The 57,671-nt window shown below is 44.5% G+C and carries 53 protein-coding genes and 1 pseudogene (1 of these 54 running past the window's edge); 29 read left to right on the top strand and 25 right to left on the bottom strand.

The window, feature by feature from the left end; all coding sequences use genetic code 11:
* A protein-coding gene (locus tag AZH43_RS08730) for a LysR family transcriptional regulator ArgP (protein WP_067668773.1) crosses the window boundary here: on the top strand, positions 1-857 show its 3' portion. 40 nt of this gene lie to the left of the window's left edge; 857 of the gene's 897 nt are visible here — the last part of the coding sequence; the start codon falls outside the window, past its left edge; its stop codon occupies positions 855-857.
* An 8-nt stretch (positions 858-865) separates the two neighbouring features.
* On the opposite strand, the gene AZH43_RS08725 is transcribed toward AZH43_RS08730, so the two are convergent.
* Together AZH43_RS08725 and AZH43_RS08720 are read right to left on the bottom strand one after the other, a co-directional pair.
* Positions 866-1,435: a YceI family protein gene (locus AZH43_RS08725; protein WP_067668771.1), complete on the bottom strand. Its 570-nt coding sequence runs from the start codon at positions 1,433-1,435 to the stop codon at positions 866-868.
* A gap of 79 nt (positions 1,436-1,514) precedes the next feature.
* Positions 1,515-2,084 (bottom strand): nicotinate-nicotinamide nucleotide adenylyltransferase, encoded by a 570-nt coding sequence (locus AZH43_RS08720; RefSeq protein ID WP_067669127.1) that lies wholly within the window; start codon positions 2,082-2,084, stop codon positions 1,515-1,517.
* A gap of 105 nt (positions 2,085-2,189) precedes the next feature.
* Between AZH43_RS08720 and AZH43_RS08715 the strand changes: the two genes are divergently transcribed.
* Both AZH43_RS08715 and AZH43_RS08710 read left to right on the top strand, forming a co-directional pair.
* Entirely contained in the window at positions 2,190-2,990 is an 801-nt protein-coding gene (locus AZH43_RS08715; protein ID WP_067668769.1) for an enoyl-CoA hydratase-related protein, read from the top strand.
* A gap of 135 nt (positions 2,991-3,125) precedes the next feature.
* Entirely contained in the window at positions 3,126-3,887 is a 762-nt protein-coding gene (locus AZH43_RS08710; protein ID WP_067668767.1) for a nitroreductase family protein, read from the top strand.
* Positions 3,888-4,051: 164 nt separating this feature from the next.
* Here AZH43_RS08710 and AZH43_RS08705 read toward each other — a convergent pair whose 3' ends face one another.
* Positions 4,052-4,369: an NGG1p interacting factor NIF3 gene (locus tag AZH43_RS08705; RefSeq protein WP_067668765.1), complete on the bottom strand. Its 318-nt coding sequence runs from the start codon at positions 4,367-4,369 to the stop codon at positions 4,052-4,054.
* 56 nt (positions 4,370-4,425) lie between these two features.
* Between AZH43_RS08705 and AZH43_RS08700 the strand changes: the two genes are divergently transcribed.
* A complete protein-coding gene (locus tag AZH43_RS08700; protein ID WP_067668763.1) occupies positions 4,426-5,037 on the top strand; it encodes a hypothetical protein in 612 nt (203 codons plus the stop codon).
* 239 nt (positions 5,038-5,276) lie between these two features.
* Here AZH43_RS08700 and AZH43_RS19065 read toward each other — a convergent pair whose 3' ends face one another.
* Both AZH43_RS19065 and purL read right to left on the bottom strand, forming a co-directional pair.
* On the bottom strand, positions 5,277-5,405 hold the full coding sequence (locus AZH43_RS19065) for a KGW motif small protein (RefSeq protein ID WP_264753349.1): 129 nt from the start codon (positions 5,403-5,405) through the stop codon (positions 5,277-5,279).
* 223 nt (positions 5,406-5,628) lie between these two features.
* Positions 5,629-9,465, bottom strand: a complete 3,837-nt coding sequence (gene purL / locus AZH43_RS08695; RefSeq protein ID WP_067668761.1) for a phosphoribosylformylglycinamidine synthase — start codon at positions 9,463-9,465, stop codon at positions 5,629-5,631.
* 575 nt (positions 9,466-10,040) lie between these two features.
* On the opposite strand from purL, the gene AZH43_RS08690 reads away from it, so the two are divergent.
* The 9 genes from AZH43_RS08690 (at position 10,041) to pal (ending at position 19,245) form a co-directional block, all read left to right on the top strand.
* Positions 10,041-11,378, top strand: coding sequence for a deoxyguanosinetriphosphate triphosphohydrolase (locus AZH43_RS08690; RefSeq protein WP_067668759.1), 1,338 nt, complete (start codon positions 10,041-10,043; stop codon positions 11,376-11,378).
* A 141-nt stretch (positions 11,379-11,519) separates the two neighbouring features.
* The gene (gene ruvA / locus AZH43_RS08685; RefSeq protein WP_067668757.1) at positions 11,520-12,122 is read left to right on the top strand and encodes a Holliday junction branch migration protein RuvA; all 603 of its coding nucleotides are present in this window, start codon (positions 11,520-11,522) and stop codon (positions 12,120-12,122) included.
* A 248-nt stretch (positions 12,123-12,370) separates the two neighbouring features.
* On the top strand, positions 12,371-13,378 hold the full coding sequence (gene ruvB / locus AZH43_RS08680) for a Holliday junction branch migration DNA helicase RuvB (protein WP_067668755.1): 1,008 nt from the start codon (positions 12,371-12,373) through the stop codon (positions 13,376-13,378).
* A gap of 355 nt (positions 13,379-13,733) precedes the next feature.
* Complete coding sequence (ybgC, locus tag AZH43_RS08675; RefSeq protein WP_067668753.1) at positions 13,734-14,144, top strand: tol-pal system-associated acyl-CoA thioesterase; 411 nt, start codon at positions 13,734-13,736, stop codon at positions 14,142-14,144.
* A gap of 25 nt (positions 14,145-14,169) precedes the next feature.
* Positions 14,170-14,868 (top strand): protein TolQ, encoded by a 699-nt coding sequence (tolQ, locus tag AZH43_RS08670; protein WP_067668751.1) that lies wholly within the window; start codon positions 14,170-14,172, stop codon positions 14,866-14,868.
* Positions 14,868-15,317: a protein TolR gene (tolR, locus tag AZH43_RS08665; RefSeq protein ID WP_067668749.1), complete on the top strand. Its 450-nt coding sequence runs from the start codon at positions 14,868-14,870 to the stop codon at positions 15,315-15,317. Before tolQ ends, tolR begins: the two co-directional genes overlap by 1 nt.
* A gap of 3 nt (positions 15,318-15,320) precedes the next feature.
* A complete protein-coding gene (gene tolA / locus AZH43_RS08660; protein ID WP_067668748.1) occupies positions 15,321-16,709 on the top strand; it encodes a cell envelope integrity protein TolA in 1,389 nt (462 codons plus the stop codon).
* A gap of 647 nt (positions 16,710-17,356) precedes the next feature.
* A complete protein-coding gene (gene tolB / locus AZH43_RS08655; protein WP_171254449.1) occupies positions 17,357-18,640 on the top strand; it encodes a Tol-Pal system beta propeller repeat protein TolB in 1,284 nt (427 codons plus the stop codon).
* Between the two features lie 35 nt (positions 18,641-18,675).
* Positions 18,676-19,245 carry a peptidoglycan-associated lipoprotein Pal gene (gene pal, locus AZH43_RS08650; protein ID WP_067668744.1) on the top strand — a complete coding sequence of 190 codons (570 nt, stop codon included), beginning with the start codon at positions 18,676-18,678 and terminating at the stop codon, positions 19,243-19,245.
* Between the two features lie 112 nt (positions 19,246-19,357).
* On the opposite strand, the gene AZH43_RS08645 is transcribed toward pal, so the two are convergent.
* Complete coding sequence (locus AZH43_RS08645) at positions 19,358-19,558, bottom strand: NF038105 family protein (protein WP_067668742.1); 201 nt, start codon at positions 19,556-19,558, stop codon at positions 19,358-19,360.
* Between the two features lie 182 nt (positions 19,559-19,740).
* Between AZH43_RS08645 and AZH43_RS08640 the strand changes: the two genes are divergently transcribed.
* The 5 genes from AZH43_RS08640 to AZH43_RS08620 all read left to right on the top strand — a co-directional run bounded on the left by AZH43_RS08640 (position 19,741) and on the right by AZH43_RS08620 (position 23,028).
* Positions 19,741-20,715, top strand: a complete 975-nt coding sequence (locus tag AZH43_RS08640) for a class 1 fructose-bisphosphatase (protein ID WP_067668740.1) — start codon at positions 19,741-19,743, stop codon at positions 20,713-20,715.
* Positions 20,716-20,766: 51 nt separating this feature from the next.
* The gene (locus tag AZH43_RS08635; RefSeq protein WP_067668738.1) at positions 20,767-21,543 is read left to right on the top strand and encodes a TrmH family RNA methyltransferase; all 777 of its coding nucleotides are present in this window, start codon (positions 20,767-20,769) and stop codon (positions 21,541-21,543) included.
* 156 nt (positions 21,544-21,699) lie between these two features.
* On the top strand, positions 21,700-22,314 hold the full coding sequence (locus AZH43_RS08630) for an RNA polymerase sigma factor (protein ID WP_067668736.1): 615 nt from the start codon (positions 21,700-21,702) through the stop codon (positions 22,312-22,314).
* Positions 22,311-22,634, top strand: coding sequence for a hypothetical protein (locus AZH43_RS08625; protein WP_067668734.1), 324 nt, complete (start codon positions 22,311-22,313; stop codon positions 22,632-22,634). Before AZH43_RS08630 ends, AZH43_RS08625 begins: the two co-directional genes overlap by 4 nt.
* A complete protein-coding gene (locus AZH43_RS08620; protein WP_067668733.1) occupies positions 22,624-23,028 on the top strand; it encodes a DUF3106 domain-containing protein in 405 nt (134 codons plus the stop codon). The genes AZH43_RS08625 and AZH43_RS08620 overlap by 11 nt, the downstream gene beginning before the upstream one ends.
* A gap of 173 nt (positions 23,029-23,201) precedes the next feature.
* Here the strand turns inward: AZH43_RS08620 and AZH43_RS08615 are convergent, their stop codons facing one another.
* The 4 genes from AZH43_RS08615 to cxpE all read right to left on the bottom strand — a co-directional run bounded on the left by AZH43_RS08615 (position 23,202) and on the right by cxpE (position 29,528).
* Positions 23,202-25,577, bottom strand: a complete 2,376-nt coding sequence (locus tag AZH43_RS08615) for a CSLREA domain-containing protein (protein ID WP_227509798.1) — start codon at positions 25,575-25,577, stop codon at positions 23,202-23,204.
* Positions 25,578-25,641: 64 nt separating this feature from the next.
* Positions 25,642-27,465: a rhombotarget A gene (gene rbtA / locus AZH43_RS08610; RefSeq protein ID WP_067668729.1), complete on the bottom strand. Its 1,824-nt coding sequence runs from the start codon at positions 27,463-27,465 to the stop codon at positions 25,642-25,644.
* Positions 27,466-27,587: 122 nt separating this feature from the next.
* Positions 27,588-28,292 carry a DnaA regulatory inactivator Hda gene (hda, locus tag AZH43_RS08605; protein WP_067668727.1) on the bottom strand — a complete coding sequence of 235 codons (705 nt, stop codon included), beginning with the start codon at positions 28,290-28,292 and terminating at the stop codon, positions 27,588-27,590.
* Positions 28,293-28,307: 15 nt separating this feature from the next.
* The gene (gene cxpE / locus AZH43_RS08600) at positions 28,308-29,528 is read right to left on the bottom strand and encodes a chloramphenicol efflux transporter CxpE (RefSeq protein ID WP_067668725.1); all 1,221 of its coding nucleotides are present in this window, start codon (positions 29,526-29,528) and stop codon (positions 28,308-28,310) included.
* Between the two features lie 136 nt (positions 29,529-29,664).
* Between cxpE and purM the strand changes: the two genes are divergently transcribed.
* Both purM and purN read left to right on the top strand, forming a co-directional pair.
* Positions 29,665-30,735 (top strand): phosphoribosylformylglycinamidine cyclo-ligase, encoded by a 1,071-nt coding sequence (purM, locus tag AZH43_RS08595; RefSeq protein WP_067668723.1) that lies wholly within the window; start codon positions 29,665-29,667, stop codon positions 30,733-30,735.
* A 9-nt stretch (positions 30,736-30,744) separates the two neighbouring features.
* Positions 30,745-31,374: a phosphoribosylglycinamide formyltransferase gene (purN, locus tag AZH43_RS08590; protein WP_067668721.1), complete on the top strand. Its 630-nt coding sequence runs from the start codon at positions 30,745-30,747 to the stop codon at positions 31,372-31,374.
* A 69-nt stretch (positions 31,375-31,443) separates the two neighbouring features.
* Here purN and AZH43_RS08585 read toward each other — a convergent pair whose 3' ends face one another.
* Together AZH43_RS08585 and sppA are read right to left on the bottom strand one after the other, a co-directional pair.
* Positions 31,444-32,250: an alpha/beta fold hydrolase gene (locus AZH43_RS08585; RefSeq protein WP_067668719.1), complete on the bottom strand. Its 807-nt coding sequence runs from the start codon at positions 32,248-32,250 to the stop codon at positions 31,444-31,446.
* The gene (gene sppA, locus AZH43_RS08580) at positions 32,247-33,290 is read right to left on the bottom strand and encodes a signal peptide peptidase SppA (RefSeq protein ID WP_067668718.1); all 1,044 of its coding nucleotides are present in this window, start codon (positions 33,288-33,290) and stop codon (positions 32,247-32,249) included. The genes AZH43_RS08585 and sppA overlap by 4 nt, the downstream gene beginning before the upstream one ends.
* A gap of 127 nt (positions 33,291-33,417) precedes the next feature.
* Between sppA and AZH43_RS08575 the strand changes: the two genes are divergently transcribed.
* The gene (locus tag AZH43_RS08575; RefSeq protein ID WP_067668716.1) at positions 33,418-34,419 is read left to right on the top strand and encodes a lysophospholipid acyltransferase family protein; all 1,002 of its coding nucleotides are present in this window, start codon (positions 33,418-33,420) and stop codon (positions 34,417-34,419) included.
* Here AZH43_RS08575 and AZH43_RS08570 read toward each other — a convergent pair.
* The 3 genes from AZH43_RS08570 to AZH43_RS08560 form a co-directional block, all read right to left on the bottom strand.
* Positions 34,416-36,872, bottom strand: a complete 2,457-nt coding sequence (locus AZH43_RS08570) for a DNA internalization-related competence protein ComEC/Rec2 (RefSeq protein WP_067668714.1) — start codon at positions 36,870-36,872, stop codon at positions 34,416-34,418. The genes AZH43_RS08575 and AZH43_RS08570 overlap by 4 nt on opposite strands.
* A gap of 86 nt (positions 36,873-36,958) precedes the next feature.
* Positions 36,959-37,645, bottom strand: coding sequence for a lipoprotein-releasing ABC transporter ATP-binding protein LolD (gene lolD / locus AZH43_RS08565; RefSeq protein ID WP_067668712.1), 687 nt, complete (start codon positions 37,643-37,645; stop codon positions 36,959-36,961).
* A complete protein-coding gene (locus tag AZH43_RS08560; protein WP_067669125.1) occupies positions 37,638-38,873 on the bottom strand; it encodes a lipoprotein-releasing ABC transporter permease subunit in 1,236 nt (411 codons plus the stop codon). The genes lolD and AZH43_RS08560 overlap by 8 nt, the downstream gene beginning before the upstream one ends.
* Before the next feature lie 25 nt (positions 38,874-38,898).
* Between AZH43_RS08560 and AZH43_RS08555 the strand changes: the two genes are divergently transcribed.
* A complete protein-coding gene (locus AZH43_RS08555) occupies positions 38,899-39,468 on the top strand; it encodes a PilZ domain-containing protein (RefSeq protein ID WP_067668710.1) in 570 nt (189 codons plus the stop codon).
* Between the two features lie 4 nt (positions 39,469-39,472).
* Here the strand turns inward: AZH43_RS08555 and AZH43_RS08550 are convergent, their stop codons facing one another.
* Together AZH43_RS08550 and AZH43_RS08545 are read right to left on the bottom strand one after the other, a co-directional pair.
* Positions 39,473-40,381, bottom strand: coding sequence for a DMT family transporter (locus AZH43_RS08550; protein ID WP_067668708.1), 909 nt, complete (start codon positions 40,379-40,381; stop codon positions 39,473-39,475).
* An 11-nt stretch (positions 40,382-40,392) separates the two neighbouring features.
* The gene (locus AZH43_RS08545) at positions 40,393-40,866 is read right to left on the bottom strand and encodes a YaiI/YqxD family protein (RefSeq protein ID WP_067668706.1); all 474 of its coding nucleotides are present in this window, start codon (positions 40,864-40,866) and stop codon (positions 40,393-40,395) included.
* Positions 40,867-41,189: 323 nt separating this feature from the next.
* Here AZH43_RS08545 and AZH43_RS08540 point away from each other — a divergent pair, with 323 nt between their 5' ends.
* Both AZH43_RS08540 and AZH43_RS18665 read left to right on the top strand, forming a co-directional pair.
* Positions 41,190-42,122, top strand: coding sequence for a hypothetical protein (locus AZH43_RS08540; protein ID WP_067668704.1), 933 nt, complete (start codon positions 41,190-41,192; stop codon positions 42,120-42,122).
* Between the two features lie 420 nt (positions 42,123-42,542).
* Entirely contained in the window at positions 42,543-42,683 is a 141-nt protein-coding gene (locus tag AZH43_RS18665) for a hypothetical protein (protein WP_162840079.1), read from the top strand.
* Positions 42,684-42,738: 55 nt separating this feature from the next.
* Here AZH43_RS18665 and serC read toward each other — a convergent pair whose 3' ends face one another.
* Together serC and AZH43_RS08530 are read right to left on the bottom strand one after the other, a co-directional pair.
* The gene (gene serC, locus AZH43_RS08535; RefSeq protein WP_067668702.1) at positions 42,739-43,818 is read right to left on the bottom strand and encodes a 3-phosphoserine/phosphohydroxythreonine transaminase; all 1,080 of its coding nucleotides are present in this window, start codon (positions 43,816-43,818) and stop codon (positions 42,739-42,741) included.
* A gap of 119 nt (positions 43,819-43,937) precedes the next feature.
* Positions 43,938-44,618: a hypothetical protein gene (locus AZH43_RS08530; protein WP_067668700.1), complete on the bottom strand. Its 681-nt coding sequence runs from the start codon at positions 44,616-44,618 to the stop codon at positions 43,938-43,940.
* A gap of 143 nt (positions 44,619-44,761) precedes the next feature.
* On the opposite strand from AZH43_RS08530, the gene AZH43_RS08525 reads away from it, so the two are divergent.
* The 5 genes from AZH43_RS08525 to gltP all read left to right on the top strand — a co-directional run bounded on the left by AZH43_RS08525 (position 44,762) and on the right by gltP (position 51,257).
* Positions 44,762-46,276 carry a TolC family protein gene (locus tag AZH43_RS08525; RefSeq protein WP_067668698.1) on the top strand — a complete coding sequence of 505 codons (1,515 nt, stop codon included), beginning with the start codon at positions 44,762-44,764 and terminating at the stop codon, positions 46,274-46,276.
* 18 nt (positions 46,277-46,294) lie between these two features.
* Entirely contained in the window at positions 46,295-47,476 is a 1,182-nt protein-coding gene (locus AZH43_RS08520; protein WP_067668696.1) for an HlyD family secretion protein, read from the top strand.
* A 2-nt stretch (positions 47,477-47,478) separates the two neighbouring features.
* Complete coding sequence (locus AZH43_RS08515; RefSeq protein WP_067668694.1) at positions 47,479-48,609, top strand: ABC transporter permease; 1,131 nt, start codon at positions 47,479-47,481, stop codon at positions 48,607-48,609.
* The gene (locus AZH43_RS08510; RefSeq protein WP_067668693.1) at positions 48,606-49,703 is read left to right on the top strand and encodes an ABC transporter permease; all 1,098 of its coding nucleotides are present in this window, start codon (positions 48,606-48,608) and stop codon (positions 49,701-49,703) included. The genes AZH43_RS08515 and AZH43_RS08510 overlap by 4 nt, the downstream gene beginning before the upstream one ends.
* Before the next feature lie 258 nt (positions 49,704-49,961).
* Positions 49,962-51,257 (top strand): glutamate/aspartate:proton symporter GltP, encoded by a 1,296-nt coding sequence (gene gltP, locus AZH43_RS08505; RefSeq protein ID WP_067668691.1) that lies wholly within the window; start codon positions 49,962-49,964, stop codon positions 51,255-51,257.
* A gap of 57 nt (positions 51,258-51,314) precedes the next feature.
* Here the strand turns inward: gltP and AZH43_RS08500 are convergent, their stop codons facing one another.
* The 6 genes and pseudogenes from AZH43_RS08500 to AZH43_RS18360 form a co-directional block, all read right to left on the bottom strand.
* A complete protein-coding gene (locus AZH43_RS08500) occupies positions 51,315-51,752 on the bottom strand; it encodes a DUF3887 domain-containing protein (RefSeq protein ID WP_067669123.1) in 438 nt (145 codons plus the stop codon).
* A gap of 76 nt (positions 51,753-51,828) precedes the next feature.
* A complete protein-coding gene (gene gyrA / locus AZH43_RS08495; RefSeq protein WP_067668689.1) occupies positions 51,829-54,819 on the bottom strand; it encodes a DNA gyrase subunit A in 2,991 nt (996 codons plus the stop codon).
* A gap of 318 nt (positions 54,820-55,137) precedes the next feature.
* Complete coding sequence (locus tag AZH43_RS08490) at positions 55,138-55,665, bottom strand: DinB family protein (RefSeq protein WP_067669121.1); 528 nt, start codon at positions 55,663-55,665, stop codon at positions 55,138-55,140.
* A gap of 101 nt (positions 55,666-55,766) precedes the next feature.
* On the bottom strand, positions 55,767-56,699 hold the full coding sequence (locus AZH43_RS08485) for an electron transfer flavoprotein subunit alpha/FixB family protein (RefSeq protein ID WP_067668687.1): 933 nt from the start codon (positions 56,697-56,699) through the stop codon (positions 55,767-55,769).
* Between the two features lie 18 nt (positions 56,700-56,717).
* Positions 56,718-57,470 carry an electron transfer flavoprotein subunit beta/FixA family protein gene (locus AZH43_RS08480; RefSeq protein ID WP_067668685.1) on the bottom strand — a complete coding sequence of 251 codons (753 nt, stop codon included), beginning with the start codon at positions 57,468-57,470 and terminating at the stop codon, positions 56,718-56,720.
* Between the two features lie 83 nt (positions 57,471-57,553).
* Positions 57,554-57,671 (bottom strand): annotated as a pseudogene (locus AZH43_RS18360) (coproporphyrinogen III oxidase); the annotation flags it as partial.

The raw sequence follows: 57,671 nt of genomic DNA, 5'->3' as shown, positions 1-57,671 counted from the left end.
CAGAAACGGGAAGTTTTGACTTGGCCGCAGAGCGCTTATGCATTACAGCATCTGCTGTGACACTGCGGGTACAAAGTTTAGAAAAAACCTTAGGGCATGTGCTGATTGTCCGTGAAAGGCCCTGCCGGACAACCCAAGCAGGCCAGTCCCTCTTGCATTATTTGCAGCACAGCCGACTGCTTGAGCAAAATTTTATTCAAACACTCACGGGGCAAACCGCCGCTTTTTATCAGGTCAATATTGCCGCCAATGCGGATTCTCTGGCGACTTGGCTCTTGCCCTTGCTTAGACCTGCTTTAATTGAACACAAAATTACCGTGCATTTTCATGTAGATGATCAATCTGAAACGCATCATTTACTGGAAGCGGGTCTAGTTAATGCCTGTGTCACACAAGAAACTCAGGCCATGAAAGGCTGCATTGCTGAGTACTTGGGCAGTATGACCTACCGTTTTGTTGCCACGCCTGCATTTGTTCAGCAATGGTTTGCTGACGGGGTTAACCGAGATGCGCTTCGCCATGCGCCCGCATTGATTTTCAATGCCAAAGATCAAATGCATACAGCAACAATTCAGCAGCGGTTTGGACTCAATCCTTCGCAATATCCGCATCATTTTATTCCATCTTCAAGCGCATTTTTAGATGCCGCTGTATTAGGCTTAGGATATGGCTGGCTGCCCGATTACCAAGCTGCGCAATATTTAAAGGAGGAAAAATTGATAGAAGCTGCTCCAGATTTGCATTTAGAATTGCCACTTTATTGGCATCATTGGAAACAGCAATCGGAGGTCTTGGATACATTAACCCGCCTGCTGCGGACACAGGCTGGACTGATCATGAATGAGCCGCTGTCTTGAACTGCCGGCTATTTAACCTGCCATTGCCCAGTTAACTGAATACTGACCTTTTCACCGACGCCTCCATACGATTTTTTCATTCCAAAATCACTGCGGTTGATATAGCCAACCGCATAAACATCCAGCAACCTCGGGTTGAGCGCATTCGGTTTTAGCACCACATCAAAAGTCACCGGCTTGGTAATACCGCGTAAAGTTAAATCACCTTCAACTTTAAACCGGTCTTGATCTTGCGGGACGAATTCGGTACTTCTAAACGTAACCGTTTTATATTGCGCTGAGTTAAAAAAATCTTCACCCAAAATCATTGGCGTTAAGGCAGGATTGCTAAACCGCAAAGTGCTGGCAACCAGCGTGACCACCACAGATGCGTTTTGCGGCATATGAATGTCAAAATACAGACGTGACTGAGGCTGATTTGAAACACCCTTGACCACCGAAAGGCCTACAGTCTTAATATCAAAACTCACACTGCTTGCATCAGTTAATGTCCAGCTCTGCGCATGCAGCTGGCTCAACAGGCTTAATGCGGCAATGCCGGCAGCCAATCCCAGCCTCCTCATTTTTGTGACATCCATTTCATACTCCAGCACACAATCACTATCCCACACCCTCTATACAGTTTGATGACCTGCCCGGCCTTAAAATTAACGAAATTTAAATTAAATTGCTTTTATCTTGCGTCAAGAATTTGTGCTGCAATTGTTGATAAACTGGCGTTTCTTTAAACTTATGTAAAAATTCACGGGTACCTGCCGGGAAAGCGGATTCAATCACGTCACCGCGATAATAAGCTTCACGCACCGGCGTTGCAGACATAGAATCCTGCAGGCTGATCAGTTCAACCATTTCCCATTCTGAGAAAAATTTTAAATAGTAAGATGAATCATCTTTAAAATGCCCGATCAGCCCAATACGGTCATCCGGCTGAGTGATGCCCGCCACCAATGATTTGACTAATTTTTGCCATTTTTCATCATTATAAACATCTATTACCGCAACAAATTTAATCCGCTTTTGATCTTCTGCCGAAAAATTTGACAGAATCATTCGCTCACGCTCTTCTGCCGTAAATGGATTTTTGATATTCCGTTCATTTTGCGCGGAGCCCAAAGCCAAAATCACGTAATGGCTCTGCTTCAGCGCAATTTGTATGGTTTGCATATGCGCCAAATGAAAAGGCTGAAAACGGCCGATGAATACCAAATAATCGAATGTATAGTTCATAGCAAGATCTTCGTTTTTTATGAACTCATGAGTTGCGACTGTCTGCAAAAAATGCGACATAATGAGCCCAGAAAATTTGAATTAATTGAAAGCAAGGATAGTACGATGACACTGAGCTGTATTCAACAACCTCATGAACATTTGAATGCGAATTTAGATAATGGCGTACTGACATTAGCCATTAACCGCCCAGAAGCCAAAAATGCCTTGTATAGCGAGCTGTATTTAAAAATTGCGCAGGCTTTAGATGAAGCGGATGTCGACGGCAGCGTGCGTGCAGTAATATTGCGTGGCGCTGATGCAGATTTTACTGCCGGCAACGATATGCAGGATTTCATGAAATCTGCAGCGCAAAAAGGCCAAGCCCCTGCGTCTCAAGGCGCTCCGTTTATTCTGCTTAAATCGGCCGCTAAATTTTCTAAGCCGCTGATTGCGGCTGTGCGCGGCGTTGCTATCGGTATTGGAGTAACTGTCTTGCTGCACTGCGATTTGGTGTACAGCGATAATACGGCTTTATTCCAAATTCCATTTGTCAGCCTCGGGCTGTCGCCTGAAGGCGCTTCAAGCAAGCTGCTGGTTGAACAGGCAGGCTATCATAAAGCCGCTGAACTGCTTTTAACTGCGCAAAAATTTGATAGCGCAACTGCGGTTTCTGCCAACTTAGTCAACAGCATTGAAGAAGACGTTTATGCCGCCGCTGCAAAAAAAGCCGCTCAGCTGTCTGCTCTGCCGCTAGCGTCATTGGTTCAGTCTAAATCTTTAATGAAGCACAATGTAAATGAAATTGTGGCTTGGATTGATCACGAAGCTGAAATTTTCATGGGCCGCGTTGGCTCGCCGGAAATGCTTGAAGCCGTCGCTGCATTTATGCAAAAGCGTAAGCCTGATTTTGCTCAGTTTAACTGATGCTTAGCGCCTTTAAAGCCCGCTGATTTAAAAACCATCTGATCTATGCAGGTGGTTTTTTTATGGAATGCCCTTATATCTAGAAACACGACTAATTATTCAAATTCATCAACCATTTTATAGGAATGAAGCCTCATGTCAGAGTCAGTAAAAACAGAAAAGAAACGCTATTACGAACCTGCGCCTCAAGATATTGATGCCGATAATTTCCGTAAAGTTGTAGAAAGCCGCCGTTCAGTGCGTAAATTTACCGATAAAGCCATTCCTTCTGATGTGCTGGATGCTTGCTTAGACTTAGCCTTACTTGCGCCGAACTCATCTAATTTACAGCCTTGGACATTTTATGTGGTGCAAAACCCTGCCAAGAAAAAGCAGCTGGTAAAAGCCTGTTTAGGTCAATTAGCCGCTAAAACTGCCTCTGAACTGATTGTTTGCGTTGCGCGCACTGACCGCCTTGATGAAATGGCAAAACGTAATATTTCAGAATTTCCATTTCCAGAAGCGCCTGCTGCCGTACAGAAATATTACAAGTTCATTCCTTACAACTACAAAACAGGTTACATGAATGCATTAGGTAACTTTAAGAAAGTTGCTTTCAAAGTTGCACGCACACTGGATAAACAGTTGCCGGTTACTGCATTCAATACGGCTGATGCCAAACTTTGGGCAAGCAAAACAACCGCACTTGCATGTGAAAATCTGGTTTTGTCTTTGCGCGCTTATGGTTTTGACAGCTGCATGATGGAGGGTTTTGACGAACCTTTAGTGAAGAAAATTTTGAACCTGAATGATCAGCAGTACCCTGTCATGGTGATTGGTGCAGGCGAGCGTGCTGAAGATGGCGTGTTCTTTCCGCAGTATCGTTTTGATCGTGAGTTGTTTATTCAGAAGGTTTAAATCGACCAGCAATTCCCTCTCCTTTAAGGAGAGGGTTAGGGAGAGGTAATTTTAAATACCCTCATCCTCTTGCGGAATATATTCCGCATCCCAGAGAGAGAAGGAATATCCAAAATATAGTTTTCCTCTCTCTATTCAAATTACTTCATCCTATATTTTTATACTTAATAAAAAACATCCACCATTTGAATAAACTCAAAAGCTGGCTCTTCATAAGGATGACTGGCTTTTAAAGCTCTCGCTACATCACTGGCTTTATCTTCCGGCACAATGGTTTCCACCCGCCACTCTGGAATTTGCTCTAAAATATCCAGCTCACCTATAAAGGGATTTGCGCCTTTTACAGGTTTAAACTGCCCTGTGCCCAGCACCTGCCAAGCGCAGTGTTCATAATTACCTATACCGCCTGCGCCTGCTTCAAAGACAGCAAGTTTAGTCGATTCAAGGTGTGATTCGGGAACGTAGTAAATGAGTTTGAGCATTGAATTATTTGAAAATATAGATATATGATTGTTAATTATAAATTCAAATAGTCATTATGAATAATCATCCATTACTTCAATATATTTCAACTACCTCAAAACATCTATTATGGCAGTTTGGAAATAGTGGAACATTCGGTATACCTGAAGCTTTAAGAAGCTCTGCCAATGAAATTTACTTACAATCAAAACTGGCAAATGAAGGCTTATATTATTTACAAGTCAAAACTTTTCTTGAAACATTAGAACTAGATGCAAATGATATTGAAAAGTTTATGAAAGAAAATCCTAATCACCAAAGATTAGGATTTGAAATATTCAAAATACTTGAACATACAATTTTAGATAAACAAGCAAAAATGCTGGCTAAAGCTTTTCAACTTTTTACACAAAAACAAATTTTCAAGCAAGAATTTGATAAATATACTTATATTATAACAAGGTTAAATAGCCATCTCATTCATTTAATAGATGACCTATCTGCAGTAAAAACTAATCTAGATAATCCAAAATATGAGTTTGATATTGAAAACCCCAATATGGAATTTGTAAGCTTTGGTTTTTTAAAAGAAGTATCCTCTCCTCTTTATCCCGGATCAACTCAAATTGCACGATTTAAAAGAACCGACAGTTTTTATTGCTTTTACGAAAATATTTTCAAAGACTAATCAAATCACATGACCTGCGACATGGATGTCGCCGTTAGACTGTAGGACAGGACGTCCCATCAGTCTAACAAAGGGCTTTTGTTACTTTTCGCCCATGAAAAGTAAAATCATATTTATATGAACAATATAAAATTTTTCAGTCTATTTAAAATTATGCCAACTAAAAGTGCTCACTGTTTTTATATACAAGCACATTTAATAAAAAACCGCCTCTCGGCGGTTTCTTTAATTCACAAATATTACATCTGCAAAACATAACCCAAAACTAAAAACACCAACTGCAAACACACAACCGCACCAAACAGCTTCCATCCCTTCTTACGCAGTACAGACTTGTCTACCGCCTCATACGTAACTGTTTTTATCATGTCATCACCTCATACTAGAGTGTTGATACTGAATTTACTGAATAATTTGCCGTTCTTCTATATCGCACAATATTTGTGCATTTATTACACAATATCAGTTTTACATAAATATAAAAGCAAAATTTGAACCAACGTCAGCAAGAGAAATAAAAATTTAAAAACAAAAAAGACTATTCAATAAAAAAGCCACCCGAAGGCGGCTTTTTAAAATACTGACTTCAGATTAACCAATAAACTTACGCGCATTGCGGAACATACGTAACCATGCGCCGTCTTGATCCCAATCTTCCGGTTTCCAAGAATGCTGAATCGCACGGAAGTTACGCTCAGGGTGCGGCATCATAATCGTTGCACGGCCATCTACAGATGTCACACCTGAAATCGCTTCTGGTGAACCGTTCGGGTTCATTGGGTAATGCTGTGTCGGGTTGCCTTGGCTGTCGACATAACGCAAGATCACTTGATTGCCTGCATTCAATGCTGCAATGCTAGATTCAGGCGCAACCACACGCCCTTCACCATGCGCAACTGCGATTGGAAGAATTGAACCTTCCATGCCTTCTAACAATACAGAATTCGATTTTTCAACTCGAACGTTGACTGCACGCGCTTCAAACATTTCAGACGTGTTACGGTGAAAACGCGGCCAGTTGTCTGCACCTGGAATCAGCGGAGCCAATTGCGACAGCATTTGACAGCCATTACAAATACCTAAAGAGAAGGTTTCATCACGGTTGAAGAATTTCTCAAACTGGTCGCGCAGTTTCGGGTTGAACAGCACCGATTTAGCCCAACCGCCGCCTGCACCCATAACGTCGCCATAAGAGAAGCCGCCGCATGCCACGAGGCCTTCGAAGTCATCCAGGCTGATACGGCCAGCAAGCAAGTCGCTCATGTGTACGTCGACAGTATTGAAGCCGACTTTGTCGAATGCTGCAGCCATTTCAACATGACCGTTTACGCCTTGTTCACGTAAAATCACCATGTTTGGACGGCGTTCATTAATGTACGGCGCTTCAATTGGCTCATTCAAATCGAATGTTGGTTTAGCAATTAAACCTGCATGTGATTTGTCAGTAATCAACGCGTATTCTTGATCTGCTGTTTCTACGTTGTCACGCAGACGCTGAATTTGATGCGACACTTCAGTCCAAGCCACTTGAAGGTCTGCACGCTCAAGCACTAAGCCGTTTACAGTCAATTGGTCAGAATTATTTACAGTACCTACCACTGTAATTGCATCTTTCAGTGCAGATGCTGCGACTTCAGTTTCTAATGCGATCCAATCCGCTTTCGCAATTTGAAGCACTGCACCAATTTCTTCTGCAAATAGGCTTTCAGTTGATTGATCTTCAAGTGCCACACCTAGACGCGCAGCGAACATCATTTCTGCAACAGTTGCCAGCAAACCGCCATCACCGATGTCGTGGTACGCTTTGATTAGACCACGGTTGTTCCAATCTTGAACCAATGCAAAGAATGCTTTGAAGTCATCGAAGCTGTCTACGTCTGGCGTAACAGAACCAATGGCTTTATAAACTTGAGCAAGGATCGAACCGCCTAGACGGAATTGACCTTTTGAAAGATCGATACGTACCAGTACAGATTCTTCATTTTTCAGTTCTGGTGTCAGTGTTTTACGAACATCAGTCACTGGTGCAAATGCTGTAATCACGCCTGTCATAGGAGATGTTACGGCTTTATCTTCGCCTTCATCATTCCAAGTGGTACGCATAGACAATGAGTCTTTACCCACTGGAATGGCAATACCCAAAGCAGGACACATTTCCATACCGATGGCTTTTACGCCTTCGAATAAAGCTTGGTCTTCGCCCACTTGACCTGCAGCCGCCATCCAGTTTGCAGACAATTTAATGTCGCTGATCTGGTCAATTTTTGCAGACATAATGTTTGAAATTGATTCAGCAACTGATAAACGCGCAGAAGCGGCTGGGTTTAGCAACGCAACCGGCGGACGTTCGCCCATCGCCATTGCTTCACCTGTATAACCCACAAGGCTTGTTGTGGTTACCGCTGCATCAGCAACAGGAACCTGCCAGCGGCCCACAAACTGATCACGCGCAACCATACCGGTAATTGAACGGTCACCAATGGTGATGAGGAACGATTTAGACGCAACAGTCGGGTTCTTCAGAACGCGGTAAATTGCATCTTTAAGATCCGTCACTGTTTCAGCTGTGAAGTCATCACCTTGACGTTCAATGGTTTCATATGAACGGCTCATACGCGGTGTGCCGCCAAGCATCACTTGCATTGGCATATCCACAGCTTTGTTTTCAAACAATGGATCTTCAACGGTTAAGTGACGCGCTTCAGTCGCTTCACCCAATACTGCAAATGGGCAGCGTTCACGTGCACAAATTGATTCAAATAATTCTAAAGAACTTGGACGAATCGCCAATACATAGCGCTCTTGCGCTTCGTTTGACCAGATTTCCATTGGAGACATGCCCGGCTCTAAAGATGGAATCTTACGTAGATCAAGCACAGCGCCCAATTCATGATCATTCACAAGCTCAGGCATCGCATTCGATACACCGCCTGCACCCACGTCATGTACAGACACGATTGGGTTGTAATCTTCCATGCGCCAGCAAGCATCAATCACTTCTTGGCAGCGGCGTTCCATTTCAGGGTTTTCACGCTGTACAGAAGCGAAATCCAGATTTTCACCCAATTTACCGCTGTCTACAGAAGATGCTGCACCGCCGCCAAGGCCGATCAGCATGGCTGGACCGCCAAGAACAATCAGCAAGTCACCCGGCTGGATTGCATCTTTTTCTACATGGTCAGGACGGATGTTGCCGTAACCGCCAGCAATCATAATGGGCTTATGGAAGCCTTTTACATCGCCATTTACATTTTGTTCAAAGGTACGGAAGTAACCATTTAGTGCAGGACGGCCAAATTCGTTGTTGAATGCAGCGCCGCCCAATGGGCCTTCAATCATAATTTGAAGCGGAGACGCCATGCGTGACGGCTTGCCGTAGTTTTCTTCCCAAGGCTGTTCAAAGCCCGGAATATTCAAGTTAGAAACAGTGAAACCGGTTAAACCTGCTTTCGGTTTACCGCCGCGGCCTGTTGCGCCTTCATCACGGATTTCACCGCCCGAACCCGTCGCTGCACCGGCAAAAGGTGCAATCGCAGTCGGATGGTTGTGGGTTTCCACTTTCATCAGGATATGAGCAGCTTGGCTCTTATATTTATAAACGTGATGCCCTGTTTCAGCATCTTGTTTTGGATAGAAACGCTGTGTATCGAAACCCACAATCACAGAGGCGTTGTCTTTATATGCTGACAGCACATCTGTCGGTGATTCTTTATACGTGTTCTTGATCATTTGGAACAATGACAATGGCTGTTTTTCACCATCAATTGTCCATTCAGAACCAAAGATTTTATGACGGCAATGCTCAGAGTTTGCTTGGGCAAACATCATCAGCTCGATATCGTGCGGGTTGCGGCCCATTTTGACAAATGCAGCCGTTAAATAATCAATTTCTTCATCTGACAGCGCAAAACCAAACTCAGAGTTTGCTTTCACCAGCGCATCTTTGCCTTGACCTAAAATATCAATACTGTTTAAAGGTTTTGGTGCAGTTTCAGAGAACAATGCCGCGGCATCTGCAATTTGCGCAAAAACACTTTCCGTCATACGGTCATGCAGTGCCAGTTTAACTTCGTCAGAAACGTCTTTTAGACCCTTCAAAGTAAACAAAACACCGCGTTCAAGGCGGTGAACCGGTGTATTGCAGTTAGCGAAAATATCCGTTGCTTTCGATGACCACGGAGAAATTGTTCCGACTCGCGGCGTCACTAATATTTGGACTTCATCACTTGCAGCTTGACGCAATTCAAAAGATTGACCATCGTTAAGCAGCTGTAAAGCAGATTGCTGTTGCTGCTCAGTCAGCGCTTGGTCAAATAAATAAACCCATTGGCTTTCAATTTCTTGAACAGAACTAATCGAAGATAGACGTGTTAATAGTTGCGTTTTCTTAAAAGAAGAGTGTGCTGATGCACCGGCCACGATAAACATGCTGATTTTGGCTCCACGGGCTGGTCTTTTGAACCATGCCGCAATGTGACTTGAAGAGAGCGCATATTCTACTGTGTATTGGCAAAATCAGCTAGATGGCAAAACAGTTTTATCCTTCTTATTCCTATAAGAAATACCGAGAATTTGTTTATTTTCAGACAAAAAAATTGAATGCTTCCTAAAGAATAGCGTCCACAAGCATGTATCAAAATAATTCAAAAAATAAAGAGCTGGTTTATTTTAGGGCAATTGCCATAAAAAATAAGCAGGTCTTACTGGGGCTTTTATTAAAAAATACTGCATGAGTCACCAATCCTTCCCCAGCCGCATATAAGCAATCATCTGCATAAACAGCCTGCCCATTTCACGGCAAAACGCCCTTAGATCGAAAGAATGCTGTGCGCAGCAGCCATAGTGCATAAAAGATTCAATTGCTGTTTTGACATTCCCCCATACGTTTTACTGTGGTGAATGACGGTATTCATTTTATTAAGTGTCAGTATATGACGCGGTGCCCTAGTGCTTTTCATACAAATTTGGCATGATGCAAACAGCACATCACTGAATAATGATAAATGACTCAAATGCGTTGGCTAGAACTGCTTTCGACAGTTCGCATAGGCAGTAAAAAGCAAAGTTCTGAACAGGCGCGCAGCCCTTTTCACAAAGATTATGACCGTATTATCTTTTCACAAAGTTTCCGGCAGCTCAACCGTAAAACTCAAGTACACCCGCTGACGCAGCATGATGGCATTCATACCCGCCTCACCCATTCTTTAGAAGTCTCCTGCATTGGCCGCTCCTTAGGCATGCTGGCCGCAGAGAAAATCAAAACCGAACTTCCCGTATGGATTTCACCGGCTGATGTCGGCGCAATCATTCAAGCGGCGTGCCTCGCACACGATATTGGCAATCCGCCCTTTGGCCATGCGGGTGAATATGCCATCCGCGAATGGTTTGATGATGCCTCCCATACCGATTTCCTTAAAGACCTCAGTCCAGAACAAGAAGCCGATGTGCGCCAATTTGAAGGCAATGCGCAAGGCCTGCGCCTGCTGACAAAAATTGATTACCATCCCAATGATGGCGGTATGCGCCTGACTTACGCAACATTAGGGGCTTACTTAAAGTACCCATGGCTATCCAAAACCATTGCATCGCAAGGCAATACACCTGCCAGCAAGCGCGCAAAGTTCGGCTGCTATCAGTCTGAAAAAGATATTTTGCAGCAAATTGCTGAACAATTGGGGCTGATTCAACTGGGCGACCATCATTATTGCCGCCATCCGCTGACCTATCTGCTCGAAGCGGCTGACGACATGTGCTATGCGCTGATTGATCTGGAAGACGGTATCATTCTGAATATGCTGAGCTACGAAGAGGTCGAGCCGATTTTTTTAGAGCTCATTGCAGATTATGGCATTCCATCTGAGCTTTCGATGAATACGACGTGGCAGCAAAAAATTGCGGCTTTGCGCGGGCGCGTGATGAAACGGCTGGTAGATGAAGTCACAAATGCTTTCGCAAAACACCATTTTGAAATTCTGGCTGGCCAGCTGCACGGCAGCCTTTTAGACTATTGCCCTGCGGATATTGCCCGCGGCATCAACCGTGCGAAAGAATTGGCGCGGGACAAAATTTTTGAACATCCGCAAAAAGCAGGTTTAGAAATTATTGCGCATCAAAGCCTGCAGAATATTTTAGATGCTTTTATTCCGCTGACCACGCCGCATAAAAATCTCAGCTTTAAAGAGCAGCGGCTGATGTCCATTTTGAACCGTTCCGGCGCTCATTTCAGTGACAATCATTACGACAATATCATGCTGGTTCTCGATATTATTTCCAAATTTTCCGACCATCAGGCGTATAACTTGTCGCAAGAGCTGCAAGGCAATAAGGCGGGTTTAATTTAAGCCCATGGGCTGAATTTCAAACCTATTCACGCCAATATTGTGAAAATTGCACTCTTTTTTAAGGTTTAACCCGCGGCATTTTGTATTTATACACAATGCCGATTAATATGCTTTGCATCAACATAGAAGTGAATAAATTTAATGATCGGATGTTTAATTGGCGAAGTGCTTGCACTGGAAGTTTCGACAGTGCTTTTGAATGTTAATGGCGTAGGTTATGAAGTAGATACACCGCTGTCTACATTCTGCCAATTGCAAAAAGGTCAGAAAGTGACTTTGTGGACGCATTTAGTTGTGCGTGAAGATGCACAGCTGCTGTTCGGCTTTGCCCATGCACAGGAAAAAACCATTTTCCGCACCCTGCTGAAAGTCAATGGCGTTGGCCCTAAAATGGCGCTGGCCATTCTTTCTACCTTAAGTATAGAAATGCTGATCCATACCGTAGAACACGGTGATGTGAAAACCCTCGTTAAGGTGCCGGGTGTTGGCGCCAAAACAGCTGAACGCTTAATGATTGAACTGCGCGACCGTTTCAAAACCATGTCATCAAGTTCGGCTCCAAGCAACTCAACGGCTGAGCAAATTCAGTTTAGCGGCAACTCTGCAGTTGCAGAAGCCGAAGCGGCCCTGCAGTCTTTAGGCTATAAGCCTGCCGAAGCGCAAAAACTGGTGAATGCTGCCAAAGGCGACTTTACCGAAGCCAGCGACATTATCCGTGCAGCATTAAAGTCTATGAATAAATAATTTTTTAGTTTCTAATGAGCTCTGTATCCTTTGCCTTTTAAAACTATAGACAGTATTTGAGTCATGAAGGCGGCATGGATGTAGCCGTTAAACTGTGCTACACAAGGACGCAGCATCAGTTTAACAAATGGGTTTTGTCACTTTTGCCCAGTCAAAAGTGAGAACCGCCTATACAATGGCATATAAAATTCAATCACTGTTTGAGGCTGTGATCCCTCCTCAACGATATAGAGATTAGTTAAATACTTATGCAAGACCGTCTCATCAGTGGTACAGAAAAACCCGAAGATCATTACGACCGCGCCATCCGCCCGACATCCCTAGAGGATTACATCGGGCAGCCTGTCGTACGCGAACAAATGGAAATCTTCATAGGCGCTGCCCGCGGCCGTGAAGAAGCGCTGGACCATACTCTGATTTTTGGCCCGCCGGGTTTAGGTAAAACAACACTGGCCAATATCATTGCCCGTGAAATGGGCGGCAACCTGAAATCAACCTCTGGCCCTGTTTTGGAACGCGCGGGTGATTTAGCAGCCATGCTGACCAATCTGGAAGAAGGCGATGTCTTATTTATTGATGAGATTCACCGCCTATCACCAGTGATTGAAGAAATCCTCTACCCAGCGATGGAAGATTATCAGCTGGATATTATGATTGGCGAAGGTCCTGCTGCCCGTTCAATCAAGCTGGATTTGCCGCCTTTTACCCTAGTCGCGGCCACCACCCGCGCCGGCCTGCTGACCTCTCCACTGCGGGACCGTTTTGGTATTGTGCAGCGTTTAGAATTCTACAGTGTTGCGGATCTTACTCATATTGTGACCCGTTCAGCCAATCTAATGGATGTGCCGATTTCTAAAGATGGCGCGAAGGAAGTTGCCCGCCGTGCGCGCGGTACGCCGCGTATTGCCAACCGCCTGCTGCGCCGTGTCCGGGATTATGCGCAAGTGAAAGGCACAGGCGAAGTGACGCAAGACATGGCGCAGCGCGCTCTGGATATGCTGAATGTAGATAAAGACGGTTTAGATACTTTAGACCGCCGTTATTTGTCTATGCTGCTGGAACGCTTTGATGGCGGTCCTGCTGGCGTAGAAGCTTTGGCTGCGGCAATGGCAGAAGACTCGGGCACATTAGAAGATGTTATTGAACCGTACCTAATTCAGCAAGGTTACGCCATGCGTACCGCCCGCGGCCGTATTGCCACCAATATGGCCTATTTGCAATTTGGCATGACACCGCCAGAACCGAAAGATAAATAATTTAAAAGGGAGATTATTTCTCCCTTTTTTCAATAAATGACAAATCAAATATCCATAAAATTTCCTGAATTCTATGAAAATGCAGCTCAAACTGTGTGCTTAATCTGGTGTCATCTATAAGCCTACCTATAAACCGGCACCGAATAAATCCATCGGCAGAAAAAAGATCGATACAAACTGCAGGCTAAATCTGCCGATTTGAAACCTTGTGCCATTGGAGTGAATTTTCAGGGTGCTAAACTGCGACCCGTTACGCCGCTTGACCTTTAGCTCAAGATTTGTCAATTTCAAAATAGGTAAAGGCTGAATCAGTTGGCGCTCTCTCAAAAAACAGCAGCAAAAATGGAACACACTCATGGCGAATAAATTCGAGTTCAATATCCGTGTCTATATTGAAGATACAGATGCAGGCGGTATTGTTTACCACGCCAACCACATCCGTTTCATGGAGCGTACCCGTACAGAATGGCTACGCGCTTCAGGTGTAGATCACTACTGGCATCAAAAAGACTACAATTTTGTCGTGCACAAAATTAACGTTAAATATTCACGTCCTATACTGATGGATGACCTGATTACTGTTACAGCTAGTGTAGTTTCATGTAAATCAACGTCATTTGTATTGCAACAAAATATTTATCGTGGTGAAATCATGCTTGCTTCCGGTGAAGTCGAATTGGCCTGCATCAGCGTAGACGGCATGCGCCCGACTCGACTTCCAGAGGAAATCCGCAAACTGATTCTGAAAGAATTGGAACAAGATTAAAAAAATTAATTGGCTCAATGTAACTATGGCAACTCAACTAGAATCTACCCTTCACGTATCAGATTTAATTTTACAAGCAAGTCCTGTTGTACAGCTGGTAATGCTTCTGCTCTTATTAGCCTCGCTGTACAGCTGGTATCTGATTGCCAAGTTGCATATGAGCTACAAAAAGGCGCAGGCCGATGATGATCATTTTCAAAAAATCTTCTGGTCTGGCGCCGAACTGAATACCCTTTACAACAATGCGCAGCTCAACTCGAAGCGGGTTGGCCTAGAAGATATTTTCTATCAAGGCCTTGGTGAATTTTTCAAACTGAAAAAACGCAATGCGCCAGCCGCGCAAAGCATTGAAGGCACTGAACGAATTTTGCGTGTCGGCCTGAGCCGTGACCAAGGCGGTTTAGAGCAAGGCCTTGGCGCTTTGGCCAGCATTGGTTCTGTAGCACCGTACGTCGGCTTATTTGGCACCGTTTGGGGCATCATGAATGCATTCATTGGTTTAGCGCAAGTTGAACAAGTGACGCTGGCAACCGTAGCCCCTGGTATTGCAGAAGCATTGATTGCCACTGCAATTGGCCTGTTTGCCGCTATTCCTGCCGTTTTAGCATTTAACCATTACACAGCAAAAGGCGAAGCCGTCTATTCAGACCGCGCGCTTTTCGCCGAAGAGATGGTTGCTTTACTGCAGCGTCAATCATTGGGTCCTGATCAGGAACAGCACTAATGGCTATTCAACGTTCAGGACGCTTCGAGCGTATAAAAAAACCGCTGAAAAGCGATATGAATGTCGTGCCCTACATTGACGTCATGCTGGTGCTTTTGGTGATTTTCATGGTCACAGCGCCAATGATCACCACAGGCGTCAAAGTGGACTTGCCGCAGGCCAACAGCAGCCCGATTCAATCTGAAGACCGCCCTGCTATTGTGACCTTAGAGGCCGACGGCACAATTAAGCTTGAAGACAGCACGCATAAAAATGATGTACTGTCATTAGACGAATTAAAAGCCGCTCTTACCGATGCGCAAGCGCAAGCAGAGACCAATAAAAAACAGCTCAACGTTCTGATTAATGGCAGTGAATCACGCCCATATGGTGAAGTCATAAAACTGATGTCTGCACTGCAAGATGCGGGATTATCTCAAGTAGGATTGCTGACAGAGCCGTTAAAGTAATTTATGAAAGATTTAAAAAAGCCACCTTTTAAACAAAAAGCGACTGCAGTTGGATTCACCATCGGTATCCATGTGATTGCAGTTGTGGGCTTGCTTTATCTGGGCATGAGCAAACCGCCTGAACCGCCAAAACAGATTAAAACTGTTTTAGTTAAACCAGAAGATTTGAAGCCTGTGACGCGCGAAGAAACTGAGTTTGATGAAACTGCGCATGAAAATGTCGCCGCTGAAATCACTCAAACCGCTGAGCCCAGTATAGAACCGGCACCAACTATACCAGCAGCTCCGCCGCCGGTTCCTGCTTCATTGCCAAAACCGGATGCAGCCAAAGCTGCCCAGCAGGCAAAACTTGCTGAACAAGCTGAGCAGCAAGCAAAAAACCAAGCTTTACGGGCTGAACAAAAACGCCAAGCTGATGAAGCCGCCAAGCTGAAAGCTCAGGCGGATGCTAAAGCTGAGGCTGCACAGCGTAAAACAGACGCGGATGCTAAAGCGAATGCCGAAGCAGCCCAACGCAAAGCCGCAGCTGATGCAAAAGCAGCCCAAGCTAAAGCCAGTGCAGCCGAGACGAAGCGCAAAGCAGATTTAGAAGCGAAACGCCTGGCAGAAAATGCCAAATTAAAAGCGCAGCAAGATGCGAAAGCAAAAGCCAATGCAGACGCGGCTAAACGTAAAGCGGATGCTGACGCCAAAAATAAAGCTGCAGCCGATGCAAAAGCGAAAGCTGACGCTCAGGCCAGAGCCAATGCAGACGCCGCTAAGCGTAAAGCGGATGCTGACGCTAAAAATAAAGCCGCAGCCGATACAAAAGCGAAAGCCGACGCCCAGGCCAAAGCCAATGCAGACGCCGCTAAGCGTAAAGCGGATGCTGACGCAAAAAATAAAGCTGCAGCCGATGCAAAAGCGAAAACTGACGCTCAGGCCAAAGCCAATGCAGACGCCGCTAAGCGTAAAGCGGATGCTGACGCAAAAAATAAAGCCGCCGCCGATGCGAAAGCCAAAGCAGATGCCAAAGCCAGATCCGATGCAGAAGCACGTGAACGGGCAGCCGAAGAAGCCAAGGCCTCATCTGCTAAAAAAGCAGCTGAAGAAGCGGCTCAGAAAAAGGCCGAAGCGAAAAAAATTGCGTCAACGGCTAAACACGATTTTGAAAGCAAAATTAAACGCGCCTGGGACACTCCAACAGATTCTGCAGGTAAAACCGCAACTGCCCGCATCACTTTAACTGAAAGCGGCGCCGTGCGTTCAGTCATTGTCTCATCCAGCGACCCTGACATGAAGGCCAGTATTGAAGCAGCTGTCCGTGCAGCTGCGCCGTACCCGATGCCTTCGGACCCAGATGCGCGCCGCGAAGCGCAGAATCTGACATCCACGTTCAAATCAGGAAATTAATAACCTATACCCTCTGATGCGTCAGGGGGTATTTTTTACCTGACTTGGTCTAAAATAAGGTATTGCCTGAAACTTTTTCTGCTGTTTCCTATACTTCCAGCGTTTTCATGTGTCTTTGCCAATGATGACACGCAAGCTGCTGCCAAAATTCATCCTAAAAATAGCGGCCAACGCCTCTATACGTCAATGCAAAAAAGTAGAAACGGCACGTGTAATTCATCATAAAATTCTGCCTAATTAGCAAGTGCCAGCAGATTCATCAAAGCAAAAAAGCGCGCAGAATTACATTGACGCCATCAAGTTAAATCCAATCTATTTTAATTCGTGATGCGCCAAATCCCGTATTGAAAATACAGTATTGAAAAACGCTATCCGCAGTTCTGCACCCTTTGAATTGCTTCGCAATCAAGATGCAAAATACAAAACTTAGACGTTTTATAGTTCTTTTAATCGAAACAAAGACTGCGCTGCCAAATACCACCCTTTCTTTGTAAAGCCTCATCCCAAACTGATAGTTTTTTGGGCAATTTTTCACAGTCGAATAACAGTTTAATCATATTGATGTGCTTTAAATATTGTAAAAACATGCCATTATGTGACACATTCTCAGCAACAAAAATTTATAGATTTAGAGTATTCAGCGAATGATGGAAATAACGCGAAAACATCTGCTCTGCTTAGCCGTTTTAACAGCCTTAAGTCCAGTTTTAATTAGCCAATCTTATGCTCAGCTGCATTTGGAAATCACCAAAGCGCCGGAAGAAGCCCCTAAAATTGCAATTATTCCTTTTGGCAATGATCAGAATCTTTATCCAATTATTGAAAATGATTTGAACCGCTCAGGGAAATTCACCAGTTCTTCTAAGAATCTGCCTGCAACGGCAGCGATGAATGCGCCGAATGCAGAAGCATGGCAGGCCGCGGGCGTCCCTTATATAGTGACAGGCGCTATGAAGCCCACAGCAGACGGTTCTTTTGAAGTGCATTATCAGCTGTACGATGTGCAGAAAAAACAATATTTACTGAATGAATTATTGACCGTTCCTGCCAGCCGCACGCGTCAAGCGGCACATATGATCAGTGATGCCATTTATGAAGCGCTGACAGGCATTCAAGGTGATTTCAGCGGACGCATCGCTTATGTGCTGCGCAATCCAGCAACACCAGAACAGCGCTATACTCTGCAAATAGCGGATACCGATGGCGAGCAGCCGCGGACTATTCTCACATCGCGCGATCCGATCTTATCGCCCGCATGGACACCTGATGCAAAAAAAATCGCCTATGTTTCGTTTGAAACCAAGCGCCCGGCTATTTATGTGCAAGACTTAGCCTCTGGGGGCCGTGAAAAATTGGCAAGCTTCCGTGGCTTAAACGGCGCGCCAAGTTTCTCCCCTGATGGCAAAAGCATGCTGTTTACAGCGTCTATGCACGGCAATCCTGAAATCTATCAAATGGATTTAGACAGCCGGCAGCTGCAGCGCCTGACCAATGACAGCGCAATTGATACTGAAGCGCGCTATGCGCCAGATGGAAAATCATTTATTTATACCTCTGACCGCGGCGGATCACCGCAAATTTACCGTTACAGCTTTGCCGATGGCAGCAGCAAGCGCCTGACCTTCCGCGGCGCGTTTAATGCACGCGGCACCTTAAGCGCAGACGGGAAAAAATTGGCCCTGGTGCACCGTCCAAGCGGCAGCAATTATAAAGTCGCTGTTCAAAATATTGATTCAGGTGTAACCAACATCCTTACCCCGACCAGTCTGGATGAATCTCCAAGTTTCTCGCCAAACGGCCAGATGGTGGTGTATGCCACACGTGAAGGCACGCGCGGCTTATTGTCGATCATGTCATTAGACGGGCGTTTCCGCATGAACTTGCCAAGTGAACAAGGTGAAGTCCGAGAACCGGCTTGGGCGCCAAAATAATTTTTAAATCATAAAGAACCTTCATGGAGAGAATCATGAACGCAGTAAAACTATTTGTACTACCCGTTTTGGCAACCGCAGTGATTATGACAGGCTGCGCCAACCGCAAGCCTGCTGCAGCTGTAGATGCAACACAAAACCCAACAGGCGCTTCAACCGTAAATACTGATGGACTGAGTGAAGATGCCGCTTTGAATGCGCAAAACCTTGCGGGCGCATCGGCTAAAGGCGTCACTGCCGCCAATAAAGCATTTTTAGCCAAACGTGTTGTGCATTTTGATTATGACAGCAGCGAATTAACCAACGAAGACCTGCAAACGCTTCAAGCTCATGCGCAATTCCTTGTTGCCAATGCCAACTCTCGTGTTGCTTTAACAGGACATACAGATGAACGCGGCACACGTGAATATAATATGGCGCTAGGCGAACGCCGCGCGAAAGCCGTTGAAAGCTTTTTAGTCACCAGCGGTGTCAGCGCCAGCCAGCTTGAAGCTGTCAGCTATGGTAAAGAAATGCCGATCAATGCTGGACATGATGAAAATGCGTGGAAAGAAAACCGCCGCGTAGAAATCAACTACGAAGCTGTTCCGCCATTATTGAAATAATCGAACAGATATCGTTTCAAACTCAGCAGCCTGTATCATTACCGGCTGCTGAGTTTTACAAACATCTGAAATGAAAAAAGCACTCATGAGAGTGCTTTTTTCATTGTGCCGATTAAGCCTGTTCAGATTTCTTTTCTGAATCCTCTTCATGGGCGCTTTGCATTGATTCAATCAAGTCATGCTTATTGAATTTCTTATACTCAGCCTTAGACTCATAACCGCTCCAAGCTTCTTTCACGTTATCTTTGGAAATGTCATCCAAATTTAACCCTTCACTCGGAGTTGGAGTCGCATCAAATTTCTTAACCGTCATTGTTGTACTCCTTGTCATTTCTTTGCTCTTCTGCTTTCAACATAGCATGTTCTGCAAGACTTGCAAGGGCAAAATCACGGCAAATAACACAGTTTAATTTTTCTTTTCCCTCATTCTCATCTAAAATGAAGGGTTATTCTATTCCGATCATTTTTGACCGCTTTTTTTGGAGCACTCCGTTTATGTCACGTTTAAGCTTATCCCAATTTCTACAACAACAAAGCGGAAATTTAACACCAGCCCTAGCTCATGTTATTGAAACGATTGGCAGCACATGCAAAGACATCGACCTATTGCTTCAAAAAGGCGCTTTGGCTGGCGTATTGGGCAGCGCGCAGCATGAAAATGTTCAAGGCGAAGAACAGAAAAAACTTGATGTGATTTCAAATGATTATTTAATTGACGCTTTAAAGGTTCATCCGCATGTAGGCGGTTTGGCTTCAGAAGAGTTAGATGAATTTACAGCTGGTCAAGAAAATGGCGACTATCTTGTACTGTTCGATCCGCTTGACGGCTCAAGCAACATTGACATCAACATGTGTGTCGGCACAATTTTCTCAATCCTTCCGGCAAAAAATGCAGTCACCCAAGCGGAAGATTTTATGCAGGCCGGCGTCAATCAAGCTGCTGCAGGCTATGTGCTGTATGGCCCTTCAACCATGATGGCATTAACCGTTGGCGCAGGTGTAGTATTCTTTACTTTCGACCCTGAAACAAAAGAATTCCTGCTGACTAAAGATGCTATTGCAGTTGCGGCAGACACCAAAGAATACGCCATTAACGCATCCAATCAGCGTCACTGGGAAGAACCTGTAAAACGCTATATTGATGAGTTGCTTGCAGGCACAACCGGCCCGCGTGAAAAAGACTTCAACATGCGCTGGGTCGCATGCATGGTTGGCGATATCCACCGCATCCTTTGCCGCAGCGGCATTTTCATGTATCCATATGACTTCAAAGATCCGAAAAAAGCCGGACGTCTGCGTTTAATGTACGAAGCAAACCCAATGAGCATGCTGATGGAACAAGCGGGCGGCGCATCAACCACTGGCCGTGTCCGTATTCTTGACATCCAGCCGACTGAATTACATCAGCGCGTACCTGTAATCATCGGTTCTAAAAACGAAGTTGAACGCGTTACCGGCTACCATAACTAATTTTACTAAAAACGGTGGTCAGCAGCCTGATCACCGTGGACTTAATCTCCCATGGCGACAATTTTTCTTGAGTCTAAAGACAACCCTAAAATTAAACATTTACGCGGGTTAATCGAACAGAACTCTTACCGTAAAAAACAGGGCCAAACTGTACTGGAAGGCACGCACCTCTGCCTCGCATGGCTGCAGGAAAATCGAAAAATCAATTCTATTTTCACGACTGAACATGCACTGGCGCATCCGGACTTTGAAGAAATTCTCAGAACCTATACTGGACATATCTTTGTACTCAGTGAATCCCTTTACAAGGATCTCAGCACATTGGGCACAACGCTGGCCTGCTTAGCCATTATTGACTTGCATAGCTCCAGCCAAGCTTTAAAATTCGATGCGGATACGCTGATTTTGGAAAATGTCCAAGATCCCGGCAATGTTGGCACCTTATTGCGTTCTGCCGCAGCGGCAGGCATTCAGCAGGTAGTTTGCACCAAAGGCTCTGCTTCTTTATGGTCGCCTCGCGTGCTGCGCGCAGGCATGGGCGCGCATTTTTCATTGCAAACATATGAGAATATCGCGCTTGAAGACATTTTGCCGCGCTTTGAAATTCCAGTTTATGTAACCAGTTCTCACCGCTCTACCAGCTTGTATTCTAAAGATTTAAGCAAAGCCTGTGTCTGGATACTGGGTAATGAAGGCCAAGGTGTAAGCGAATACGCTTTAGAAAATGCTCAAGCGGTTGTCATTCCACAGCCGGGCGGTCAAGAATCGCTTAATGTTGCGATTGCAGGATCAGTTTGTTTCTTTGAAATGGTGCGTCAACGTCTTTAATACATTTTTTATTTTAATTGGGCTCGCCCAGTTAAAGAAATAGATTAAACTAGAAAAATAACAATTTATTTGTCAACCAAACCATCATTTTCAACGTTATATGTATATGAACTTGGAAATGATGGTGGGTATCCAATGACAGGATTTTCCATCTCTATGGATTTAGCGCCAAAACAGTCAAATTCTGCAGATTCGAGTGTTCTCAAGAGCACGGCTGAGTCGCGCTTGAAAAACTTCATGAATGAAGTGACTGGCCGCGCGCTGATCATGATGGAAAGTGCAACCCAGAATCAGCAGGGCATCGCGATGGATCTGGTTCAGGAAGCATTCATTTCCCTGCATAAATCCTATGCAGATAAATCCACCGAAGAATGGTATCCCCTGTTCTACACCATTTTGAACAACAAATTGCAAGATTGGCGCAGAAAAGAAGCCCGGCGCGCTCAGCCCTTTTCTCTGTTCAGAAAAGTCAATTTAGATGATGATGAAATTGAAATAAATGATGTTGTAGATGAATCTACTCCCAACCCATTTGAATTTATAGACCGCGCTGTGACTGCCGAAGAAATTCAGCAGGCGATAGCGCTGTTGCCAGCCCGGCAGCAGCAGGCATTTATGCTGCGGGCATGGGAAGGCTTTGATACACATACAACTGCTGAGATTATGAATTGCACTGAAGGCAGTGTAAAAACCCATTACCACCGTGCTATACAAGGCTTACGCGCTTCATTAGCACATCTGAATCCTCACATGGGAGGGTCATCCGAATGAAACAAGATGATTTCTTAAAGCAAGTAACTTCCAAACTTGATGGACTCGCACAGCACCATACCCAAAAACCCGCTGTGATGAATAATGTTCTTGAAAAAATTCATGAACGTGAAGCATCCCGCTATGGCTTATGGAAAATGTCAGGCTTTGCATTAGCCGCCGCACTTGCAGGCTTTGTTGTGTTGCCCAATTCAGTGACAACATTAAACGAAAAACCGCAAAATCAAGTTGTTTCAACGCCTAAGCTCTCCCCTCAAATGGTCGAAGACTTAGAAATGTTAATGGTTTTAGGTGAGGACAAAGTTCCCCATGGCAGCTAGAAAATTAGCCATTGCTTTTTGCGCATTCGGTTTTCTGCAAACCAGTTTTGCTGGTTTTGAACGTTTTTGGATTTTTTCTAAAGATGCGGATGCTCAAGTCAATGAGACTTGGGACTCACTTTCTGACTCTGAGCAAGCTGCCCTCATCAAGCGATACCAATCCTTAAAAGAAATTCCTGTTGAACAAAGTGTGAGCTTGCAGCAGCGGATGGATTGGTTTAATCAGCTTCCAGAAAATGAAAAGCAAAAAATGCGTGAAACTTGGCAAAAGATGAGCAGCCTAGAGCGCCGTGAACTGGCGCAGCGCCTTCAAAAGGCATCTCCTGATGAACGCCCTGCCATTCGTGAAGAATATATTAATAAATACCTGAGCCCTGAAGTAACGCATCATTGATAATGTTTTGAAAGGCAATTTTTTAAAGAGCGGATAATCCGCTCTTTTTATTGCCGTAAAATTAATGTTGACATCAAGAACTCAAAGATCAATATTGAAATACCAACTATTTAATTTTAGTTTACCTACAAAAAAGCCCCTATAAATAGAGGCTTTTACGTTACAGGCATAAATTAACTTTTTAAAAATTTACGCATTCTAAATAATGCAAGGCCTGCTAAAACTAATCCGCCAAAAATATTGATTGATCCGCCGCCACTTGAGCTTTCATTAGTATTCTTTGCCTGATTAATCAGCGTAATCGTTGCTTCATTAGATGCTGTGCCTTCTGAGTCGTAAACTTGATACACAATATTATGATTAAATTGGTTAAATGCATTTTTAGATGAAAATTCTATAGTTCCGCCATAGCACATATTCTGCTGATTGCCATCAGGACATGGCCCGCTATACTCTGCTTTAAAATTCAAACCTGCCGGTATCGTTTTGAAATAGATTGGAATATTCTGGCCATCTAAATTTTGATGCCAAAGGCTTTTACCGGCTGGCATAGACGAGACTGGCCCATCTCCATCTTCACTGTCGTTTTCTAAAGGATTGACGCGTACAGTTAAATTGCTGTCAGTCGTAATTGAGTATGTATCATCAGCGGCAATTGGCGCAATATTGTTAAATTTAGCGGTCAAAATACCGGAAGATTGCTGCATGCTGCCGGTTTTTTCTTTAAGGGTATATTGGCAATATGCATTTTGATCTCCCGTAGCAGCGCCGCCTGTCCTGTAAATCACAATTTTTTTCAGATTAGCATCCCATTTGCACACTAAATCCAAAGCATCCCCTTTTATAACGGGCTTGCCAGTGCTGTCGACAGTTAAATCATTGCCGATGCCAATGGCTTGCACAATGACGTCATAATTATCTGAATTCAATGCTTTATATTTTCTTTCTTGCGTATTGCCTACATCTACTTCCTGCGGGAGCGCCAACGCAAATGGATTCATATAAATGGCACGGTAAATTAAACTGCTTTTGAATTGAGCCAAATAAGGTTCTGCCTCTTTTAAATCCATTTCATTAGCAGTCTTATATTCTTTACGATCCTGATCTGCGATATCAGCTTTTAACTGATCAATTGCTGCCTGTAATGCAGTAATCATAGCTTTCTGCGAGGAATTAGTCAGATCTTCTACATCTGCAGCCGTAAAATTCAGCTTCTCTACCGAACCGATATCACAGGTATTCTTCATACTAGGATTTAAGATCAATGTGGCATCAGCATTTCTTGCCACACCGCGCTGATCATATTCCGAGCAACCTGAAGAGCCGATATTCACTAAGCTAGCGCCAGCATTGCCTTCAAGAGGGTAATATAATGGCAAATATATGTTATAAACAGAGGCTGGCCGATAATCTGTGAGTAGCGCAGGCATTGCGATGCCAGAGACATCTAAATTCTTATAATCTGTTTCAGCTGACGAAATAGCCTTTGCTGGAATCACACAGTTCGCATTCGATAATTCTGCAGCATTGCTCAGGAACGCAAACTGCAAATCTTCTGCAGGGATTTGATTATTCAAATAACGGCAAGATTTTCCTTGACCATCTGCAGTGCCATTATAGGCCAGTACATTATAAGAAAAAGATTTCGAAGCATTCTCATCATAATAAAATGCACTGTATGCGCTATTTTCAACAATAGTATTGCTGCTGAAGACCAATGACGAATAAGGGCTTAATCGGTCCAATCCATCTGAAACGGCACGGATAATACTGCCATTTGATGCACTTGCAGTATTTTTCGCAATCGTATTTGCTTCTAAGGTAACTTCATTGCTGCCGCAGAAATCCATTGTGCTTAGACTGGCCTGATTGCCATTTTTTACAATGCTGCTTTGTGAAATTGTAACAATAGGCTGATTATCACTCAAATTACCCACACAGCTCATCGCGAGTACACTGCCCTTGAGCGCATTGTTATTTTCAATTCGGGTATTATTAATACTGACTTCTGTCTTCGCATCCAGCGCCAGCAGATAAATAGCGCCGCCGGCTTTCGCAGCGCTCGAATTTAATATTGCGCCATTACTCATGGCAAAATTTCCGCCCGCATATACAGCCCCGCCATAATCTTTAGCAGAACCATTGTTCAGGGCAATATTATTCAATTCCAAATTGACACGGGTTACCGCAGTATTGAATATACGCGAACTTCCGTCTTGCGCATCAATTACCGTTTTAATCTCCTCAAACTCAGGATATTCATTGGTAAAGCTGCTTTTAATTTCATAATTATTTCGGCTTTTGCCCAAAATTCTAATTGGTGACTCTGGGCTCAATTCACCGCGTGTTAATTTATATGTGCCAGCTTCCAGCTGAATTTCATCGACTTGGCCAACCCCTGTACGCCCTGCGCTGCAGCCGCCAAATGACGTATTTTTTTGGGCTGCGATAATTGCTTCACGCAAAGAGCATTTACTTGAGTTTTCACCTGCTTCATCATCAAAAGTATTGACATAGATGGTTTTGCTGTCTGCTGCCATTAGTGACATTGCAGATAAGACCATTATGCATAGCAGTCCTTTTTTATATTGTTTCATGGCCTGTCCCTAATTATTATTTGAATCGACGCAATCCGATTAAGCCAAACAAAGCGAATAAACTATAGAAGCCTAAAGCACCGCCAGAAGTTTCAACAGTCTTACTTTCCATTGTGTTATCCGGTTCTTGGAAAATAATTACAGGCGCTTCGATATATTTTGCATCAATCTCTTTATTAAATCGTGTAGATGAGGTAATCACCCGGATTGTAAACTCATCCGCACCATGCCAGTTGCCGTTTGGCGTATAAGTCAAATCGCCATTTAGACTTAATTCAGTTTTGCCTTTGGAAACTGTTTGCCCCTGCACAACGATTAAGCAGCCGTCTTGCCAAGGTATGCCGGCAGGGTTTTCACCGACTTCCGCAATACATTGCGCCTTTGGCAGCAAATCACTATCACCCAATGCTTCCAGTATATTAAATTTAGCAATTTGGCCCGGCTTAATGTCTTGTCCCAATTTTGAAATGCTTGCGGGTACTGCAATTTCTATCGCGCCGCGGTCACACCAGACATTATCTGACAGTCTAGACGTACCGCGCTGATCAGACGCCTCGCAGGCAACAAAATTTGTATTGCCATTGGCTAATGTCTGGCCCCTATTTAAAATAGGACTAGAAAATAAATCTGCATAGCTCAGCAGCATTCGGGGACGCAAATAACCGATAAATGCATTGCTTGGCGTAGTGTATGGGCATAAAAGCGCAGTGCCGTCATCCTGTAAATTTTTACAGGTACCTTCATCATCACCCGCGATTAAAGCCGGACTAAGCAATACCGTATTATTGTTTGAGCTTACTCCGACTGGACAATCGGACTGTGACACAAGGTTGTTGTAGAGAACACTTTTGTCTGACGCAGCATTTTCAACTTCACAGTCCTGCACAGCACCCGAAGAACTGTTGCCAATAACAATACTGTTTGAAAGATAGCCTTGCCCTTCGGCTGAATCGAAACTTACGCCGCCTGAATTTTTAAGAATGGTTAGATTATTTAAACCCAGCCCATCTTTTAAATTAACTGCATAGCCCTTGTTCTGAAAAAAGGTACTGCTGACAATGTAATTCAGCCGGGATGGAAATGTCAGCTTATCCGCATCCGTACTGCCATCAGCAGTAAAGACAACGGCTTTACCAGAGGTGCTGGTATTGCTTTTGAATACGGTATTATAAATTTTAAAGCTGGGCGCTAAGGAATAGATTGCGCCGCCAACTGTCGCTTGATTATTTTCAACCAATACATTTTGCATGGACAAACTGCTGGCTGTAGCTCCGCTGCTGGATGCTACACCGACATTATAGATCGCACCGCCTAAATTGGCATATCCATCCTGCAGTTTTACGCTGTCTAAAGTCAGAGCTTCATTGTTATAAATCAGCCCGCCCAGATCGGCACATACGCTTTTTTTACAGCCTTGCAGCGTTATCTCTTTTAAATTCACTTTAAAAGCAGCATCGGCATTGTCATCAATATGGAAAATTTGCTCCTGCCCTGTCATTTCAATAGTGGCATTATTTTTACCGACTACTGCCGTCTCAGTAACAGTGGTGTCATATAGCGTCTTGATGTCCATCGTAGCTTTAATTTCAAGCTTTTTAGAAAGTGTGTAAACTTTATTCTTTTCAAGTGCAATCGTCGCTATAGAATCTGTGCCGCCGCAGCCCATATAACCGGCTTCGGGCCGATCATCTTCTGCCATATTCAAATATTCAACAGCTTCGCGAAGAGAGCATTCCTTGTCATCTTTTACGATATCTTCTGTTGTTGTGACATTAACTTCCGCACTGTAAGCATGTCCTGCAAAACACAGCATGCCTATGCCTATGCTCCGTTTGAGCATAACCTTCTCCTTGTATCTTTTTTTATTTCTTTTTTTATTCTTAAGCCACACATTCCCAGCAGCATCGAATTATTTCGTGTACTTTGTCATAGCTTGAGTAATTACTCAAGATTTTTTATAGTTTACCGATATTCATCAATCAAGGCGTAAATTTGCCGTAATGTCGCATTGCTGAGCTTGGTCTTTTCACCTTTGAGCAGCTGTATCAGCTGCTCTAGGCTTTGCAGTAAAATAGAGGCCTGATGCGGGCCATGCAGCAATAAATAATCCACAATCTGCTGGTCAATATGTATGCCTCTGCGTGACAGGACAGAAAGAACCAGCGCCTGCCTGTCTGCATACAAACTGCCATTCGGCACTTTAACACTTACCGCCTGAGTCAGTCGTGACTGCAAGTCCGGCAATTCCAGTCTAAGTTCAATGGGCGCAAAGCGTGAAGAAAAAACCAGCTGGCCGCCGCCTTCATTGTTGTAGTTGATTAAATGAAATACTGCGCGCTGCCAGTGCGGCACCCCGCTGATGGACTCAATATCATCCAAAGCAACCAGATCATATTGATCTAGAGAAGTAATGGCTTCTGTCGGGGCATCCAGCAGTTCCAGCAAAGAGACTTTAATCGCCGATTTTCCAATTTCCAGATAAGAGTCACAAATTGCGGAAAGCAAATGGCTCTTGCCTGTTCCAGCCCCGCCATAGATGTAAAACCGGTTCATTAATCCGGCATGCAGCTGGCGTACGCCATCAATTACATGTCCCCAGCCTGGCCCTGAAAAATCACTGATTCGGGCATCCAGCTGAGGTTCAATATCTAACTGCAATTGACGCATATATCTATAAGGGCCTTATAAGTCTTTATTTTCTGACACATCGATCTTACTCGATTTTTCAGGATCTTGCAGAGGTTTTCCAACAGTTTGCTTTAATTCAATATCGATATCTGCCTGTTCCGTTTCTATCGTAATAGAATCGCTGCCGGCAGGCTGCATAATGACTGTTTTTGAGCCGTATAACTGGCTTTTTTCATAGCACTGGCGCACATGACGCAGCAATACAACAATAATCGCCGCCACGGGAAGCGCAATCAGCATGCCCAAGAAGCCAGCCAGCTGCGCACCGGCCAAGACTGCAAATACGACAGCAACGGGTGAAAGCCCAATTTTATCGCCCAGCAGGAAAGGCTGCAGAATATAGCCTTCAACCGCTTGGCCAATCATAAATACCACAAGAACCAGCGCTAAATGCGTCCAGTCCAATCCAAATTGGAACAAGGTTGCAATGACAGCAGCAATAATGCCGACAGCAAACCCTAAATAAGGAATAATGCTGGACAGACCGGCGATCATGCCGATGATCAAGCCCACTTCCAGGCCAATAACCTGCAAGCCCACTGCATATACAACGCCCAGCAAAAACATCACCAGAAATTGACCTTTTACAAATGCGCCAAGCACACTGTGGCACTCGTTCACAATGTGCATTGTGCTTTTCTCATACGGGCGGGGGATTAATTTACGCAGGCTTTCCAGCATGCGTTCCCAGTCCAGCAGAAAATAAAAGCTGATAATTGGAATCAGAACCACTGTGCCGCCAATTTGAATAAAATTCAGCCCAGATTGCGCAACTTTCAGCAGCATCGACTGAATACTGTCAGTGCTGTAATTGGTCTGAATATAATCCATAACTGCTTTCGAAATCTGGTCAGTATCAATTTCCATAGGAATAAGATTGAACGTATGCGACAGCCAAGGCAAAAAGGTATAGTTCACCCAATGAATACCCGCAGGTATGCTGGATTTTGCATACATCAGCTGCTGCCAAACCAAAGGCACCAAATACCATAACGCCCAAGTGAGCACCAAGCCGATTCCGATAAAAACAATGCTGATAGCCAGCCAGCGCGGCAGGCCTATTTTATGTATTTTATTAACAAGCGGGCTGAATAAATACGCAATTAAAAATGCGCCGATAAAAGGCAGCACAACAGGCTTTAACAAATAAAGCACCCACAATATAAGTGCAATGCCCGCAAGTATAAAAATGCGTCGCAGTGTGCGGTCGCCCATGAAAACTCACCTTTATCTCAGTGTAATCGTTATTGAAAAGAAAATATTTTATTAAAGATAGCATTTTAGCCCATAAATAACATAAGAGTTTCGTATATTCAGGTTATAATCCCCGCGCGAATGCGGAGACTTCATTATGAGCAACTCAACCTCTACCCCAAACACTGGTTTAAGCTACAAAGATGCAGGTGTCGACATTGAAGCGGGCGACGCATTAGTCGATCGTATCAAATCAGTCGCAAAGCGTACTGCACGTCCTGAAGTAATGGGCGGACTCGGCGGCTTCGGCGCTCTTTGTAAAATTCCTAAAGGCTATGAAGAACCTGTTCTCGTATCTGGCACAGATGGTGTCGGTACTAAATTACGCTTAGCATTGAATTTGAACCGTCATGACACAATCGGTCAGGATTTGGTGGCAATGTGCGTAAACGATCTTCTAGTGTGCGGCGCTGAACCGTTATTCTTCCTTGATTATTATGCAACTGGGCATCTGAATGTAGATGTTGCAGCCAATGTAGTTACAGGTATTGGCGCGGGTTGTGAACTTGCTGGCTGTGCATTGGTTGGCGGTGAAACTGCTGAAATGCCGGGCATGTATGAAGGCGAAGACTATGACCTTGCAGGTTTTTGCGTAGGCGTGGTTGAGCAAAGCAAAATTATTGATGGCACGAAAGTAAAATCAGGTGACGTTTTAATTGGTGTCGCATCAAGCGGCGCACATTCAAACGGCTACTCTTTACTGCGTAAAATTTTAGACGTGAAAAACGTTGATTTAAACCAGATCGTTGATGGCCGCCCGCTTGCAGATGTAGCAATGGAGCCGACACGCATTTACGTTAAATCATTGCTTCAGCTTTGCAAAGAAGTGGATGTTCACGCAATGGCGCACATCACTGGCGGCGGCTTACCGGGCAACCTGCCTCGCGTACTGCCAAATGGCGCGCAAGCAATTGTGAATGAATCGTCTTGGGAATGGCCAGAACTGTTCAAGCTTCTTCAGCGCGAAGGCGGTGTTGAACAGCACGAAATGTACCGTACATTTAACTGTGGCGTAGGCATGGTGATTGTGGTTGATGCAGCCGATGCAGACAAAACTTTGGAATTGCTGGCTAAGCTTGGCGAACAGGCTTGGAACATGGGCCACATTGCTGACAATGCTGAGTCTGTTGCCGGCGCTGATGAAAAGATTCGCGTAATCTTTGCATAAGTATTCCGCATGATCAAAATTGCTGTTCTTGTTTCAGGCAGCGGTAGCAACTTGCAGGCCCTGATAGATGCCAATTTATCAGGCCAGATTGCAGGTGTTATTTCCAATAGGCCTGAAGCATATGCCCTGCAGCGTGCAGAAAAAGCAGGTATTGCAACTGCCGTTATTGAGCACAAGCAATATCCCGCACGTGAGTTTTTTGATGATGCAATGCATCAGCAATTGCTTGCATGGGATATTGATTTGGTGATTTTAGCTGGCTTTATGCGCATACTCAGCGCGAAATTTGTCAAAGCATGGGAAGGAAAAATGATTAATATTCACCCTTCCTTACTGCCCAATTATAAAGGCATGCATACGCATCAGCGGGTTTTGAATACCGGCGACAGCCTGCATGGCTGTACAGTGCATTATGTAACTGCTGAACTGGATGCCGGTCAAGCGCTGGCGCAAGGCGTATTAAAAGTAAATGTGCATGATGATGCTAATTCTTTGGCAACCCGTGTTCATGTGCTTGAACATATTATTTACCCGCAAGTTGCAGAGTGGATCTGCAACGGCACTGTTCAGCATACCCAACAAGGTGTGCTGTACCGCGGCCAGCTGATGCAAGAGCCTGTTCAATTCTGCAAGCTGTAAACACCTAAAAACAATAAAAAACGTCTCCTTGGAGACGTTTTTTATGCCGAAGCCGCAGAGACTTAAGCTTTAGTGAACGGCCTGACCTGCAATCATCTGTTTAATTAAATCAACCGTTTCTCTAGGTTTTTCCAATGGGAACATATGACTTCCTGCCACAATGCGGTATGGAATACCGAACTTCTTTTTCACCATTTGCGGGAACTTGCGCGGTAAAAATGGCCCTTTTTCAGCAACTATCTGCTGAACCGGCACCTTCAGTTTGGACTGCGGCAGCCACCAAAGAGATGGATTTGTCCTAAAAATTTTCACTTCATCCATTTTGGAAATGGTGAGTTCAACCCCGCCCCGCTCTTTATCTTCAGTCAATGCATAATCAAGATAAGCCTGAAAACAATCTGCATCAAAATCCTGATAGAAGCCTTTCGGACGCAATAGCGCTGCCGCCTGCTCACGGCTTTCCCAATGGTCCCTGCGGCGCAATGACAATGACGCTGGAGACATAGTGTCTACAGCTTTCAATTTCAATGTTTTGGCAATATGCAAAGCCAGTGATTCTTTCCCCATGATCAGCGGAGGATCCAGCATAAGCACTTGCTCAAACAGCTCTGGACGCTGCTGCGCCGCTTGAAAAGTAAGAACAGCGCCCAGTGAATGCCCAAGGCCAATAACTTTACGGCCATTCGCCTGACGTACAATACTGTCAATCACTTGATCGGTTAAACTGCGCCAATGATTGTCAATCGGATAGCGCTTATCTGACCCAAGCAAGGGAACATAAATAACCTCGTATTCATCACGCAGCAGATCAAAGAGTTTTTGATAAACGCGTGACGGCACGCCATTGGCGTGCGCAAAATGAATTAAAGGCTTCATTGCAGTTTAGCCGTTTGTTCTGATTGAACCTGCTGTGACAGTGACGCTGCAAAACCATGCCCAATTGAACTTCCCATACGGCCCAAAACTGAGTCAAACGGACTGTATTCAATCGTATAATTCACAGCTTTGTCTGTTTTCAGCTCACGCTTTAAGGTGTTTAAACTGCCGACACGGTCTGCAATACCCAATTTAACAGCTTGCTCGCCTGTCCAGAATAAGCCTGAAAAAATTGCAGGATCTGTTGATTTCAGCTTTTTACCGCGGCCTTGCTTCACAGCATTGATAAAATGATCGTGCACATTATCTAATACACCTTGTACATGCGCTTTTTGCGCCGGATCTACAGGCTGTGTCATCGATAAAATGGCTTTATTTTCACCTGAGGTCATTGTGCGGTCTTCTACACCCAGCTTTTGCATTAAGCCATTCACGCCGTAATTTGGCATAATCACGCCAATTGAGCCGACAAGGCTTGAAGGATTAACAATAATTTCATCTGCTGCTGAAGCAATGTAATACGCACCGGAAGCGCCTGTATCTCCAATCACAGCATATAATTTTTTATCTGCATGCTGTTTTTTTAAATATTGGATTTCTTGCCAAATTTCATCGGACTGAACCGGCGAACCGCCCGGCGAGTTGATATTCAATACCACTGCTTTACTTTGCTTATTTTCAAAAGCTTTTTTCAGGGAGCGTACAGTATCAGTACTGTTGACACTTTGCTTATCGGCAGCAATTGTCCCCACAATATCCACTACCGCAATATGCGAACCCATTGACCCGACATCATCTGTAGATGCCGTACTGCAGCTTTTACCTAATGCGACTAAAATAAACAGAATGTAAGCAAAGGTTAAAAATTTGAAGAAGATTCCCCAGCGGCGCGCACGGCGCTGCTCTACAACAGAAGCCAAAACCACCTTTTCAAGCAGTTTCCATTCATTGCCAGTAGGCTGCTGCTGGCTTGATGGCTGTTGCGTATTTTGATGCGTATTTTGTATTTCGTTTTCAGGTTTCGGTGGCCAATCGGACATAAAAAATCCAATAAAACAGTTAATAAGTACTCCATTATATACACTGAAAGTACTGGAACTGTCTAAACAAAGTATTTTATCCTATAATTAATTCATCATTTTCTTTTTGCTTTATTGACCATCACCAATGACCGAACAGAATCCGCAAAATACAACGTACCGTCTATTGAAGTTTATCAGCCGTCAACCCATTCAATTTTCTCGTTTTATTGCAAAAGCGCTGGCCGGTTTAGTCAATGCTTTAAAAATTTCGAAAACATCAGAAACGATTCGTTTAAATCTTAATATTGCGCTTCCGGAACTAAGTGATGAACAGCGCGAACAGATTACAGCGCAAGCGATCCGCAACGAATTGATGTCCTATTTTGAATTTTTCAGTATTTGGGGATCCAGCAATGAAAAAAATCTGTCCCGTATTCATCAAATACACGGCGAACAGTATTTTTACGATGCATTCGCTGAAAATAAAGGTCTGGTCTTGGTGGTACCGCATTTTGGCACTTGGGAAATCATGAATGCCTGGTTTGCACAGCATACCAAAATGACCATTATGTATAAGCCTGTTAAAAATCAAACTGCAGATGCCTTTGTGCGCAACGCCCGCAGCCGCGAGCAAGCGCATCTTGTCCCGACGGATGAGACTGGGGTCCGCCAAATTTTCAAAGCCCTTAAACAAGGCGGCACAACTGTTATTTTACCCGACCATACACCGCATGTCGGCGGTGAAATGATTCCTTATTTTGGCGTCCCTTTAGCCACCAGCAATCTAAGCGCTAAATTGATTCAAAAAACCAAAGCCAAAGCGCTTTTTGTGTACGCTATCCGCAATGAACATGACGGCTTTGATATGCATATTGAACCGATGGATGAAGCTATTTATCAGGGCACGGCGAATCATGGGTCCAGCGTTATTTTTGATGCTTTAGAAAATTTAATCCGCAAATATCCTGCACATTACCATTGGAGCTATAAACGCTTTAAAGCCAGTCCTGCTACAGACAACATCTACCATTTACCCATGAGTGAAGCCATAGCATTAGCGCAAAAAGTCCGTGAAGAAGCGAAAACTCAAAACAGCGCTTTAAACTCTATGGTAAATGAAGAAACAATGGCTGCGCCTGTCCGCTAATTGCGGCGCAGCCATTTCCATTCCTCTCTTGCAGCGTGCAGCTGGATTTTACCGTCCAGCTGTATAAATTGGATTGTGCCTTGTTGACTGGTCGTCAGCAATGGAATGTTCAGCTGTTTTAAACGCGCTTGAGTCACTGCGCTGGGGTGCCCATATCGGTTGTATTTTCCAGCGGATGCAATTGCTAATTTAGGCTGCAGCGCTTTTAAAAAATCATAAGAAGAACTGTTGCGGCTGCCATGATGGCCTAAAACAATTACATCGGCTTTTAGGTCTGGATATTTCTGCATCAATTCATACTCTGTTTCCCAGCCGGCATCCCCCATCAATAAAAAACTTCGATAAGGCGCGGCATTCTTCAGCTGTATATACAAAACACATGAGTTTTCATTTTTACTGCGAGCCGCAGTGCCGACCTGCTGCTGCGAGGGCGATAGGACATCTATGCTCAGCTGATCAGTCCACTGCCAGCGCTGGCCTTGATAGCAATAATGAAATTGAGTCTGTACTGGCATTGAAGGGCGTTCACTGGCAATCAGCTGCGCTATCGGAAAATCCTGCTGTATAGAAAAATATCCGCCGCTATGGTCTTGGTCTAAATGGGTTAACAGCAGTTGGTCTAACTCACTGACCGCATTGACGGCCAAAAATGGCAGGATAATTTGCCTGCCGACACTGAATTTGTCTTCATCATAATTGCCGCCCATATCGACCATCATGCTGTGATGCTGATCACGAATAAAAATGGCCTGACCTTGTCCCACGTCTAAGATATTTAATTCAAAGGCATGCGGCATATAACCTTTCAAAATTAAAGCCAGCAAACCAATGACTGCCCAGCTCTTTGGCAACACACCGCGAGGCAAAAACAAAATGATTAGGCTTAAAGCCAACAGTAAAACCATCTTGGATGTTAAAGCGATTGAAGTCAGCTTCGGACTAAAAAGTGCATCTAAACCCTCTAAAAACATCAATAAGATTGCCAAGCATCGGTCATTCAGCATAAACAGCAAAGAGGCCAGAGACTCAGAAAACCCATAAGCCAGCGCTGCAAAAATATCTAAAGGTACAATAATCAGCCCAATCCAAGGAATCGCAGCAATATTGCTGAACGGAGTAATCCATGAGACTTGCTTGAAAAAAAGAATCATTAAAGGCAACAGCGCTATAAATATTTTCCATTGCGATACAGCCAGCAATCGCAGCGATAACAGCACTTTGGTTTTCCAGTCTAATTCCTGCTCAAGTTTCGCCTGCTGTTGCTGTAAGGTTTGATAAATGCGCAATAAAATAAAACATGCGCCATACGACAGCCAAAATGCGGCAGACAATATACTGAATGGATCAATCAGCAGCAATACAGATGCGCTGAATATTAATAATTTTAAAGGCTGCAGTTTTTGCTGCAGCAACAGCATCAAACTGCCTAAACAGCACATGAGAAGCGTCCGCACTGCGGGAATCTCAAATCCTGCAAACAGGCAGTACATGAAGACACAAATCAAAAACGGGATAATCAGCACATATTGTTTTGGCACAGTTAAATAAAGTTGCGGCCGGTACCGTGCGACTGCGGCCTGCAGCAGCCAGCTGACCATGATGGCAAAAATGACTACATGCGGCCCTGAAATTGCCAGCAGATGACTCATCCCAAAACGCTGAAATTGCATTTTAGTGGCTTTTGTGAGCAGGCTTTCATCCCCTGTCAGCAAAGCCAGAAGCAGGCCTTTATGCTGTAAAGGCTGATGCTGAATAAAGACTCTAAGATTAAGCCGCTGTTTTTCAACCCATAAGGGAAATTGACGCAACCAGCGCTGCTGCTGTTTAACAAATCCTGTATAGCCAAGCGCAGATACCTGCTGTTCCTGCAGCGGCTGAATCTGCTTGACGCGAAACCCTGAGGCAATATTCTGCTGCAGAAACCATTTTTCCTGATCAAATGCACCCGCTGTGGCATAACTCTGCGCTGGCCTTAGTTCTCCATTTAAACGGTAATACTTACCTAACTGCAATTCCTGCTGCTGTGAGCGCAAATTGGCATATGGAATATAAGCCAAGTACTGCGGAAGCGCATCTAAGGCTAAAGCCCCGTTTGCATTATTCAATACCATAATTTTTTGCTGGACGCTTTGCTCGCCCAATTCATTTAAGCGCGCAACATAAACAATCAGTTCCATCGAACCAGATTCATGCTCAACATGCATAAGGCGCTGGTCTAAGCGGCTGCTGGCATATCCAAAACCTAAATAAGCTCCAAGCATTACGCTCATGCCAATATTCAAAATTTTAAAGAACGGACTTTGATCTTTAATTAAAGGATGCATCACGCGCTGCATAATCAGCCAAGCAGCCATTACGCAGACTGCCGTCCAAAAACCGATATGGGCATTCAGCCACATTTTACCCATATAGGAAACGCCTAAAATCCAGCCAAGGCAAAACCATTGCAGCATTGTTGTTATTCTTTATTCGCTTTATTGCGCGCAATAATAAAGCCCGCCGAGGCGAGCTTCAATCTATAGCGGAAAGTTCAAATGAATTAGGCTTTTTCGACCCATAAGCCATCCTGCATATGCAGCACTGCATCTGCCGACTGAGCCAAGTATTCATCATGCGTCACGATCAGCATCGCCATGTTAAATTCTTTACGCAGCTCCGAAAGCAGTTCAAAAATTTTCACTGCAGTTTTACGGTCAAGATTTCCTGTAGGCTCGTCCGCCATCATCAGCTTAGGTTTGGTGACCAAGGCACGGGCCAAAGCGACACGCTGGCGCTCACCGCCAGACAGCTCACCTGGCGTATGGGTCATACGGTGCGATAACCCAACGCGATCCAGCAAATATTCAGCTTGCTGCTTAACATCTTTATAGCTTGCGCCTTTGCGCAGCATCAGCGGCATGGCAACATTTTCCAATGCACTGAACTCTGGCAGCAAATGATGGAACTGATAAACAAAACCGAGGTGCTCGTTACGGATATAGCCGCGTTCCGCTTCACCCAAAGTATCAAAACGCTGCCCATTAATCAGCACTTGCCCTGAAGTCGGACGGTCTAAGCCGCCCAATACATGCAATAGCGTGCTTTTACCTGAACCGCTGGAACCGACAATCGAAACAAACTCCCCGGCTCTTACTTGCAGTGACAGGCCGCGGATCACATCAACCGATGACTTGCCATCGGTAAATGACTTGGTGATATTCTGCGCATCCAAAATTAAATTATTCATAGCGCAATGCCTCCGCTGGCTGAATTTTGGCTGCGCGGAAAGCCGGATAAATGGTCGCGATAAAGCTTAAGCCTAATGACAGGCCGACAATAATCAGCACATCTTGCCAGCGCAAATAGGATGGCAAATAGTTGATGAAGTAGGCATCAAACATATTCAAGCCCAGCGTATTGTTCAGCCATCCGACTAAATTACTGATGCTGGATGCCGCGATAATACCCAAGATAGCACCGGATACCGTTCCGATTACGCCAATGACTGTCCCCTGAACCATAAAGATTCGGGTGATGGTTGCAGGTGAAGCGCCTAAAGTGCGCAGAATCGCAATATCCGATTTTTTATCTGTCACCACCATGACCAGTGATGACACAATATTGAATGCCGCCACCAATACAATTAAAAACAGCAGCAGGCTCACCATCGCTTTTTCCATCTGAATGGCGCTGAACAGATTGCCATGCGTATACGTCCAGTCAGAAGCGTAAAAGTTTGCAGGCAGGTCGCGCACAATTTCCTGCGACACTTGCGGCGCTGCAAAAATATCATCCAGCTTCATGCGAATGCCTTGCGCGCCGTCTGGCAAACGAAGCAAGGTGGCTGCATCATTCAGGGCAATATAGCCCATCATGGAATCCACTTCTGCGCCAATACTGAAAATACCGACAATTTTAAAACGCTTAAACCGCGGCACAACACCAGCTGGTGACGGTGTTGCTTCCGGCAGGACTAAAGTAATGCTGTCATTTAAACCCAAGCCTAAGGCATCGGTCATTTGCTTGCCCAGCACAATACCGAATTCACCTTTTTTCAGGTTATCAATACTGCCTTCAACCATGTGGTCCTGAATAATTGAAACCTTTTTTTCATACTTCGGCTCAATCCCCGTGACCATTACCCCTGAAACTTGGCCCTGCGCCGTCAGCATGCCTTGCAGCTGCGTAAATGGCGCGACACCTTGAACATGCTCATGTTTTTCGATTTTCGTTGCAAGTTCTTGCCAATTTGTTAAAATTTGTGTTGAAGAAACAGTAGCTTGAGGTATCATTCCCAAGACACGGTTTTTCAATTCGCGGTCAAAACCGTTCATCACAGATAAGACTGTAATGAGCACAGCTACACCTAGGGTGAGACCGATCATCGAAACCAAAGCAATAAAAGAAATAAAGTGGTTACTGCGCCGTGCGCGAGTGTATCTCAACCCTATATACAGCGAGATTGGTTTAAACATAACCATCTAGTCCGAGGTAATAATTATGGAAAATTTACAGCATCAAAGCGGATACACGGAACGCCGCGTCATGTCTCGCATCGATGCTGCCTTGCGAATCAATTATCAGATAATTCCTGATGATGTTGCGCTGAATGATCCTTACGATCCTAACTTTGTCTTGCCGCGCTATTTTCTACTACTTGCAGAATTAGATCAATTTGATCACGCGCTTAACTACGAATTAGAACAATTAGCTGAGAAAGATCAACAAATTGCTCGAATATTATCCTTATTTAACCAAAAGTTAAACCTGATTACGGGGTCTTTGTACGATGCAATTGTACAAAGCATGTTACCTATTCCTGAACATGTGAATTTTTCAGAGACAGGCTTGAGCTTTTTCAGTGAGCACCCAATCCAAGAAGGCACTTATCTGCACCTCACGCTCAGCCATCCCGAAAATTTCTTTCATATTGCCGCTACAGCGCAAGTGGTTTACAGCCGCCATGAAGAAAATGGCAAATACCGCACAGGGGCTTATTTTATTACCCTGCATCCGCAAGACCGTGTAAAGCTCTCTGAATGTGTATCTTTAACACAGCATAAGGACTGAAGCTTTATTCAGCCTTAATTTTTTGCGCGAGCGCCCTGCTCGCCTTAAAATCTTGATAAAAATATACAAATAAGCCCGACAGTAAAACAGCAGCGCCCAAAAATACCATAATGGTAATTTTTTCATCATTGAGCAGCGCCCCAACCAGCATAGCAATCATCGGTGTGAGAACAGTGGTTAAAGATAAAGTCGTCGCTTGAACATTTTGCACCAATTTAAAATAGCAGAACATCGCCACTAAAGACGCCATTACAACGGCATAAGCCAATCCAAACAGTGATTTAGCGCCCGGCATTTCTGTTGGCGCATAAGACCAGATAAACGGCAGCATGCACATGGCAAGCAGTGCCGAAACCAAAATTGAGCCAGTAGCCTGTGACATAGGCGCAAGGGGCGCATTGATCTTTTTAACCCAAAAAATTGAGGCGCAGTAGATAAATACACTCAGCAGCATCAGCCCGATACCTGCTGGCTGTACATGCTGCTCACTTCCCCCAAGGCATATAATGCCCAGTCCAGCGACAGCAATGAGCATACCCAGCCACTGCAGACGGCGCAGACGAATTTTAAAAACGAAAAAGCCGATCAACCCTGTAATAATGGGCGCAAGGCCAAACATCAGCGCAATAATGCCAGAACTCAGATAAGCCGTTGCTAAATAAGTAAAAATTTGCGAACCGATAAAACTGCAGGCTCCCGCCACATAACTATGTATGGATAATCCATTCATAGGCAATTTAGCGCGTGTGATCCAAAGCAGGACGACAGCCAAAGGCAATGCGATAAAAAACCGCAATGCCAAAGCCCACAGGCTATGCAAATCAGCCACACTCCAAACAATCGCCAGCGGGGTTGTAGACCAGATAAAGACCAGCAATGCATAGCTGACCATTAAATTAAGTTTTGAGGGCATTTTTTACAGCCTTATTTTTGAGCTGTTTTTCGCTTTTGTTTCATAATGGTCTGATCCAGGCTGCTTGAAAACTCACGTTTATCACGCTCGGAAATAGGCGGCGGCCCGCCCGTCTGTACACCGGCACCGCGCAGGCTGTCCATAAAATCACGCAAATGCAGACGCGCCTTTACATTGGCAGTAGTGTACACCTCGCCGCGCGGATGAATTGCTATACCGCCATTTTCAATTACTTGGGCAGCCAGCGGAATATCTTGCGTCATGACGATGTCATTTTCTTTCATGCGTTCAATAATTTCTTTATCTGCCGCATCGGCACCGCTCATGACTTGAATGGAGTTGATGCGTACAGACGGTGTGATGCCTACATTTTGATTGGCAACGAAAGTAACTTCAAGCTGATACCGGTCTGAAGCTCGAATAATCACTTCACGCAAAATTTTAGGCAGCGCATCTGCATCTACCCAAAGTTTAAATGGCAGCACAATTCTATCCAGTACGAAAGTAGTACAGTTATTCTAGCAAATCTGCATGGCAGTAAAGCGTGAAATAGCTAAATATTATTTTTGCCTGTTTTTAAAATTTTAGAAATTTCACTGATGCGGTCAGCTGAAACTGATCAAAAGATCAATTTGTTACGCATTTGAATCTTTTTATAATGCATGCTTATATACTGTTAGCTCATGATTTTAATTATTTTTTAAGATTTTTCTTTGATTTATTTCATTAATATTTAGCGGGCCTGACTTGAAAATTGCAAATAACCCTCGATTTAATAAATAAATATAACCTAACATCAATCGTGCATATGAAAAATCAGAACAGACCAGACACTATCACCATTGAAGATCAGAGCTTCGGCAGCCACATTGAGCACTGGAATTTACTAACAGAGCAGCCCGGCACAGATGTTCCGCAATGGTTAGGTCAAGCACTGGATGCACCGGTCATGCCGATGGGCCTATGCGTAGCGGAATGCGATATGGATGCGGGCACTTGGCTGATTCAAGGTCCAAGCAAAGCGTCTGTTCAGCTTGCTCAAGTTATTGAAGTTGAAAACAACAAACCTAAAGCTGTAAAAACCGCATTCCCCTGTTTTGACAGCCCATACCAATTCAAAGCCAGCATCGACCGCATCATCACCTGCAAATCCAATATTCAAGCAGTATTATGCTTGAATCTGGGTTCGAACACTTCTGTATATGCTTTTGACAGCTTATACAGCGTCAACCATTCCCAATATGAAAAAAATCAAGAGTATTTGGTGCAGCTGAATGGCTGGGCTTATGAACTGGAAGCGGTAGCAGACCATGAACAATTGATTGTCGATGACCCCGCGTCTATTAAGCACCACCGCGCGCTGAATGATATTTTAGCAGCCAACAACGGGGTTGCTCCGGCAAACCTGCAGGAACAAATTGAAGCATGGGAACCCCAATCGGAAGATGACAAAGCGCCTGTAACGGTTGATTTTTCAAAAATGGTGGCTTATCTGTATGGCGAAAATATGGGCCAAGAAGATGAAGCCTGGTTTCAAGGCAATATTGTTGGCAAGACTGCAATGCAGTTCATGGAGCAAGATTACACACTTTATGATGTGACTTTGATTCATGAAGAAAACCAGCCTGCGGTGCTGATCCGCATAGCCACCAAAGACGCAGCCTATAAAGATTTTGATATCGGTCAATTTATTCGCGGCAATATTTGGATTCAAGCCAATATTTACGCAAAAGCGGCTTAATATAAATTCAAAACAGCCAAATTCTGCAACACGCAGATTTTTGGCTGTTTTTTTTCAGACGCCGCTAACATCTGTATTTTATTAAAATAATTAAAATCCGCTTATATTTTATCCACAATTAATAATCAAAACCCAGTATTTTAAATTCAAACATCAATACACTTATCCACAATTTTAAATTCAAAAATTAATCAATTTAAAAACTGATTTAATATATTCTCAATTCATTATTTGCACTGTCCATATTTTTAATCATTTGAAAATATAAGTTTTTTTACAGATGCAGTTTATTTTTTCAAATAAGTATTGCTGTTCAGTAATTTTAGTGGCGATAGTACTTTATTTAATCAAATTTTTATGGTAAAAATGCAAATTACAAATATAGGATTTAACGATAAATAGATCGGAAAATAAATATCTATGAAAATCGTGCAAGAAGAAAACTTACAGCATGCTGGTCACCGCCTGATTTCTCGATATCAAGTCGAGCCTATGGCCTGCCTATTCTTTATTTTAGGCATGATGATCTGCGCATATTTACTCCATACTTTTATTCTTTAATTCAGCAGATATAAAAAAAGCCCATCTTTCGATGGGCTTTTTTTATCTTCAAAGATTATGCGTTGCGTTTGGCAAAGTCATCCATGAAATTCACCAGCGCCTGTACGCCGTCTAAAGGCACTGCGTTATAAATACTTGCACGCATGCCGCCAACAGAACGGTGGCCGGCCAGATTCAGCAAGTGATTCTCTTCCGCTTCTTTCAGGAACTGCTTGTCTAAATCGGCATTTGCCAATGTAAACGGCACATTCATAATTGAGCGGTTTGGCTTAGCAATCGGGTTGTTGTAAAAATCGCTTGAATCGATGTAGCCGTAGAGCAACTCAGCTTTTTCTAAATTCGCCTTGTAAATGGCGTCTACACCGCCCTGTTCCAAAAGCCATTCAAAAACTAGACCCGCCAGATACCATGCATAAGTTGAAGGTGTATTCACCATTGAATCATTTTTTGCTTGCGCAGCATATTTCAAGATGCTTGGAACTTCAGGTTTCGCCTGATCCAATAAATCTTCACGCACAATCACTAGAGTTAAGCCTGCTGGGCCAATATTCTTTTGCGCGCCCGCATAAATCAGGCCAAATTTAGAAACGTCTAATGGCGCAGATAGAATACTTGATGAAAAATCGGCAACCAAAGGCTTATCTGTTTCCGGAATACCAGCAAACTGAATACCGCCGATTGTTTCATTATCGGCATAGTGCACATAAGCAGCATCATCAGACAGATTCCAAGTGCTTTGATCTGTAATGGCCAATTTACCGTCTACAGTAGTACCAGCTTCAATCACGTTAATGTCGCCATAACGCTGTGCTTCTTTGGTCGCTTTTTCTGACCAAATACCCGTGTGAATATAATCCGCTTTGCTGTTTTTACCCAGCAAGTTCAAGGGAATGGCAGAAAATTGCAGAGATGCGCCGCCTTGCAGGAACAGCACTTTGTAGTTCTCAGGAATATTCATGAGCTTGCGCAAATCAGCTTCAGCCTTTTCTGCAACAGCAACATAATCTTTGCTGCGGTGGCTCATTTCCATGATGGAAAGACCTTTGCCATGCCAATCCAGCATTTCAGCTTGGGCTTTTTCTAAAACGGCAGTAGGTAATGCAGCAGGACCAGCACAGAAGTTGTACGCGCGCATGATTTTTCCTTTCAGAGTGAGACACAATAAAATGATGGCATTTAACCACAGATAGCCTGTGCTTGCAGTAATTTATCCTGAAAATATTTCAATGCTGTCGGACATTTAAAACTAAAACTTCAATAAAGATCTGATCTTTTTACCGGCTTGATAATCTCAATAAAGGGCTCACCCGCCAGTAAAAAGCTGACGATTCTTAAGATTAAGGCAGGAATCACCACAATGCCGTGAATCAGCATGGCCGCGCTCAAATAAAAACCAAACTCCATCCAGCGCAGCTGCGGCAAAAAAATCCGCGATTTATTGTTCAGTGTTTGCGCTTTGAGCGCCGCAAGCGGAGCTTCGCCGTTTGCATCAATCCACTGCCGTGTTTTTCTGTGATAAGTATTGCTGCTGATTAAACCGCGCCGGTACGCCTGCAGCATGCGTTTGGGCTGCAAAAAGAAACCTGTGGACAGCGCAATCAAATTCATTATGCCTAAAATGGGATGACGGAACATAGAACCTGTGCCCAGCTCCCAAGCGCTGACCTCGCCTTCACCAATCCGCCCAACGGTATAGCCCGTCAAAATATGATGCATGTCATGATATTTGAGATACTTATGCCGCACACCAATATTCGGCATAGGCACAATCAAACAGCCGGTATATACACCTACTGTTAAAGGCTGACGGTCCCCGACAATTGGGCCAAAGCCATTTTTTTGATAAAAAAGCTCGAGTGACTGATTTAACATATAAGAATCTGCAAAATTATTTGGCGCTTTGGCTTGTAAATCCATCTTATATTGATTAAACATGAGGTTAGTCTGCACACAATATAGCCGATAATTTCAATTTTTCACACTATAGCGGCAAGATCAAAAAAATGAACAGCTGTATAAAAAGCATAATACCGGATCATTGCTTTATACTTGGCCTGACGATACGGAGAATCTATTCGATGTTACAGCGTGCCTCTGGTTTAAGCCGTTCCGAACAAAAAAGTACAATCAATAAAAAGACGCTAACTGCACTTCATGGCTCTATTTTCACAGTTTCTATGCTGTTCAGCTCGATGTGCTGTGCGCAAAGCATCAGTTTCCAGCAAGCCGAGCAAAGTGTGCTGCAGGACTCTTACAGCACCAAAGCCAATCAGGCGCTGCAGCAGGCATCTCAGCTTGAAGCCGAAGCTGTAAAAGGCTTAGGGCTGCCAAGAGTTGATTTAAACGTACGGGCTTATGCTTTTCATAATGAATTGGACATTCCCTTTGGTGCAGTCAAAAATAATTTAGAGCAGTCCTTGAGCAATGGCGTCAACAGCAAAATTGATGAATGGCAAAACGCGAATCCCAATATAGGCGATTTGTCTGGCCTGAAAGACGGACTGAATCAAACTATCCATAATGGCGTGGGTTTAATCCCGGATGAATCCCAAGTGGTCTTGGATGATCAGGTGGTGCGTCCGACTGTTTCAGTGATGATGCCTTTATATACAGGCGGCCTGACTTCCAGCGCCAAAGAAGCGGCCAATATTAAAGCGCAGCGCAGCCAGCTCAATACCAAGCAACAGCAGGATGTTCAGCGTTTTGAACTGATACAGGCCTATTTTAATGCCCAATTGCAAAAGCAATTGCTGGCAAGCAGCAAATTCAATTTCGTTTCCATGAAAAAACATTACGGCAATGCGCTGAAACTTGAACAGCAAGGTTTTATCAGCAAAGGCCAGCGCATGCAGTTTGAAGTCGCCCGCAACAATGCAGAACGCGCCTTCCAAAATTCAGAAGCCGGCTATAAGGCCAGTTTATTTCAGCTGAATAACCTCTTGCAAAGCAGCCAGATTAACGACTTGACTACCCCTCTTTTCGTCAACTCAACACAAAATTTGGCGTTGAACAGTTTATTAAAAAGCTTCCCTGAACATTCAGCGCTGATTCAGAAAATGCAGATGGATACGCAACTGGCCAAAGCCAATGTTAAAGCGCAAAATGCAGCTAAAAAGCCCAGCCTTTATGCTTTTGGGGAATACAGCCTAGACGATAAGCAGAACTGGATTGTCGGCGTAGCCGCACGCTACAACTTATTTTCCGGCATTGATAAAAACAAAAATGTGCAGGCTGCCGAACTGCAGCGCTACGCTACCGAGCTGATGACTGAACGCACCAAACAGGAAATTGAAAATATTATTTATAAATCTTACAGTGAAGTGACTACGGCGCAGCAAAGCGATCAGCTGCTGCTGCAAAACATGAAAGCGGCACAAGAAAACCTGCGTATTCAGGAGCTGTCTTTTAAAGAAGATATGGGCACAGCCGCCCAAGTGATTGATGCGCAAAATGCGCTGAGCGGATTAAAGTCTGAAACCGCACTGAATGCATATAAATATGTCATGTCATTAGCAACTCTGCTGCAAAGCCACGGTTCGATTGCACAGTTTCAAACCTACATTAACCAGCCTAATACGCACTACCTTCGTTAATTTCAGATGGGGAACAATATGGATCAAGATCAAAACTCACCTGAATCGGAAAATCAATCAGCGCTAGCTGAACCGCAAAATCCGCCAAATAAGCGATCAGAAACGGCTGAGCCTGCAAAAAATAAAGACGGACACAGCACGGCAGCAACCGAAGGATCATTTAAAAACACCCTTTCTGATAAAGATTCAGTAGCCGCACCCGAAAAAAAGAATAAATCTGCCGTTTTAAAAATCGCAGCTGCAACTGTTCTGATTCTGCTGCTGGGGCTGATTGCCTTCGGGCTATGGAAAAGCTATCAGCCAAAAGAAGTGGAATTGCAAGGCCGGGTTGAAGCAGAGACCATTCACGTTTCAACTAAAGTGCCTAGCCGCATTGAAGAAATTTATGTTCATGATGGGCAAAAGGTTAAGAAAGGACAGGAATTAGTCCGCCTGTTCAGCCCAGAGGTTGATGCAAAAAAACAGCAGGCCTTAGCGACCCTGCAATCAGCTCTCGCTCTGCAATCGACAGCAGACCGCGGCTCACAGGAAGAAAATATCGCCACGCTTTATGCCAACTGGCAAAGCATGAAAGCACAGCAGAACTTAGCGCAACTCACTTTTCAGCGTGGGGCCAAACTGTTTCAGGAAGGTGTAGTTTCGCGCCAGCGCCGCGATGAAATGCATGCCGCCGCAGTGTCGGCTGCAGAAATGACAGAGGCTGCATACCAGCAGTACGCCCGCGCTAAACGCGGCAGCACACCAGAACAAAAGTCCTCTGCCGATGCGCAAGTCAGTATTGCCAAAGCCGCTGTAGCCGAAGCCAATGCCTTAGAAGCGGAAACTAAATTATTGTCGCCAATCACTGGCACCGTCTCTAAAACCTACGGCAAAGCCTCGGAACTGGTTGCGATGGCTGTTCCCGTAGTCAGCATTATTCAGGATGATGATCTTCATGTCACCCTGAATGTCCGTGAAGACCAGTATCAGTCTGTATATAAAGCCAAAACCATGAGCGGCTATATTCCTGCGCTCGGCCAAAGCGCTGAATTTAAAATTAAAAATATAGAGGCTGAAGGTGATTTTGCCACCATCAAAACAACACGACAAACGGGCGGCTATGACATCCGCAGCTTTAAAGTGCATCTCGCACCTGTTCACCCCCTCCCTGATTTAAAAGTAGGGATGAGCGTGCTGTTTAAAGTGAAAGAGGCTCAATAAATATGCGCTCAGGCCTGCTGCGTGAACTGCGCTATCTGCTGAAGCATAAATGGGATTTATGCCTTGTCACGCTGGCGCCTGCTTTTATTATTGTGCTGTTCTGCAGCATGTTTGCAGCCGGCAAAGCCGAGCACTTGCCGATTGCCATTATTGACCAGGATCATAGCCAGCTCAGCAGAAGTATTGAGCATCATTTAAGCCTGAGCAGCACCTTAAGCATTGCTCAAATCAATGAAAGTCAAAGCGAAGTTGAGCAGCTGCTGAATCAAAATAAAATTTGGGGCTATGTGCATATTCCTGCAGGTGCAGAACAGCGAATGGTTCAAGCCAAAGATGCCGAAATCAGCATTGCCTTTAACCAAAGCTATTTCAGTGTGGGAAATACCATTTCATCCGCTATGCTGCTAGGCACGCTGCAAGCCTCGGCTGAGTTTATGGGGAAAAATTATTTAGAAAATAAAATCCCCTACTTGGATGCCCCAACACCGAATGTCAAAATTTCTCCGCTGTACAATCCTAGCCTCAATTATGAGTTCTATTTAGAACCTTATATGATTCCCGCAATTTTGCATTTACTGCTCTGCTGTTGTGTGGCATTTTCCGTTGGCCAAGAGCTGAAGTTTCAAACCGCTCAGCAATGGCTGCAAGGTCAAAGCCTGTTCAGTGCATTGATGAGCAAAAATCTGATTTATATTTTAATTTTCACCTTTTGGACATGGCTCTGGATGGTCTGGCTGATTGGCGTTCACGGCTGGTTCGTGGCGGGCCATCTTTGGCTGATTTTAGCAGCGCAAATCTTATTTTACAGCGCCTATGCCTTTATCAGCAGTGCAATTGTATTGGCAACCCAAAATTTATCTAAAACATTCGGTGTTATTGCTGTTTATGGCGGCTCATCCTTAAGTTTTGCCGGTGTAACGTTGCCTCTGAATAATGCCCCGATGTTCACCAAGTTTTGGGCGCACATTATTCCCTATACGCCTTATGCCAAATTGCAGACTGAACAATGGGTCATTGGCAGCCCGCTTTCTTCATCTGTGCAGCCCTTTGCCGTACTGTTGATTTATGCGGTGCTGTATTTTGCTTTGGCTTATATCTTCTTGAAAAAATATGCCAAGGAGATGCAGCCATGAGACAGTTTTTCAAACATTATGTTCAAACTTTTAAAAATATCGCCGCCAATTCATCCATATTGACGACCCTGATTCTGTCCGTCTTTATGTACAGTTTTTTCTATCCCACAGCTTATCAAGCACAGCAAGCGCAGGCTTTGCCCATAATTATTGTGGATGAAGAACAAAGCGCTGCCACCTCTGCCATTATTGGACAAGTTTCTAAAAGCCCCAATGTCGAAATTAAAGCAGTAACAGGTAATTTTGCTGAAGCCCAGAGCATGATTCGGCGCCAGCAGGCAGATGGTATTTTGCTGCTGCCTAGCAATCTATCCAACAGTATTCGCCGCGGTGAAGCAGGCGGTATAGGTTTATATTTAAGCGCAGCCAATTTTTTAAAAACCAAACAAATTGGCTTAGGCCTTGCAGCCTCCATTGAGCAGGCATTGGCTGAACAGGCAGAAAAATTCGGCAATGTCTCGCATTTTTCACCTGCGCTTTCTATTCATCAAATCCCTTTATTTAATACGTTATCCGGCTATGGCAGCTATATTTTCCCTGCCGTAGCGCCGCTGATCATCCATCAGACAATTGTTTTAGGTTTATGCATGCTGCTGGCAGACTACCGTGAGCAGCACCGCTGGAAGCCAACAACCGCCGAGTTTTGGGCCATATTCGCAGCCATCATGACTATTGGCTGTTTGGGCTGCTTTTATTTATTCGGCTTTACTTTTTGGCTGTACGATTACCCGCGCGGCGGAAATTTTGCGGGCATGCTGATTGCTGTACCAATATTCATTGGCTGTGTGATTGGCCTAGCCATGCTGCTGGCTTCTTTTTTAGATATACCTGAGCGCGCTGGTCATGTGATTGTATTCACCTCCATTCCCCTATTTTTACTCTCAGGCACAGCATGGCCGCATGCTGCAATGCCTGTCTGGCTGCAATTGTTTGGAGAGTTTTTACCATCGACCCAAGGCATTCAAATGTTCATTCAACTCAACCAAATGGGCGTGCCAACACATTTAGTTGTACCTAAATTAATTTACTTGAGTGTTTTTGGCGCCATTTGTTTAAGCTGGGCATTTTATAGATTAAAACTTAAACCGCAGTAGTTAATTATTAGTCATTTTTATTCATTGCATAAATTATTTTTATATTTTAAATCGAATTATTAAATAAAACTGAAAAAATAAACACCAATTGAGCGCGATTTCCCAAAAATAGTTCGCTCATTTTTCATAATATCTTCAAAATAGACTTAACCCAATCTGTCCAAATTTCTCTTGCTTCTCCTTCACCTTTTTCCGGTGCAGTGCAAGAGCGCGTGCAGATATTTTTTTGTCCCTAATTTAGTTTTTTCAGAGCTGAGTATGAAAAAAATTAAGATGAGCCTTGCATGGCAAATCGTAATTGCACTTATTTTAGGTATACTTTTAGGCTCTATTCTTCATTATTCTCCCGAATACCGTGATGCCTTAGTAAATAATTTATTGACCCCGCTGGGCTCAATATTTATTAACCTCATTAAAATGATTGTAATCCCGCTGGTTGTATCAATGCTGATTCTAGGCATTGCCAATGCAAGCCACGGTTCCAATGTCGGTAAACTCGGTTTCAAAACCATTCTGTATTTTGAAATCATTACCACAATCGCCATTATTGTGGGCCTAGTCGCCGCCAATGTGTTCCAGCCCGGCGCTGGAATTGATATGTCTACCCTGACTCAAGTCGATATTTCCAAATATCAGGAAACGACGCATGAAGTCAGCGAGCATTCGCACGGCCTAATACAAACGATCCTGTCTTTAATTCCATCCAACTTTTTTGCCGCATTGACCAGCGGGCAAATGCTGCCGATTATTTTCTTCTCGGTCTTGTTTGGAATAGGCTTAGGCTCATTACCCCAAGATACCAAACAGCCGCTGCTCACAGTACTGCATGCCGTATCTGAAACCATGTTCAAAGTGACCCACATGATTATGATGTTTGCGCCTTTAGGTGTATTCGGCTTAATCGCGGCAACGGTTGCAAACTTTGGTTTCAGCTCACTGCTGCCCTTAGTGAAATTGGCGGTATTGGTCTATGGCGCAATTTTATTCTTCATTTTTGTGGTATTGGGATTAGTCGCCAAAATCTGCGGATTCAGCATTTGGGCAATTGTTAAAATATTGAAAGATGAATTGATCTTGTCATATTCAACTGCCAGCTCAGAGACTGTGCTGCCGCGCATTATGGAAAAAATGGAAGCTTATGGCGCGCCAAAGCCGATTACCAGCTTCGTGATTCCAATCGGCTATTCATTCAATTTGGATGGATCAACACTATATCAAAGTATCGCAGCAATTTTCATTGCACAGCTGTACGGCATTGATTTGAGCTTAGGTCAGCAAGTGATTCTGGTCTTAACGCTGATGATTACATCGAAAGGTATTGCCGGCGTGCCTGGCGTGTCTTTCGTTGTTTTGCTTGCAACTTTAGGCAGTGTCGGCATTCCGCTGGAAGGCCTTGCATTCATTGCCGGTATTGACCGTATTTTAGATATGGCGCGCACTGTACTGAATGTCATCGGCAATGCTTTAGCTGTACTGGTGATCAGTAAATGGGAAGGCCAGTTCGACACAGAAAAGCAAAAAAACTATAACGCGCAACTGAATAATACCCTGTAATTCAGCTGTAAAAATAAGGACGCTTCGGCGTCCTTTTTTGTGCAGTCAGAATTTTATTTAAATTTTCTCACCGAATACCGACACGCTTAAATCACGAATTTTAGCGCTGCCGCCTGCTTTATCAAAGCTGACATCATATTGCACTAAATTTTTATCGTAGCCATATTCATAAGTCACCGTATACTTGCTGGGCTGACCAGTGGCCTTCACTGCATTCTTCGCAACAATTTTTTTGGTTTTATAATTTTCTTTTGGCAGCCCCCGCGCAAATTTATGCATTTCTTTTTCATTGGCGCTGAAACGCGCCTGAAGTTCCGGTTCTAGCCGTGTCATCAGCAGCTCAAAATTTTGCGCGCGCAGGTCATCATAAGCCGATTGCGCTGCCTGCGCCTGCTGCGCGCTCGGGTCAGGAATCGCATTCATTGCCTGCTGTCCAAGCTTGTCGCAGCCGCTCAAGGCCAATACTGATGCCAAAACAGCATATTTAAATTTCATCATCATGTTTATCCGCCTAATAGGTTCCTGACGTAGAAAAAAGGACGCCGAAGCGCCCTTTTTCATTGATTTAAACTCAGTCTTCTTGAGGATCGTTTAAATCAGATTCATTTTCTGTACTTTCGTCAATGATTTCATCATTTGAAGGCGCTTCTGCTGATGCCGCTAAAGATGCATCATCCAGCAGCTCATCATCTTCTTCAACGGCTTCAATTGAAACCACTCCCACAAGCAATTCTTCATTGCCTAAACGGATCAGGCGCACGCCTTGCGCATTACGGCCTGTCTGCGCAACTTCAGATGCGCGGGTACGCACCAATGTACCGCCATCAGAAATCAGCATCAGCTCTTTGGTTTCATCGATGGCAACTGCACCCACCAATTGACCGTTACGCTCTGAGGTCTTGATAGCAATCACACCTTTACCGCCGCGTTTCTTGGTCGGGAAGTCATCCACCGGTGTACGTTTACCATAACCGTTTTCAGACGCGCAAAGCACTTCACCTGTTTCCGGTACAACCACAAGTGACACGATACGGCTGATCAGCGCTGAATCTGAACCGTCTTCGTCATCCGAATCAACGTCAGCGTCTTCTGCATCTTCTGCCTGCGCAGCTGCACCGATCGTGACGCGCATACCGCGTACGCCTTTGGCAGAACGGCCCATTGAGCGTACGTCAGTTTCTGCAAAACGGATGGCTTTGCCTTCGTTCGAGAACAGCATAATCTGCTGCTCGCCGTCAGTGATCGCAACACCAATCAGCGTATCATCACCGTTCAATTCAATCGCGCGCAAGCCATTTGAACGGACATTGGAGAACTGTTCCAACTCTACACGTTTAATCGTACCGTATTCAGTCGCCATAAACACATAGAAGTTTTTGCGGACTGCTTCTGCTTGCTGCGCGAAATCATTGATGATGTCATCATCAAGATCTGTTGCTGAAAGCTCTAGGCCAATCTGTTTCAACTGAATCCGCAATGCATCAGAAATATCATCTGCACCGTCTTCCAGCTCAGTCAATGCGGCTTCAAGCTCAACGTAGTGACTGTTGATCACTTCATTGTTTTGAATCTGCGCCGCATTGGCTTTTACGAAGGCTTTAAAGTCTGCCAGACGCTCTTTGAATTTCTTCGGCGCGTCAATCACAGGCAGAATTGCTGTAATTGTTTCGTTTTCATCCAATGGCAGCAAGTTGACCATCGGACGGCCTTTCGCACCGCGAGAGGCTTGCGGCACTTCATACACTTTCAGGCGGTAAACCTTGCCGACATTGGTGAAGCACAGCACAGTCGCATGGTTTGATGTCACAATCAGATGCTGAATGTAATCATCTTCTTTCATTGATGTTGCAGACTTACCGCGGCCGCCGCGGCGCTGCGCAGCATAGTCGGATAATGGCTGTGTTTTCGCATAGCCAGTTTTTGAAACCGTCAGCACCATTTGCTCTTCAGGGATCAAATCTTCGCGGGAGAAGTCGATACGGGACTCAACAATAGATGTTTTACGCGCATCGCCATACTGCTGAAGAATAAGCGCAAGCTCTTCACGAATTACATTCATCAATAAATTGAAGTCATTTAAGATTGCAGTATATTCAGCAATTTGCGCCAAAATTTCTGAGTATTCAGCTTGCAGCTTATCTTGTTCAAGGCCCGTTAAGCGATGTAAGCGCAGCTCTAGGATTGCGCCGACTTGTGTCGGTGACAGGCGGTAGACTTCGCCGGTCAAACCAAATGGACGTGATGGATCTTCACCTTCAATTTCATCCGGACGGACAGAAACTGCACCGGCTTTTTCCAGCAGCGCAACAACACCGCCGCCTGCCCATTCGCCAGCTTGCAAACGCTCACGCGCTTCAGCAGGGTTCGCAGATGTTTTGATGGTTTCAATGATCGCATCGATGTTCGCCAATGCAACAGTTAAGCCTTCCAAAATATGACCGCGTTCACGCGCTTTGCGCAATTCGAACATAGTCCGGCGCGTAACCACTTCTTGACGGTGGCGGATAAACGCAGCGATGATATCTTTCAGGTTCATCAACTTCGGCTGTCCATTGTCCAGACACACCATGTTGATGCTGAAGGAATTTTCCAGCTGAGTGTTTTGGAACAGGTTGTTCACAATAACTTCAGCATTTTCACCGCGCTTCAGATCAATGGCGATACGCATACCGTCTTTGTCTGATTCATCACGCAGCTCTGAAATCCCTTCCAGTTTTTTCTCTTTCACCAATTCAGCAATACGCTCAATGGTTTTTGCTTTATTGACTTGATATGGAATTTCAGTAAATACAATGGTTGTGCGGCCAGACTTCTGGTCTTCTTCAAAATGGTATTTACCGCGGATATGCAAACGACCTTTACCGGTGCGGTAAGCGTCCACAATGCCTGATTTGCCATAAATAATACCGCCTGTCGGGAAATCAGGACCAGAGATATGCTCCATCAAGCCTTCAATGCTGATATTCGGATTATTTGCATACGCCAGACACGCATTGACAACTTCGGTCATATTGTGCGGCGCCATATTGGTCGCCATACCGACAGCAATACCCGTTACACCGTTAATCAGCAAGTTTGGCACGCGCGTTGGCATGACTTGCGGAATACGTTCAGAGCCGTCGTAGTTATCTTCCCACTCAACAGTGTCTTTTTCTAGATCAGCTAAAAGCTCATGAGTTAACTTACGCATCCGGACTTCGGTATAACGCATTGCAGCCGCGCTGTCCCCGTCCACCGAACCGAAGTTACCCTGACCGTCAACCAATTGGTAACGCAAGCTGAAATCTTGAGCCATACGGACAATAGTTTCGTATACAGCTGAATCACCATGCGGGTGATATTTACCGATCACGTCACCGACTACACGGGCAGACTTTTTGTAAGCTTTGTTGTAGTCATTGCCCAATTCGTGCATTGCAAAAAGCACACGACGGTGAACCGGCTTGAGACCATCTCGTACATCTGGCAATGCACGCGATACAATCACGCTCATCGCATAATCGAGATATGAGCTCTTCAGTTCATCCTCAATGGCAATCGGTCTAATTTCCGATACGCTCATGCATACTCCTTATTATACAAGCTCATTCTGCTCATATTTATATGTCGTAAATCTTGCTAAAATTCCACTCAAAAAGCATGAGTCAAAATGTAAAATACAGCCGTAAATTATAGCATAAACACTCTTATTTTTGTGCGTTATCAGGCAAGTTAATCGCCTTATTTTAAGGGTTTGCATCGCTTAAAATTCACGCTAAAACGGCTTCAATTATAATCTGCCGGCAGATTGGCTTTTTTCTGTCCAAACGCTAGAAAAAATACTTAACAATTGAACGCCCGCAATCCATCTTTTCTTCTCCAGCCACGACTATATCCGCGCTTAAAGATGGTCGATTCGATATAAATCTGCATGCGCTCTTTGGAAAAAAATCAGATCCAGCTCAAGAGAAATCCCGGTCAGCTGATAAATCATGCCATGCAGCTGCCCACGGTGATGGCTTTGGTGATTGAACACGTGCGCTAATATTTCAGTTAAAGGCTCACAATAGACCTGATCACGCCGAATATATTGAATGTCCTGCGTGAATGCGCAATCCTCTAAGGACTGGATATATTCCAGCAAGCGCAAATCCAACGCTGTACGCGCCTGAATGCACTCTGCCGCATTTGGATAAAGCACATCATCCAACGCATAGCTAGACGGCTTAGAACCGCAAATTCGATCCAGCCAAAGCACATCACCCACATACAAATGGTTAATCATGCGAATAATGCTTTTAAAATAAGTGCCGCAGTCTCGATGCTGCTGTTCAGGGCTCAAATCCTCTACGGCGGCATATAATTTTGCATTCACCCACCGGTTATAGTGCGCAAACATTAAATAATGATTTTTAAAACTGTAAGGCATACCAAGCATCTTTTATGATTAATATTTTATTTATTCTTAGCATAAAAAAGCCCTTACGCAGATATTCCGCGCAAGGGCTCTTGAAACTCAAGTTTCAGAAATTAGATTTTAGATACTAACTCTGGAACCACAGTATTCAAGTCACCGACCAACCAGTAGTCCGCAACTGCATTAATTGGCGCTTCTTCATCTTTGTTGATCGCAACGATCACTTTAGATTCTTTCATACCCGCCAAGTGCTGAATCGCACCTGAAATACCCACAGCGATGTACAAATCAGGCGCAACAATTTTACCTGTTTGACCGACTTGCATGTCGTTCGGTACAAAGCCTGCATCCACTGCAGCGCGTGACGCGCCTTGAGCAGCGCCCAGTTTGTCCGCCAATGGGTCAAGTACAGTGTGGTAGTTCTCGCCTGAACCAACACCGCGGCCGCCTGATACAACAATGCGCGCAGCTGTTAATTCTGGACGTTCAGATTTTACGATTTCTTCGTGAATGAACTTAGAAATACCAGCATCGCCAGTAGAAGCAAGCGCTTCAACCGCAGCAGAACCGCCCTCGCTTGCAACTGGATCAAATGCTGTACCGCGTACAGTTGCAACGACAACTGATTCAGCAGATTCTACAGTTGCAATTGCATTGCCTGCATAGATTGGACGCTTGAATGTTTTAGGGCCATCAACTGCAATGATGTCTGTGATCATGCTGACATCAAGAAGCGCAGCTGCGCGTGGCAGAATGTTTTTACCGGTGGTTGTAGACGCAGCAAGGATGTGCGAATAGCCAGAACCGATAGAAGCAACTAATTTAGCTACGTTTTCAGCCAATTGGTTTGCGTAGGCAGCGTCGGCAGCAAGCAGTACTTTGCTTACGCCAGCAACTTTAGCCGCTTGGTCAGCAACCGCTTGCGCGCCTGAACCAGCAACCAATACAGTGATATCACCACCGATTTTTTGCGCTGCAGCAACAACGTTTAATGTCGCGCCATTCAGCGCTTTGTTGTCGTGCTCAGCGATAACTAAAATACTCATGATTTTTATCCTTCTGTATTAGATCACTTTCGCTTCGTTTTTCAATTTTTCTACAAGCTCATCTACTGATTTCACTTGTACGCCAGCTTTACGTTCTGCAGGCGCTTCAACTTTAACTGTTTTAAGCTTTGTTGCAGGGGTTACGCCRAAATCAGCCGGTGACTTAACATCCAGCGGTTTTTTACGCGCTTTCATGATGTTTGGAAGCGCCGCATAGCGTGGCTCGTTCAAACGCAAGTCCGTAGTGATGATGGCTGGAAGCGCAAGCTCTACAGTTTGCAGGCCGCCGTCAATTTCACGAGTCACTTGCACTTTGTCGCCGTCTACTTTCACTTCTGACGCGAAAGTGCCTTGGCCTGCGCCAAGAAGGGCGCCAAGCATTTGACCGACTTGGTTCGAGTCGTCATCAATCGCTTGCTTGCCCAGAAGGATCAATTGAGGCTGTTCAGCTTCAACCACGCCTTTTAAAATTTTAGCGATTTCCAGCGCGCCCAATTGGCTGTCATCCGCTTCAACCAGAATGCCGCGGTCTGCGCCAAGCGCCATTGAAGAACGGATTTGTTCTTGAGCTTCTTTAGCGCCAATAGAAACAACAATGATTTCTGAAACAGTTCCTTTTTCTTTTAAGCGAACCGCTTCTTCCACTGCGATTTCACAGAATGGGTTGATTGACATTTTAACGTTCGTTAAGTCAACACCACTGTTGTCCGGTTTAACACGGACTTTAACGTTGGCATCAACCACACGTTTTACAGCAACAAGAGCCTTCATGTAATCCTCGGCTGTTTTAGCAAATGTAAATATTGAGAAAAGTTATATTAACTCTTCACTTTAAATTTTTTAGGTGCCCKAWCCCCGCCTTTTTCAATCACGGTGCCGTTCTGCAGCACGCGTGAACGTCCGCCGCCGCCTTCTGGGCGCTCCCAGTCATCAATAATGAATTCGGCTGTGCCGCCGCCGGCACGTTCCTGC

Origin of the sequence: Acinetobacter pragensis (genome assembly GCF_001605895.1) — a bacterium.
Taxonomy (GTDB): domain Bacteria; phylum Pseudomonadota; class Gammaproteobacteria; order Pseudomonadales; family Moraxellaceae; genus Acinetobacter; species Acinetobacter pragensis.
Note: the sequence above shows the minus strand (reverse complement) of the source record. Positions and strands in the feature narration are given on the sequence as shown.

Bases quoted from the DNA above. Each gene is read 5' to 3' on its own strand.
- AZH43_RS08485 (WP_067668687.1), bottom strand. From the start codon at position 56,699: ATGAGTATTTTAGTTATCGCTGAGCACGACAACAAAGCGCTGAATGGC.
- AZH43_RS08520 (WP_067668696.1), top strand. From the start codon at position 46,295: ATGGATCAAGATCAAAACTCACCTGAATCGGAAAATCAATCAGCGCTA.
- AZH43_RS08690 (WP_067668759.1), top strand. From the start codon at position 10,041: ATGACTCAAATGCGTTGGCTAGAACTGCTTTCGACAGTTCGCATAGGC.
- AZH43_RS08720 (WP_067669127.1), bottom strand. From the start codon at position 2,084: ATGAACTATACATTCGATTATTTGGTATTCATCGGCCGTTTTCAGCCT.
- tolB (WP_171254449.1), top strand. From the start codon at position 17,357: ATGGAAATAACGCGAAAACATCTGCTCTGCTTAGCCGTTTTAACAGCC.
- tolA (WP_067668748.1), top strand. From the start codon at position 15,321: ATGAAAGATTTAAAAAAGCCACCTTTTAAACAAAAAGCGACTGCAGTT.
- AZH43_RS08490 (WP_067669121.1), bottom strand. From the start codon at position 55,665: ATGCCTTACAGTTTTAAAAATCATTATTTAATGTTTGCGCACTATAAC.
- AZH43_RS08620 (WP_067668733.1), top strand. From the start codon at position 22,624: ATGGCAGCTAGAAAATTAGCCATTGCTTTTTGCGCATTCGGTTTTCTG.
- ruvA (WP_067668757.1), top strand. From the start codon at position 11,520: ATGATCGGATGTTTAATTGGCGAAGTGCTTGCACTGGAAGTTTCGACA.
- hda (WP_067668727.1), bottom strand. From the start codon at position 28,292: ATGCGTCAATTGCAGTTAGATATTGAACCTCAGCTGGATGCCCGAATC.
- AZH43_RS18665 (WP_162840079.1), top strand. From the start codon at position 42,543: ATGAAAATCGTGCAAGAAGAAAACTTACAGCATGCTGGTCACCGCCTG.
- serC (WP_067668702.1), bottom strand. From the start codon at position 43,818: ATGCGCGCGTACAACTTCTGTGCTGGTCCTGCTGCATTACCTACTGCC.
- AZH43_RS08510 (WP_067668693.1), top strand. From the start codon at position 48,606: ATGAGACAGTTTTTCAAACATTATGTTCAAACTTTTAAAAATATCGCC.
- pal (WP_067668744.1), top strand. From the start codon at position 18,676: ATGAACGCAGTAAAACTATTTGTACTACCCGTTTTGGCAACCGCAGTG.
- gyrA (WP_067668689.1), bottom strand. From the start codon at position 54,819: ATGAGCGTATCGGAAATTAGACCGATTGCCATTGAGGATGAACTGAAG.
- tolQ (WP_067668751.1), top strand. From the start codon at position 14,170: ATGGCAACTCAACTAGAATCTACCCTTCACGTATCAGATTTAATTTTA.
- purN (WP_067668721.1), top strand. From the start codon at position 30,745: ATGATCAAAATTGCTGTTCTTGTTTCAGGCAGCGGTAGCAACTTGCAG.
- AZH43_RS08500 (WP_067669123.1), bottom strand. From the start codon at position 51,752: ATGAAATTTAAATATGCTGTTTTGGCATCAGTATTGGCCTTGAGCGGC.
- AZH43_RS08645 (WP_067668742.1), bottom strand. From the start codon at position 19,558: ATGACGGTTAAGAAATTTGATGCGACTCCAACTCCGAGTGAAGGGTTA.
- AZH43_RS08525 (WP_067668698.1), top strand. From the start codon at position 44,762: ATGTTACAGCGTGCCTCTGGTTTAAGCCGTTCCGAACAAAAAAGTACA.
- AZH43_RS19065 (WP_264753349.1), bottom strand. From the start codon at position 5,405: ATGATAAAAACAGTTACGTATGAGGCGGTAGACAAGTCTGTACTGCGT.
- cxpE (WP_067668725.1), bottom strand. From the start codon at position 29,528: ATGGGCGACCGCACACTGCGACGCATTTTTATACTTGCGGGCATTGCA.
- AZH43_RS08560 (WP_067669125.1), bottom strand. From the start codon at position 38,873: ATGTTTAAACCAATCTCGCTGTATATAGGGTTGAGATACACTCGCGCA.
- purM (WP_067668723.1), top strand. From the start codon at position 29,665: ATGAGCAACTCAACCTCTACCCCAAACACTGGTTTAAGCTACAAAGAT.
- sppA (WP_067668718.1), bottom strand. From the start codon at position 33,290: ATGTCCGATTGGCCACCGAAACCTGAAAACGAAATACAAAATACGCAT.
- AZH43_RS08550 (WP_067668708.1), bottom strand. From the start codon at position 40,381: ATGCCCTCAAAACTTAATTTAATGGTCAGCTATGCATTGCTGGTCTTT.
- AZH43_RS08630 (WP_067668736.1), top strand. From the start codon at position 21,700: ATGGATTTAGCGCCAAAACAGTCAAATTCTGCAGATTCGAGTGTTCTC.
- AZH43_RS08635 (WP_067668738.1), top strand. From the start codon at position 20,767: ATGGCGACAATTTTTCTTGAGTCTAAAGACAACCCTAAAATTAAACAT.
- lolD (WP_067668712.1), bottom strand. From the start codon at position 37,645: ATGAATAATTTAATTTTGGATGCGCAGAATATCACCAAGTCATTTACC.
- AZH43_RS08570 (WP_067668714.1), bottom strand. From the start codon at position 36,872: ATGCTGCAATGGTTTTGCCTTGGCTGGATTTTAGGCGTTTCCTATATG.
- AZH43_RS08710 (WP_067668767.1), top strand. From the start codon at position 3,126: ATGTCAGAGTCAGTAAAAACAGAAAAGAAACGCTATTACGAACCTGCG.
- AZH43_RS08540 (WP_067668704.1), top strand. From the start codon at position 41,190: ATGAAAAATCAGAACAGACCAGACACTATCACCATTGAAGATCAGAGC.
- AZH43_RS08725 (WP_067668771.1), bottom strand. From the start codon at position 1,435: ATGGATGTCACAAAAATGAGGAGGCTGGGATTGGCTGCCGGCATTGCC.
- ybgC (WP_067668753.1), top strand. From the start codon at position 13,734: ATGGCGAATAAATTCGAGTTCAATATCCGTGTCTATATTGAAGATACA.
- rbtA (WP_067668729.1), bottom strand. From the start codon at position 27,465: ATGCTCAAACGGAGCATAGGCATAGGCATGCTGTGTTTTGCAGGACAT.
- AZH43_RS08625 (WP_067668734.1), top strand. From the start codon at position 22,311: ATGAAACAAGATGATTTCTTAAAGCAAGTAACTTCCAAACTTGATGGA.
- AZH43_RS08705 (WP_067668765.1), bottom strand. From the start codon at position 4,369: ATGCTCAAACTCATTTACTACGTTCCCGAATCACACCTTGAATCGACT.
- AZH43_RS08575 (WP_067668716.1), top strand. From the start codon at position 33,418: ATGACCGAACAGAATCCGCAAAATACAACGTACCGTCTATTGAAGTTT.
- AZH43_RS08555 (WP_067668710.1), top strand. From the start codon at position 38,899: ATGGAAAATTTACAGCATCAAAGCGGATACACGGAACGCCGCGTCATG.
- AZH43_RS08515 (WP_067668694.1), top strand. From the start codon at position 47,479: ATGCGCTCAGGCCTGCTGCGTGAACTGCGCTATCTGCTGAAGCATAAA.
- AZH43_RS08715 (WP_067668769.1), top strand. From the start codon at position 2,190: ATGACACTGAGCTGTATTCAACAACCTCATGAACATTTGAATGCGAAT.
- AZH43_RS08640 (WP_067668740.1), top strand. From the start codon at position 19,741: ATGTCACGTTTAAGCTTATCCCAATTTCTACAACAACAAAGCGGAAAT.
- tolR (WP_067668749.1), top strand. From the start codon at position 14,868: ATGGCTATTCAACGTTCAGGACGCTTCGAGCGTATAAAAAAACCGCTG.
- purL (WP_067668761.1), bottom strand. From the start codon at position 9,465: ATGTTTATCGTGGCCGGTGCATCAGCACACTCTTCTTTTAAGAAAACG.
- gltP (WP_067668691.1), top strand. From the start codon at position 49,962: ATGAAAAAAATTAAGATGAGCCTTGCATGGCAAATCGTAATTGCACTT.
- AZH43_RS08585 (WP_067668719.1), bottom strand. From the start codon at position 32,250: ATGAAGCCTTTAATTCATTTTGCGCACGCCAATGGCGTGCCGTCACGC.
- AZH43_RS08530 (WP_067668700.1), bottom strand. From the start codon at position 44,618: ATGTTTAATCAATATAAGATGGATTTACAAGCCAAAGCGCCAAATAAT.
- ruvB (WP_067668755.1), top strand. From the start codon at position 12,371: ATGCAAGACCGTCTCATCAGTGGTACAGAAAAACCCGAAGATCATTAC.
- AZH43_RS08615 (WP_227509798.1), bottom strand. From the start codon at position 25,577: ATGTCACTAATGGCAGCAGACAGCAAAACCATCTATGTCAATACTTTT.
- AZH43_RS08700 (WP_067668763.1), top strand. From the start codon at position 4,426: ATGAATAATCATCCATTACTTCAATATATTTCAACTACCTCAAAACAT.